Source organism: Deltaproteobacteria bacterium (assembly GCA_019309045.1).
Taxonomy (GTDB): Bacteria; Desulfobacterota; Syntrophobacteria; order BM002; family BM002; genus JAFDGZ01.
The window spans coordinates 1-53111 of sequence record JAFDGZ010000013.1; the positions used below are offsets into that span (position 1 = coordinate 1).

The 53111-nt window shown below is 56.0% G+C and carries 43 protein-coding genes and 1 tRNA gene; 26 read left to right on the forward strand and 18 right to left on the reverse strand.

Going from position 1 to position 53111, the window contains the following annotated elements; translation table 11 throughout:
• Both JRI89_04515 and JRI89_04520 read right to left on the reverse strand, forming a co-directional pair.
• A partial coding sequence (locus JRI89_04515; protein MBW2070499.1) for an acyl-CoA synthetase occupies positions 1-1622 on the reverse strand: 1622 nt, incomplete at its 3' end.
• Between the two features lie 310 nt (positions 1623-1932).
• Positions 1933-2538: a CBS domain-containing protein gene (locus JRI89_04520; GenBank protein MBW2070500.1), complete on the reverse strand. Its 606-nt coding sequence runs from the start codon at positions 2536-2538 to the stop codon at positions 1933-1935.
• A gap of 491 nt (positions 2539-3029) precedes the next feature.
• On the opposite strand from JRI89_04520, the gene JRI89_04525 reads away from it, so the two are divergent.
• The 20 genes from JRI89_04525 (at position 3030) to JRI89_04620 (ending at position 23958) form a co-directional block, all read left to right on the forward strand.
• On the forward strand, positions 3030-4697 hold the full coding sequence (locus tag JRI89_04525) for a CTP synthase (protein MBW2070501.1): 1668 nt from the start codon (positions 3030-3032) through the stop codon (positions 4695-4697).
• Positions 4698-4735: 38 nt separating this feature from the next.
• A complete protein-coding gene (kdsA, locus tag JRI89_04530; GenBank protein ID MBW2070502.1) occupies positions 4736-5560 on the forward strand; it encodes a 3-deoxy-8-phosphooctulonate synthase in 825 nt (274 codons plus the stop codon).
• On the forward strand, positions 5557-6111 hold the full coding sequence (locus tag JRI89_04535) for an HAD-IIIA family hydrolase (GenBank protein ID MBW2070503.1): 555 nt from the start codon (positions 5557-5559) through the stop codon (positions 6109-6111). Before kdsA ends, JRI89_04535 begins: the two co-directional genes overlap by 4 nt.
• Positions 6112-6462: 351 nt before the next feature.
• Complete coding sequence (lptC, locus tag JRI89_04540; protein ID MBW2070504.1) at positions 6463-7056, forward strand: LPS export ABC transporter periplasmic protein LptC; 594 nt, start codon at positions 6463-6465, stop codon at positions 7054-7056.
• 39 nt (positions 7057-7095) lie between these two features.
• The gene (gene lptA, locus JRI89_04545) at positions 7096-7710 is read left to right on the forward strand and encodes a lipopolysaccharide transport periplasmic protein LptA (protein ID MBW2070505.1); all 615 of its coding nucleotides are present in this window, start codon (positions 7096-7098) and stop codon (positions 7708-7710) included.
• Positions 7700-8425 carry an LPS export ABC transporter ATP-binding protein gene (gene lptB, locus JRI89_04550; GenBank protein MBW2070506.1) on the forward strand — a complete coding sequence of 242 codons (726 nt, stop codon included), beginning with the start codon at positions 7700-7702 and terminating at the stop codon, positions 8423-8425. Before lptA ends, lptB begins: the two co-directional genes overlap by 11 nt.
• 14 nt (positions 8426-8439) lie before the next feature.
• Entirely contained in the window at positions 8440-9912 is a 1473-nt protein-coding gene (rpoN, locus tag JRI89_04555) for an RNA polymerase factor sigma-54 (protein MBW2070507.1), read from the forward strand.
• A gap of 104 nt (positions 9913-10016) precedes the next feature.
• The gene (gene raiA / locus JRI89_04560; GenBank protein MBW2070508.1) at positions 10017-10559 is read left to right on the forward strand and encodes a ribosome-associated translation inhibitor RaiA; all 543 of its coding nucleotides are present in this window, start codon (positions 10017-10019) and stop codon (positions 10557-10559) included.
• 186 nt (positions 10560-10745) lie between these two features.
• Complete coding sequence (locus JRI89_04565; protein ID MBW2070509.1) at positions 10746-11207, forward strand: PTS sugar transporter subunit IIA; 462 nt, start codon at positions 10746-10748, stop codon at positions 11205-11207.
• A 213-nt stretch (positions 11208-11420) separates the two neighbouring features.
• Entirely contained in the window at positions 11421-12335 is a 915-nt protein-coding gene (locus JRI89_04570; protein ID MBW2070510.1) for a hypothetical protein, read from the forward strand.
• A 35-nt stretch (positions 12336-12370) separates the two neighbouring features.
• Positions 12371-13228 (forward strand): RNase adapter RapZ, encoded by an 858-nt coding sequence (gene rapZ / locus JRI89_04575; GenBank protein ID MBW2070511.1) that lies wholly within the window; start codon positions 12371-12373, stop codon positions 13226-13228.
• An 87-nt stretch (positions 13229-13315) separates the two neighbouring features.
• Complete coding sequence (locus tag JRI89_04580; protein ID MBW2070512.1) at positions 13316-13726, forward strand: PTS sugar transporter subunit IIA; 411 nt, start codon at positions 13316-13318, stop codon at positions 13724-13726.
• Between the two features lie 163 nt (positions 13727-13889).
• On the forward strand, positions 13890-14366 hold the full coding sequence (gene rimI / locus JRI89_04585) for a ribosomal protein S18-alanine N-acetyltransferase (protein ID MBW2070513.1): 477 nt from the start codon (positions 13890-13892) through the stop codon (positions 14364-14366).
• A complete protein-coding gene (locus JRI89_04590) occupies positions 14333-18511 on the forward strand; it encodes a hypothetical protein (GenBank protein ID MBW2070514.1) in 4179 nt (1392 codons plus the stop codon). Before rimI ends, JRI89_04590 begins: the two co-directional genes overlap by 34 nt.
• 324 nt (positions 18512-18835) lie before the next feature.
• Positions 18836-20101: a glyceraldehyde-3-phosphate dehydrogenase gene (locus JRI89_04595; GenBank protein MBW2070515.1), complete on the forward strand. Its 1266-nt coding sequence runs from the start codon at positions 18836-18838 to the stop codon at positions 20099-20101.
• Between the two features lie 99 nt (positions 20102-20200).
• The gene (gene gap, locus JRI89_04600) at positions 20201-21208 is read left to right on the forward strand and encodes a type I glyceraldehyde-3-phosphate dehydrogenase (GenBank protein ID MBW2070516.1); all 1008 of its coding nucleotides are present in this window, start codon (positions 20201-20203) and stop codon (positions 21206-21208) included.
• A gap of 153 nt (positions 21209-21361) precedes the next feature.
• Positions 21362-22552 carry a phosphoglycerate kinase gene (locus JRI89_04605; GenBank protein ID MBW2070517.1) on the forward strand — a complete coding sequence of 397 codons (1191 nt, stop codon included), beginning with the start codon at positions 21362-21364 and terminating at the stop codon, positions 22550-22552.
• 121 nt (positions 22553-22673) lie between these two features.
• The gene (locus JRI89_04610) at positions 22674-23438 is read left to right on the forward strand and encodes a triose-phosphate isomerase (protein MBW2070518.1); all 765 of its coding nucleotides are present in this window, start codon (positions 22674-22676) and stop codon (positions 23436-23438) included.
• 50 nt (positions 23439-23488) lie between these two features.
• Entirely contained in the window at positions 23489-23866 is a 378-nt protein-coding gene (secG, locus tag JRI89_04615) for a preprotein translocase subunit SecG (protein ID MBW2070519.1), read from the forward strand.
• A 6-nt stretch (positions 23867-23872) separates the two neighbouring features.
• Positions 23873-23958: transfer RNA gene (locus tag JRI89_04620), tRNA-Leu, on the forward strand.
• A 34-nt stretch (positions 23959-23992) separates the two neighbouring features.
• Here the strand turns inward: JRI89_04620 and JRI89_04625 are convergent.
• The 9 genes from JRI89_04625 to JRI89_04665 form a co-directional block, all read right to left on the reverse strand.
• On the reverse strand, positions 23993-24424 hold the full coding sequence (locus JRI89_04625; protein ID MBW2070520.1) for a PIN domain-containing protein: 432 nt from the start codon (positions 24422-24424) through the stop codon (positions 23993-23995).
• Positions 24411-24656 carry a CopG family transcriptional regulator gene (locus JRI89_04630; protein MBW2070521.1) on the reverse strand — a complete coding sequence of 82 codons (246 nt, stop codon included), beginning with the start codon at positions 24654-24656 and terminating at the stop codon, positions 24411-24413. The genes JRI89_04625 and JRI89_04630 overlap by 14 nt, the downstream gene beginning before the upstream one ends.
• Before the next feature lie 213 nt (positions 24657-24869).
• Positions 24870-25514 (reverse strand): endonuclease III, encoded by a 645-nt coding sequence (locus JRI89_04635; GenBank protein MBW2070522.1) that lies wholly within the window; start codon positions 25512-25514, stop codon positions 24870-24872.
• Between the two features lies 1 nt (position 25515).
• Complete coding sequence (locus JRI89_04640) at positions 25516-26253, reverse strand: type 1 glutamine amidotransferase (protein ID MBW2070523.1); 738 nt, start codon at positions 26251-26253, stop codon at positions 25516-25518.
• A complete protein-coding gene (locus JRI89_04645) occupies positions 26254-30066 on the reverse strand; it encodes a glutamate-ammonia-ligase adenylyltransferase (protein MBW2070524.1) in 3813 nt (1270 codons plus the stop codon).
• 133 nt (positions 30067-30199) lie between these two features.
• Positions 30200-31624 (reverse strand): type I glutamate--ammonia ligase, encoded by a 1425-nt coding sequence (glnA, locus tag JRI89_04650; GenBank protein MBW2070525.1) that lies wholly within the window; start codon positions 31622-31624, stop codon positions 30200-30202.
• Positions 31625-31972: 348 nt separating this feature from the next.
• Positions 31973-34624 carry a [protein-PII] uridylyltransferase gene (glnD, locus tag JRI89_04655; GenBank protein MBW2070526.1) on the reverse strand — a complete coding sequence of 884 codons (2652 nt, stop codon included), beginning with the start codon at positions 34622-34624 and terminating at the stop codon, positions 31973-31975.
• A 7-nt stretch (positions 34625-34631) separates the two neighbouring features.
• Positions 34632-34970, reverse strand: coding sequence for a P-II family nitrogen regulator (locus tag JRI89_04660; GenBank protein MBW2070527.1), 339 nt, complete (start codon positions 34968-34970; stop codon positions 34632-34634).
• A gap of 14 nt (positions 34971-34984) precedes the next feature.
• Positions 34985-36205: an ammonium transporter gene (locus JRI89_04665; protein ID MBW2070528.1), complete on the reverse strand. Its 1221-nt coding sequence runs from the start codon at positions 36203-36205 to the stop codon at positions 34985-34987.
• Between the two features lie 377 nt (positions 36206-36582).
• Between JRI89_04665 and JRI89_04670 the strand changes: the two genes are divergently transcribed.
• Both JRI89_04670 and JRI89_04675 read left to right on the forward strand, forming a co-directional pair.
• Positions 36583-36843: a hypothetical protein gene (locus JRI89_04670; GenBank protein MBW2070529.1), complete on the forward strand. Its 261-nt coding sequence runs from the start codon at positions 36583-36585 to the stop codon at positions 36841-36843.
• Positions 36837-37196, forward strand: a complete 360-nt coding sequence (locus tag JRI89_04675; GenBank protein ID MBW2070530.1) for a type II toxin-antitoxin system PemK/MazF family toxin — start codon at positions 36837-36839, stop codon at positions 37194-37196. Before JRI89_04670 ends, JRI89_04675 begins: the two co-directional genes overlap by 7 nt.
• 178 nt (positions 37197-37374) lie before the next feature.
• Here JRI89_04675 and nifA read toward each other — a convergent pair whose 3' ends face one another.
• The 5 genes from nifA to pilM all read right to left on the reverse strand — a co-directional run bounded on the left by nifA (position 37375) and on the right by pilM (position 44515).
• Complete coding sequence (gene nifA, locus JRI89_04680) at positions 37375-38895, reverse strand: nif-specific transcriptional activator NifA (protein ID MBW2070531.1); 1521 nt, start codon at positions 38893-38895, stop codon at positions 37375-37377.
• A gap of 304 nt (positions 38896-39199) precedes the next feature.
• Positions 39200-41971: a type IV pilus secretin PilQ gene (gene pilQ / locus JRI89_04685; protein MBW2070532.1), complete on the reverse strand. Its 2772-nt coding sequence runs from the start codon at positions 41969-41971 to the stop codon at positions 39200-39202.
• A 182-nt stretch (positions 41972-42153) separates the two neighbouring features.
• Complete coding sequence (locus tag JRI89_04690; protein ID MBW2070533.1) at positions 42154-42813, reverse strand: type 4a pilus biogenesis protein PilO; 660 nt, start codon at positions 42811-42813, stop codon at positions 42154-42156.
• 32 nt (positions 42814-42845) lie between these two features.
• Positions 42846-43463 carry a PilN domain-containing protein gene (locus JRI89_04695; GenBank protein ID MBW2070534.1) on the reverse strand — a complete coding sequence of 206 codons (618 nt, stop codon included), beginning with the start codon at positions 43461-43463 and terminating at the stop codon, positions 42846-42848.
• Positions 43460-44515: a type IV pilus assembly protein PilM gene (gene pilM / locus JRI89_04700; protein MBW2070535.1), complete on the reverse strand. Its 1056-nt coding sequence runs from the start codon at positions 44513-44515 to the stop codon at positions 43460-43462. The genes JRI89_04695 and pilM overlap by 4 nt, the downstream gene beginning before the upstream one ends.
• Positions 44516-45115: 600 nt before the next feature.
• Here pilM and lepB point away from each other — a divergent pair.
• From lepB to JRI89_04715, 3 genes are all read left to right on the forward strand, one after another.
• Positions 45116-45781: a signal peptidase I gene (gene lepB / locus JRI89_04705; protein ID MBW2070536.1), complete on the forward strand. Its 666-nt coding sequence runs from the start codon at positions 45116-45118 to the stop codon at positions 45779-45781.
• 83 nt (positions 45782-45864) lie between these two features.
• Positions 45865-46557 (forward strand): GAF and ANTAR domain-containing protein, encoded by a 693-nt coding sequence (locus tag JRI89_04710; protein MBW2070537.1) that lies wholly within the window; start codon positions 45865-45867, stop codon positions 46555-46557.
• A gap of 277 nt (positions 46558-46834) precedes the next feature.
• Complete coding sequence (locus tag JRI89_04715; GenBank protein ID MBW2070538.1) at positions 46835-48424, forward strand: FMN-binding glutamate synthase family protein; 1590 nt, start codon at positions 46835-46837, stop codon at positions 48422-48424.
• A gap of 563 nt (positions 48425-48987) precedes the next feature.
• On the opposite strand, the gene JRI89_04720 is transcribed toward JRI89_04715, so the two are convergent.
• Together JRI89_04720 and JRI89_04725 are read right to left on the reverse strand one after the other, a co-directional pair.
• Entirely contained in the window at positions 48988-50061 is a 1074-nt protein-coding gene (locus JRI89_04720; protein ID MBW2070539.1) for a KamA family radical SAM protein, read from the reverse strand.
• 167 nt (positions 50062-50228) lie between these two features.
• Entirely contained in the window at positions 50229-51539 is a 1311-nt protein-coding gene (locus JRI89_04725; GenBank protein MBW2070540.1) for a glutamine synthetase, read from the reverse strand.
• Between the two features lie 214 nt (positions 51540-51753).
• Between JRI89_04725 and JRI89_04730 the strand changes: the two genes are divergently transcribed.
• Entirely contained in the window at positions 51754-52701 is a 948-nt protein-coding gene (locus JRI89_04730; protein MBW2070541.1) for a MurR/RpiR family transcriptional regulator, read from the forward strand.
• Positions 52702-53111: the final 410 nt, after the last annotated feature.

Here is a 53111-nt window from a genome sequence, read left to right on the forward strand (position 1 = left end):
CGCAGCAACTTGCCGGTCGGCGTCCTCGGCAGAGATTCGACGTATTCAATTGCTCGAGGCAGCTTGTAGATGGCAATGTGCTGCTTCAAGAACTCTTTGAGCTCTTCAAAGAAGGCATCGCTTCCCTCGTGGCCTGGCTTGAGCACCACAAAGGCTTTGGTAATCTGACCCTTTTCCGGGTCCGGGATGCCCACTACGCCAGCATCAGCTACTGCTGGATGCTTGCAGATGGCCTCTTCAACCTCTGCAGGCCCGATGCGGTAGCCAGAGCTCTTTATCATGTCGTCTTCGCGGGAGACGAAGAAGATGTTGCCGTCTTCTCGCATGTAAACTGCGTCCCCCATCTGATTCCAGCCGTTCTTTACACCCTTGCGTTGTGAGTTGAGCAGACGCTCGTTGTCCACATAGGGCTTCCAGTAGAGGCTGCCCGAGGGACCCTTGAGAATCATGCTGCCGATATCATTAGGTTTGCAGTCGTTCCAGTCGGCGTCGACCACCCGCACCAGTACTCCAGGCAGGGCCTTGCCGATGGAATTGGGAACCGGCTCCGGGTTCATGGTGTTGGAAGTGACCAGATGGAGCATCTCAGTGCCGCCGAGACCTTCCCAGATGGGCTGGCCGGTCAACTTTTGCCAGGCCTCCAGGGTCTCGGCTCCCAGGGCGTCGCCTCCCGAAGTGTAGAGGCGCACAGAACTGGTATCGTAGTTCTTGAAGTCAGGAAATTTCATCAGAGCCCTGTACGCTGTGGGCAGGCCGGTGAGAATGGTAATCTTGTGCTTCTGGATAAGATCCAACATGTCCGGAGGCGAGAATTTCGGAATGAGGGAAATGGCCGCGCCGCCCACGAACGGGATCAAAGCGAAGGTGCCGAAGCCGGCAGCAAATGAGACCGGGGCAGCTCCGCCGAGCACGTCGCCGGGCTCCATCTTGTAGACATACTTGTTTACCATCTTGGCTTCGATAATGGCCGGCCGGACAAAATGGACACATCCTTTGGGCATGCCGGTGGTTCCCGAGGTGTAGAGGATGACGCCGATGTCGCCGGCATCGAGCATGGTGGCTTCGAGTTCTGCAGAGCCGGCTTCGAGCATCTCTTCAAAGACCAGGTTGCCGGCAGACTTGACTTCGTCCGGACTGCCGCCGATGACAATGACCTTGGTGCCGTATTCGAAGTTCGGCTTGGCGTCTTCAACGGGTGCCATGAGGGGCGCGTTGACGATGAAATACTTCATTTCGGCGTTGTTTGCCACAAAGGCAACTTCTTCGCCTGACCAGAGTGGTGAAGTGGGCACGGGAATGGCACCGATTTTCTTGATGGCGAAGATGGCCACGATGGCCTGGGGCGAGTTCACCAGTCTGATGCCGACTCTGTCTTGGGGTTCTACTCCCACTTCTTTGAGGGCATTGCCGAACTTGTTCACCTGCTGCTGCAGCTGGGCAAAGGTGATGGACTTGTCCATAAACTTGACGGCAACATTGTCACCCCTTCCTTCTCGTACATGCCGATCGAGGAGAAAATCGGCAAGGTTCAGCTCAGTTGGAGTATCCGCAAACTCCTCCGGAACAATGTACTCAGGCCACATATCTTTTGGCGGTAGGTAGTTCTCTGGTATTTTGCCCATAACATAATCCTCCCTTGACACGCATGTCATTCATTTGCATTACCCAGCAAGCATGATACCCACCCAGGCCAGCTCCTGTCTCTCAACTCTGCCTGAGACATTGGGGACCCGGGCAGCAACAGAACAGTCACCTCCTTTCAAGGGATTTTGGCTGGGTTCGATTGTCACACATCCTCAGCCGTGCTGGTTAATGAGACCCACAACAAAGCCGCTCCATTCTGGCGGGAGCAGCAGAATCCTATTAGTAAAACCTGTCATCTCAGCAGCGTTATGGTCGGAGTCGGCGTTTCCCTCCGTGGGCGGCACCTTTCTAAGGAGTTGCCGACACCACCCTGTGTCCCTCGGCCTCCAGGGCCTCCTTGAGTCGGTCGATATCACATTTCTGCAAACGAAACGAGTAGATTCTCTCAGTGGGCTCCTCGCGGAGAATACCCACACTGATGATTTCGCCGTCGTGCTCTCTTATTATGCGAGAGACTTCCTGAAATTCCACCCGGCAGTCCGTTACCAACACATCGATGCGCGAGCTCGAGCGCAATACTCCCATGATGTCTATGAACGCCCTGAGTATATCCACTACAGTGAGGACGCCAACGAGTTTGCCGTCCTCCAGCACAGGCATGCCGCCGATCTTGTGTTCAGTGATGAGAAGTGCCGCCTTTTCGAGGACTTCAGAGGCTGATACAGTAATGGGGTTGGAAATCATTACATCGCCAATACTCAATTCTTCGATCATGGAGGGTATGAGGACTCCCCGGAGATCTCCGTCAGTCACCCAGCCAACCAGAGTGTCCTCCCTGTTCACCACTGGCAGGTGTCTGACCGAGTGAGTCTTCATGAGGGTGATCGCCTCCTGAATCGAAGCTTCCGGAGAAATGGTGACGGGATTTCTTGACATCCGTCTTGATACCAGCATGAATCAATACCTCATAATACTTTAAGCAGGCGAACAAGGAATACGACAGACTCGACGTCTGTGACCGAGTCCGGCACACCTGTCCAAAATAGCTACATTTGCCGGTCTAGAGAGTCAACACAGATACCCATAGAGACAGTGCCTGAAGTGCCAATCCGTAACACCCTTTTCTATGGCAAAATGTCCACATCATCTGCGAGTCGACTCACTCATGTGGAATAGAAGATAAAAGTCCGAAAACTCGGCAGGTAGGATATGGAACACCGTTGAATCGGTCGTTCAACTCTGCTGTGATTCCATGGACCTCCGTCGTAATTGTGAGCTGACTATAGGATATTGGTGCCGAAAATGCAAGGGAAAAAGGCTTGCCGGGGAAGTTGGCGGGCTGCAGCCGTATCTTGACATTTCCCTTGCAGTTGCTATACTGAAAATCAATTTGAGCCCCGAAAATTCGGGGCCTTTGTCTATCTCTCTATTTCTCCGGCACGAGCATGGCCAACGCCAGCAAATGTAAATTCATTTTTGTTACCGGTGGTGTGCTTTCCTCGCTCGGCAAAGGACTGGCTTCAGCAGCAATGGGTGCTTTGCTGGAAAGCCGCGGCCTTCGGGTAACCCTGCAGAAACTGGATCCCTACATCAATGTGGATCCAGGGACCATGAATCCCTTTCAACACGGCGAGGTGTTCGTAACAGACGACGGTGCCGAGACTGACCTGGATCTTGGCCATTACGAACGCTATACCGCTGCCCAGATGGGCAAGAAGAACAACTTCACTTCCGGCAGCATCTATTATTCTGTGATCACTAAAGAAAGACGGGGAGACTATCTGGGCGGTACGGTGCAAGTCATCCCCCACATCACTGACGAAATCAAGCAGAACATTCTCAAGATCACCAACGGGGTGGACGTGGCTATTGTGGAGATCGGCGGCACGGTTGGTGATATTGAGGGGCTGCCTTTTCTGGAAGCGATCAGGCAGTTCAAGAGCGATGTGGGCAAGGAGAATGTCATTTACATCCATCTCACCCTGGTGCCCTACATAAAGGCAGCTGGCGAGGTGAAAACCAAACCCACCCAGCACAGCGTCAAGGAGCTTCGAGGCATCGGCATCCAGCCTGACATCCTGCTCTGCCGCACCGAGATACCATTGGACAAGAAAATCAAGGCCAAGATTGCCCATTTCTGCAATGTGGAACCAGAGGCGGTGATCACCGCCCAGGATGTGGAGAGCATTTATGAGGTTCCCCTCAGGTTTCATGAAGAGGGGCTGGATGACAAGATAGTGCAGTACCTCAATATCTGGACCAGGGCGCCCCGGCTGGAGCGCTGGGAAGATCTCGTCCATCGGTTGAAGAATCCCAGGCATGAAGTGACCATCGGCATTGTGGGTAAATACATTGATCTGCGAGAGTCCTACAAGAGTCTTAACGAAGCGCTGGTGCATGGCGGGGTGGCGAACGAATGCAGGGTGCAGCTCCACTATGTGGACTCGGAACTGTTGCAGCAGGAAGATCCGCAAAAGCATCTGTCGCAGGTAGACGGCATTCTGGTGCCGGGAGGCTTTGGCTCGCGCGGTGTAGAGGGGAAAATCAGGGCCATCAAATATGCCAGGGAGAATCTGGTTCCCTTTTTCGGCATATGCCTGGGCATGCAGCTGGCCGTGGTGGAGTTTTCTCGCAATGTGGCAGCTCTGCCAGAGGCGCACAGCATTGAATTTGCTCCTGACACGTCCCAGCCCGTCATCTATCTCATGAGAAAGTGGTATGACCCTCAGAAGGACGTTGTCCACTGCAGAGACGAGCACTCTGACCTGGGGGGCACCATGCGCCTGGGCGCTTATCCCTGCATTCTCGCTGAGAATTCCAATGCCTTCAGAGCCTATGGCCGCCGGCAGATTTCTGAAAGACACCGACACAGATACGAGTTCAACAACGACTACCGTGAGGTGCTGGCAGCCAAGGGGTTGCGTTTCACCGGGTTGTCGCCGGACGAACAGTTGGTGGAGATCGTGGAGCTCGAGGACCATCCCTGGTTTCTCGGCTGCCAGTTTCACCCGGAGTTCAAGTCCCGGCCCATGAAACCTCACCCTCTCTTCAGAGAGTTCATACGAAAGTCTTTTGAAAATGCCCTCCAGAAAGACAAGGTGGTGGCAGCCTGAAAATGCAGGCCCTGACAATTGACCCCAAGAGACGGTAGATGCACACCATACAGCTCCCCCAGTGTTCTCTAGGCGGTGGTGATCTGTTTTTCATTGCCGGGCCGTGCGTCATCGAGAGCGCCGCTGCCACCCTGACCGCTGCCGCCACTGTAAAGAAGGTGGCCGACGAGTATGGGCTGCCAGCAATATTCAAGAGTTCTTACGATAAGGCCAACCGCACTTCCCACACCTCCTATCGAGGACCTGGTCTGCAGGAAGGTTTGCAGGTGCTGCAGGAGGTTCGGCAGCAGTATGGCCTGCCAGTGACTGCAGATGTCCACGGCGTAGAGGAGGTGGCAGCGGCAGCTGAAGTGCTCGACATTATCCAGATTCCTGCCTTTCTCTGTCGGCAGACGGATCTGCTGCTGGAGGCGGCAGCAACAGGCAAGCCTGTCAACGTCAAGAAGGGCCAATTTCTTTCTGCCACAGACATGGCCCATGTGGCTGCCAAGATACAGGCGCGGGGCAATCAGCAGATTATCCTTACAGAACGGGGAACCACCTTCGGCTACCACAATCTGGTAGTCGACATGCGTTCCCTGCAAATTATGCGGCAATACGGCCTGGTTGTCTTCGATGCCACCCACAGTGTCCAGCTTCCCGGCGGCGCCGGGCAGTGCTCCTCAGGTGAGCGCGGTTTTGTCGGCACCCTGGCGCGAGCTGCGGTTGCCGCCGGAGTGGACGGCATCTTCCTGGAAATTCATGAGAATCCTGATTGTGCACTCTGTGATGGCCCCAACTCCATTGGCTTCGACGAACTGGAGCGCCTTCTGGGTGTGTTGTTGAAGATTCATCGGGCAGTAAAGTGGCAGGATAGTCCATGAAGTACCTGGTAGGTGAGCAGGAGGTGGCAGCAAGAGCAGCCAGAGTGAGGCTGCTGTTGCTCGATGTGGACGGGGTGCTCACAGATGGCACTCTTTTCATCCACCACGACGGTCGGGAGAGCAAGATGTTTCACGCCCATGACGGCCTGGCCATCAGGCTGCTGCAGGAGGGCGGCATCGAAGTGGGCATTCTCAGCGGCAGACGCTCTGAGGTGGTGGCCAGCAGGGCAGAGGAATTGGGAATTCGCCTGGTGGCCCAGGGCACCCTCTACAAGACTGCCGCCTATGAGGAGATGCTCCAGCGGTGCGGACTGCTCGAGGCAGAGGTGGCCTATGTGGGAGATGACCTGGTGGACGTGCCCGTACTGAAAAGGGTGGGACTGGCCGTGGCAGTGGCCAACGCCGCCCCCGAAGTAATCTCGTGCTGTCATCTGCTGACGAGCCGCCCTGGTGGCCGGGGCGCGGTGCGTCAAGTGGCGGAACTTCTCCTCAGGGCCCAGGATCTCTGGCAGCGCGTCACAGCTCCCTTCCTTGGGCAAAGTCCTGGCTAGACATACGAATCGAGGCCTGCCGTTGCAGCGAGCGGCGGTTCTGCACAGGGTCAGCTGGTTGGCTTGCTGGCCTGGCGGTGCAGGTGCGCTCCGGGGTGATTGCTGCTGGCTGCAGCAGTGAAGCAGCAAGGCTCCGGCGCCGCCGTGAACTAGACAGGCAGCAGAATAAAAGTGAACTTGGTGGTCAACCTTATGAAATTGTTCTCCTATTGAGCTATTTGTCGAAGAAATCGGACTTTACAGGCTCCCAACAGCATGATATATGAAAAATATCTCCCGTTGAGCGAGAGACATGTGCATGAAAGTTGCATAAACTGGGAGACATCCTCTTGGTGAGAGTGGGTTGATTGCATGCAGCAGCAAAAGTGGCGGCAACTGCGCAGCTTCCGGTGGTTTATTGGACTTGCCATGATCCTTGTGGCTGGGGTGGTAGTTGTGACAATGGAGTCAGGCACCGGCAAAAGCCCCGAGGATCTGCTTGCCGCGAACCCCGCCCCGGACGACAAGGCGAATGTGACCCTCGATCAGCTAGACTTTTCCGATGTGAGCGAAGGAAAAGCCAGTTGGACCCTGAAGGCCTCCCAGGCTCGCTACTACAAGGAGCAGCAAGTGACGGCCTTCACCAACGTGCAGGCGGTCTTCTACATGAAGGACGGCAGCAGGGTGGAATTGCGGGGTGATGAAGGAACCCTGCACAATGACACCAGGGATGTGGAAATAAAGGGCGAAGTGAGAGTAAAGGTTGGCGACCAGTATCGTCTGACCACGGAGCGGCTTTTTTATTCCAACAAGGAGCGCTCTATTACCACTCCTGATCCAGTAGTCATAGAGGGACAGGGAATTTTCGTCAGAGGCAGGGGCATGATATTGGCTCTCGACAGCCACAGCCTCAGGATAATGAACCAGGTCGAGGCCCGCATGCAGGCTCCATCGCTGACTCTGTAAAGTTACTGGCCGAGAGGACGTCTCGCCGGGGGAGCAAATGTGGAGGTGAGCACCGCAGGGAAGAGAAATTGCTGCCGCCTCGTTTTGGCCCTGGTGCTCACAGGACTTTCCCTGAGTGGCGTGCTTGCCGGCTCCGGCAGTACTGCTCTTGCCAAGGCCGCAGCCCGAGAGCAGAGCACGATCCACATTACCAGTGACCACCTGGAGGCCCGGCAGAAAGAGCAGCAGGTGATCTTTTCGGGTAATGTGGTTGCCAGTGAGAAAGATTTGACAATCCAGGGTGACCGGCTGACAATCTACTATGAAGCGCCCGAGACAGCAAAAGGCAAGCAAGCGCTCGTTGGCCAGGTTGAGCGGATCGTGGTGCAGGGCAATGTAAGGATCTCTCAGGGAAACCGTGTTGCCACGGGCGAACAGGCAGTTTATTATCATAGCGGCAACAAGATCGTCCTGACCGGGGAGCCGCGCTTGCAGCAGGACAAGGATTTCGTTCAGGGAGAACGCATTACCCTTTTCCTCGACAGTAAAAGAACCGTTGTGGAAGGAGGAGAGAACAAACCTGTTGAAGCAACAATACATAGACTCCTCAAGAGCGGCACTTTCGGTAGCAGCCCAGGCGGCAAAAAGAGCCGCAGCCGCGACAATGAAGGATAGCCTGGTGGCCCAGGACCTGGTGAAGAGTTTTCACCGCCGCCGGGTGGTAAACGGGATCAACCTGACGGTGCAGCAGGGTGAAATTGTCGGGCTGCTCGGACCGAATGGTGCCGGCAAGACCACCACTTTCTACATGATGGTGGGCCTGATTGCACCTGACAGCGGCAAGGTGCTGCTCAATGGTCAGGAGATAACCAGACAACCAATGTACCTCAGGGCGCGGTGGGGTGTCACCTACCTGCCGCAGGAGCCGTCGATATTCCGCAAACTCACGGTTCGAGACAACCTAATGGCCATTCTGGAGACCATGAACCTTACAAGGCAGGAGAGAAACCAGAGGCTGGAACAACTGCTCGATGAGTTGAATGTGGCGCATCTTGCTCGCAATCGAGGCGATTCCCTCTCCGGAGGTGAACGGCGGCGGGTGGAAATTACCCGGGCTCTGGTGACCTGCCCGACCTTTTTGCTCATGGACGAACCTTTTGCTGGCATTGATCCGCTGTCAGTGGTAGACCTGCAGAAAGTCATTTCTCGGCTGAAAGACAAGAGCATTGGCTTGCTCATATCGGATCATAATGTGAGGGAGACCTTGAAGGTGTGTGATCGGGCCTACATCCTGCATCAGGGAACGATTCTGGAGGAAGGTGATGCAGAACAGATAGCCTCGAGCCCGGTTGCCCGACGTTTCTATCTGGGTGACGAATTCAGTCTATAGAGAACTTTGGAGCCATGGCAATCGAACTGAGACAGCAGCTCAAACTGGCACAGCAATTGATCATGACGCCGCAATTGCAGCAGGCCATCAAGCTTCTGCAACTGTCACGCCTGGAACTGTTGGAGACCATCACCGAAGAACTCGAGAGCAATCCACTTCTAGAAGAGGTGCAGGAGGGACCGCCCGAGCAGGAAAGTGCCGCCTATGAAAGCAAGCAGGCCAAGAAGGATGAGCCCGTCTCAGAGGTCACTATTGAAGAGAAGCCCAGGGAGGATTTCGACTGGGAGGCCTATCTGGGGGAATACAGCACCAGCCCCCGCACCTCGAGAGAATACGAGTACGCCCCAGAATTGCCGGCGCTCGAGAGCCGTCTCACCAAGAAGCCCTCATTGGATGCGCACCTTCGCTGGCAGCTCCATCTTTCCCGCCTGAATGATGAACAGAAAGAGGTGGGAGACCTCATTATCGGCAACCTGGACAGGGACGGCTATCTCAAGGCTGAAGTGGAAGAGATTGCTGCCATGTGCGGCAGCAGCGTGCCCTTTGTGGAGGAGGTCCTGCAGTTCATCCAGCAGGAGTTCGACCCTCCGGGTGTGGCAGCCAGAGATCTGCAAGAGTGTCTACTTATCCAGGCCAATAATTTGCAGCTTGAAGATGACCTGGTGGTTACCATCATCAAGGAGCACCTGCGGAATCTGGAGTGCAAGAACTACCAGGCCATTGTCAAGGCCACGGGCCGGAGTCCCGAAGAGATTCAAGCGGCCATCGAGATCATCACCCAGCTGGAACCCAAGCCGGGTCAGGCATTCAACGAGGAAGAGATCCAGTACATCAGCCCTGACATCTATGTCTTCAAGGTGGACGACGACTTTGTCATTGTCCTGAACGAAGACGGCTTGCCCAAGCTGAGGGTCAACCCCTTTTATCGCGACGCTTTGAGCAAGGACGGCATGGTCTCCGAGACAACCAGGGACTATATTCAGAATAAACTGCGCTCGGCAGCCTGGCTGATAAAAAGTATTCATCAGAGGCAGCGCACCATCTACCGGGTGGCAGAGAGCCTGGTGAAGTTCCAGCGAGAGTTTTTCGAGAAAGGCATTGCCCACCTCAAGCCACTGGTGCTGCGCGATGTGGCTGAAGATCTCGAAATGCACGAGTCCACCATAAGTCGAGTAACCACCAACAAATACATGCATACCCCCCAGGGGGTGTTCGAACTCAAGTACTTTTTCAATTCTTCCATAAGCAGTCTCACGGGCGGCTCCGTGGCCTCTGAAAGCGTCAAAGAGCGCATAAGACAGATTGTCCAGAACGAGGATCCACGCAAGCCTTACAGTGACAAGGCCATAGTGGAAATATTGCGGCGGGAAAACATTGATATTGCCCGCCGAACCGTGGCCAAGTACCGTGAATTGCTTGGTATTTTACCGTCAAATCTCCGCAAGCAGCCGGTGTGGGGGCCGAGCAAGCGCAAGAAACGTACTTGAGTGGTCTGAAGAGTGCCCGACAATGGGCGGCGTCTTGTTTCAGACAACTCTGCCGGGAACGGCAGCCAATCACTATGAGGTGGTAGATTAGCGGGAGGGAGCAGATGCAGGTTTCAGTTACTTTCAGGAAGATTGATGCATCGGAGACACTCCGTAACTATGCTGAAGAGAAGCTTTACCGCATTAAAAAATACGTCGAAGATCCCATAGAGGCGCATGTGGTTCTTTCGGTGGAAAAGTTTCGCCATGTTGCTGAGGTAACGATCAATGCCAACGGTATCAGGATAAAGGGCGCCCAGCAAACCGAGGATATGTATTCCGCTATAGACATGGCTGTTGACAAGCTGGAGTCACAGATCAAGAAATACAGGGAGAGGCTCAAACAGCACAAGGGAGACGGTGGGGCCAGATCCCAGGTATTTACTCTGACCGCCGGTGGAGAGGAGGGATTCGAAGAGGACCAGGGTCCACAGATCATCAAGACCGAACAGGTGTATGCCAAACCAATGGACCTGGACGAGGCTGTCATGCAGATGGAACTGGCAGAGGGAGAATTTTTGGTCTTTACCAATAGCAGGACAAAGCATATAAACGTTCTTTACCGCCGTAAAGACGGCAATTATGGTCTCATCGAACCGGTGGTGTAGAGCGTCTAGCAAGCGGTTCCGGGGTGCGACCCTTATCTGGCCGCTGCCAATGCTTAGAGTAGCTAGCAACCCGGGCAGGCATCAGGCAATGTGAGGGCGCTGGCTGGACAAGGCAAGAGTTGCTGTTGTGAATACGGTTGTGGTCTGGGACAATAGAATCCACAAATAGCGGGGTAGCTAGGCTCAGTGAAGATATTGGATATCCTCCACAAAGAAAGCATCATTCCTGAACTGCGCGCTCAGAATAAAAAGGAGGTGCTGGAAGAACTGACAACGGCGCTCCTGCGCCACAAGCAGAGTCTCGACAAGGATGCCCTGGTGGAGGTACTGCTGGAAAGAGAGAAGCTCGGCAGTACTGGAATCGGCGATGGCATTGCCATCCCGCACGGAAAAGTCTCGGATCTCGATGAACTGCTGCTGTCATTCGGGCGCAGTGTCCAGGGTGTAGATTTTGATTCCATGGACGGCAGACCGACCCATTTATTCTTCCTGCTGGTGGCGCCTGAGAACTCAGCCGGGGTTCACCTGCGGGCACTGGCCAAGATCTCGCGCCTGCTCAAGAGTGCCCATTTCCGCAAACGACTCATGGATGCCAGCACTACCGAGGAGATCTTTCATATCATCCAGGAAGAGGACAAAGAATTCTGACCAGCCCCTGCTTCCTCTTGATCCAGATATTTGTCATAATTGTCATAAATTGATGCGGCATCGGCGCGGGGAACACTTCGCTGCCCAGCCGCAGCTCTGGACCTGCCGTTGCTGCTGTAATTCCTGGCCAGGATTGGCTGGCAGGTCCTGCAGCCGGTAGGTGTCTGTCCAATATATTGGGGCAACGCTTCTACAGCCAGGGGATGGGTGGCTGTGAACTTCAGGGACCTGGTGAGTATAGAGGGAGTGCGGCTGGCGGTGGCAGCAAGTGAGCGCCTCCTGGATACAGTCATTCTGTCGCCTCACCTCCACGGGTTGGCCAGCCTGCAGGGGCCGCGGTTGCCTATGCCCCAGAGGGGGCTGGTTTTTGTTCTCGAGGACAGCGATCTGGAAGAGCTCTGGGCAGCCGAGCCGCTGCTGGCGAGATTCAACGCCCTGCTGCCGGCTGTGGTCCTCCTGGAGGCGGCTGGCGGGGCTGTGCAAAGGGTGCAGCAAGAGTGTTCTTCTGCAGATCTGCTGGTGTGCACCGCCAGCGAACCCCTGAAGGTTGTGGCGGCGAGGCTGGCGCAGAGGCTCTTTGCTGCTGGGCGTCGGTTGGTGTCGATCCACGCTGTTATGCTGCGGCTGCAGGGCAGGGGAGTTGTCATTCTGGGCAGCAGCGGCAGCGGCAAGACGGATGTGGCCCTGGAACTGATCAGCAGGGGGCATCAGCTTGTTGCTGACGATGGTGTGGAGATATATTGTCCCTGTCCAGGAAGTGTCTGGGGCAGGTCGCCGCTGCCCGAGGGTGGCAATAGATTGGCAGTGTATGGTATTGGTATTATCGCAGCAGACCAGCTCTACGGGGAAAATGCGGTGGCTGCCGAGGCCCCCATCTGCCTGGCAGTGGATCTGGTGGATAATGAGACCTACAGAGATCCTCTCGAAGAACAGGGGCAGTTATTCTATCTCATGGGGGTAGGCGTACCATATGTGGCCCTGAATCCTGCCAGATCTGCCAATCTGGCGACGCTGGTGGAGCTCGCCATGAGAGTGCGGGGCAGAGAATTCCGGCGTAGTGGTGAGCTGGCCGGGCAACACTCCGAAGTGTCCGGTGTTGGGGACAGCCGCAGAGGGAGTGGTCAGTGAGACAGGCAGGTGGTGGACAGCCAGGCAATTCAGGACTGATTGTCATTGTCACCGGACTTTCTGGCTCGGGCAAGAGCACAGCCATAAAAGCGTTCGAGGATCTGGGCTTCTTTTGTGTGGACAATCTTCCTGTGCTGCTGCTGCCTGATTTTCTGGCCCTGCGCCAGCAGGGTTCTGAAGATTTGCGCTATATTGCTCTCGGTATGGATATCCGCGAGCGGCGTTTTCTCGAGAGCTATCCACAGATATTCAGCGAACTCTATCAGAAGGGAGCACACCTGGAGATTCTCTTCCTGGAGGCATCGAACGAGGTGCTGCAGCGCCGCTTCAGTCAAACTCGACGGAGGCATCCCCTGGCTGGCATAGACACGGTGCTCGAAGGAATAGAGGCCGAGCGTCGCCTTCTTCTGGATCTGAAGCGCATGGCTACCAGGGTGCTGGACACTTCCAACACCAGTGTGCACGAGTTGAAGCGGCTGGTGTCAAGGCTGTACAGTTTTCGTCCAGATCTAGAAGGCTTGCATGTCCACCTGCTCTCTTTTGGCTTCAAATATGGGGTGCCGCCTGAAGCAGACATTGTTATGGACGTGAGATTCCTGCCTAACCCATTCTTTGTGGACGATCTCAGGGATCTCGACGGCACCGGACAGCCAGTGATCGAATTCGTCTGCAGCAGGGAGAAGTCGCAGGTTTTCTTGCAGCGCTTCACCGATCTGCTCTTCTACCTTCTGCCGCACTACCAGGAAGAAGGGAAAAACTATCTTACCATTGCCATCGGCTGTACCGGCGGCAAACACCGTTCTGTGGTGATCGCCGGGGAGCTGGCACAGCGTCTGGCAGCCGAGGGCTACAAGGTGGACGTCAATCACCGAGATATGAAGGTGGAATTATAGCTTGTCTCGGGAGGTTGTATCTGGCAAAGCCGGCTGACACCGGCATACGGCAAAAATCTGCCACTTACTGAAGCAAGGAGATAATTCATGGTGGGACTGCTCGTGGTGACGCATCGAGATCTGGCCCAAGAGCTCATTGCCACTGCTGAACTCATTGTGGGAGAGATCGACAACTGTGTGGGGCTCTCTGTACAGCCCGATGTGCCGGTAGACGACCTGCGCCGTCAGATGCACCAGGCAATCGACCAGGTAAACAGCGGTGACGGCGTGATTGTGCTCACGGACATGTTCGGGGGGACTCCCAGCAACTTGAGCCTGAGTTTTTTGAATCAGCAGGGCATAGAAGTGGTCACTGGAGTGAATCTGCCCATGCTCATCAAGCTGGCCACCGCCCGCCAGGATTCGGAGGTGGGTGAACTGGCCAAACTCATAAAGGATTATGGCCGGCGAAGCATTTCCCTTGCCAGCGAAATCCTGGAAGGCGGCCCAGAATCATGAGTCAACTGCAGGCAGGGCCGGACAGGCGAGATATGGCCAGGTCAGCAGCGACAGGCTGCCAGCAAGGCACTGCTCTGTTCTCCGGGCGCACTCAACAGCGACACCTGTTTCCATGAAGCAAGACTGCAGCTATTCACAGCTTACCTTCAGAGCAATGCATCCCATGGACCTCCCCGAGGTCTTGGCCATAGAGAGGACGAGTTATGTCAATCCCTGGACAGCGGAGCTCTTTCTGGCCGAAATGGCCAAGAGTCATGCGGGACAGCGAGTGGCCAGGCTTGCCACAGGGCTAGAGGCAGGCACCATTGTCGGCTATATCTGCTACTGGCTGGTGGTGCCCGAGATAGAAATTGTCAACCTGGCGGTGCACGCTGCTCACCGAGGATGCGGCCGCGGCCGAAAACTTCTGCTGCATGCTCTCGGTTTGGCATATAATAAAGGTGTCAGACTGGCGACGCTGGAGGTCCGCCGAGGCAATGAAGCAGCCCGTTTTCTCTATGAGAGGCTGGGCTTCCGAACAGTGGCCGAACGCGCCAATTACTATGCCGAGTATGGGGATGCAGCCCTGATCCTGCAGCTGCAGATGGATCATAGGTGGTGGCACAGATGGCAGCAGAATTGTTCACTTCCGAGGCGCTGAGAATCAACCTGCAGAAAACCAGGGTGCGGGTGGACATCGAGCCGCGCTACCAGATCCTGGCCGAGGTGGTGCGTCAGTATGCCGGCATCGAACAGCAGACGCGAAAGATGCTGCTGGAGTTGAGCCATCCCTATAGAAATTGGGCCTATGTGGTGCAGGAGGCGCGCCGCTACGGCCTGAAGAACTTCGGCATTTACCTGAGCCATGCCAGAGGCGCCACAGTATTCTCCCTGCTGGCAGATATTTTTCTAGAGGCCATAAACAGCTGCCGCGACCGTCAGACCCAGGTGCAGGCGGCAGACAATCTCATCGTCCTGGTGGAGCGTCTGGCGGCAGACGGCACAGGCCGGGTGCAGCAGTACGGCGGCGTCCTGCAGCAGGTGCTGGCCAACATGGCTGCTTTGCCGGCTGACAGCTTTTTCCTGGTAGCCAGCAGCTATTACTCCCTGAAAAAGATCGGCAGGCATCTACTGGAAGACTGGCGTGGGGTCATGGACCTGGACAGCTATTGCAGGCTGGTTAGCAGAGCCCTGGGCACCGCCTATGAGTACTGGCTGGAGCAGGAGGACCCTCAGAAGTGGTTCGCCGACCAGGCTGACCAGTGGTGGGATCAGCAGGAGCATGGCCCCCCACTTGCCCCTGTTTCTCACCAGCGGCTGCAAATTCTCAGACGACAATTGCAGGAGATTGAAAGCAGCGGAACTGCGGTCGCCAGAACAGAGCGCCTCCTTGAACTGCCAGACTACATGGACATTGTGCGCTATTATGAAAGGCTGCCCTCTCTGCTCGGCAGTGACCGACCGTTTCCCAAAGTGCTCATACTCTACAAGATCATCGAGAACAGAGGACTGGAAGTCATTCATGAAGACAGCCTGCGGCAGATCAACTACTCCCTGGCCCAGATCATCCAGCAGCAGCCTCTCCAGGTGCTCAGCGCCTTTCTAGAGCGCACCTTCTCGGTACTGCAAACAAGCAAGAAACTCCATCCTGAGCGGGCCCTCACCTGCATAGCCACCATTGGCAAGGAGGTGTTCAAGACAGGAAATCGTCGTCTCATCGACCAGTTCCTGGGGCTCACCATCTCTGCTGGCTTCGAGTTTCCCGGCAGCTATGCGGTAAGCGTTGACTGGCAGCTGTTGACCAATCCTGTCCATATTCACAATATCCGGGTGTGGCTGGAAATCATTGCCCATGATCCCAGGCAGGCGCCCCGGCTGCTCTCCGCCCTGCTGGTAAATCTTGCCCTGGGAGGAGTCTGTATTCGGGACACTGATATTTTCCAGAGGGATGTGAGCAAGCTTCTCAACAGCCGGATAGAGCCGGTGTACAACCTGGTAAAGCAGCTCGCCCGGGTGTTTCCAGTGTATTTCAATGAAATTGGTGCTGAGGGCAGGCTGCGCGAAGTTTCCACGGAAATCGACGAACTCTGCCGCCGGAAGGATCCCCTTATCCACTTCTTGCGCAAATTGAGTCACGTGGAGAGCAGTAACACCATTGTCGATTTCATGAACGCCATTGCTCTCTACTGGTTGTCCAAAGATCCCGAAGCAGTGCGCCATTTTGTGCCCGTGGAGATTTACCAGCAGCTTCAGCCGCAGGGACCCTATATTGACGAGGCGCACCTTGTCTTGCGCCGGCTGTTCGAGGCACACGGGCTGCAGCAGCCCAGAGATCTCCTCAAATTGGACCTGGAGCGATTGGCAACTCACCTGGAGCGCATTGCCGGGGCCTCGGCCCGCGAAAAGAAGCGAGTTGCTCTCTTTGTGGAGTTCTACCATCTTCTGGCCCAGAAGTATCAGAGCGGAATTCAGGATGTGGTCAGCGAACTGCAAAGAGCACAGCAGCTGGGCATGCCGGCTGCTGCAGAGCTGATCCAGCGGTTGAACTCTGCAGAGAGCTCTCAGCAGTTGCTTGCCCTGCTCGACTACCTGGAAAAGCTGAAAGAGATTATTCTCTCCGAGAAGCAGACGAGCGGTTTTGCCAACATCTATCGCAAGCGCCACATTGCAGTGGATATACCCTCTCTGTACGGCACCTACCATGAAAGAAAGTTTGATGCCCTGGGGCTTAGCTTCCGTCTAGAAAACGTGGCCAATACTCTCTTTACCGAGAGGATGGCTGCCATGAACCTGCGCTTTGTTACCCGGGCAACCTTTTTTCAGATCAGCAAGTTCATCAAGCTTCTCATTCGGGCCCTGGAGCTGGAGGGTATCAACTGTCGTCCTTTGAAAAAGCAGCTGGCGCTTCTCGACAAGGCCCTGGAAATCAGACGTTTCAGTTATTCCCAATATCTCGATATTTTCCGCGGCTTTTCCCTGGCTATTAAACAGATTATTGCTACCTACTATCAGCACCCGCATCAGGACAACCTCAACCTGGTGCTGCAGAGTCTGACTGCCAACCAGCTGGTGCCCCGCTATCGACTTGGCAGTGACAGCGAGAGCCAGGGAGACTTTATCCACAAGGTCTCGGAGGCCTTGCTGCGGGACCTGGTAGCCCGTACATTCGGTCTGCAGTGTTTTGATAATCTCATCAGCAGGGTCATCAATACCTTGAACAAGCAGAGGGTATCTTTGGACACGCAGCGGTTGGATCTTCTCATGAGTTACGATCCTGAGAAGGCCCTGTGCTCCATTGTCAAACCCAACAAGCTCACCTACGATCTCATTCATCTGGGCAGCAAGGGCTATAATCTGGTGGTGCTGGCCGAATACGGCATTCCGGTTCCCGAAGGCTTCATCGTCACCACGGAGATCTACCGCTGCTTCGAGGTGCTGCAGGCATTTCCGCCCGCCTTCCAGGATTTTCTCCAGCGGGTCGCCGAGCACATCAGCTCCCTGGAGGCGGCCACGGGCTGCTGCTTCGGCCGGGCTGCCAGACCTCTGCTGCTATCGGTGCGCAGCGGTGCCGCCGTGTCCATGCCCGGTATGATGAACACTTTCCTCAATGTGGGCATCAATGAGGAAATCGTCGAAGGCCTCATCCAGGAGACCGGTGAATGGTGGTTCGCCTGGGACAGTTATCGACGCTTCCTGCAATCGTGGGGCATGGCCTTTGGCATGGATCGAGACGAGTTCGACACCATCATGAACGACTACAAACAGCGGTACGGCCGCGAGTTGAAGCGGCAGTTCAGCCGCAGGGAGATTCGAGAGGTTGCCAGGGCCTATCGGGGCGCTCTGCAGCACAGGGGTGTTGCCCTGACGGACGATCCCCACGAGCAGCTGCGAACCGCCATTGTCCAGGTAATGAAGTCCTGGCAGAGCCCCAAGGCCAGGACCTATCGTGAAATCATGGGCATCTCGGACAACTGGGGCACTGCCGTTACTGTACAGGCAATGGTCTACGGAAATCTGGACACGAATTCCGGGGCGGGCGTCGCCTTTACCCACAATCCAAGAAAAATGGACGACCGGCTGCATCTCTGGGGGGACTTCACGCTCGGCAACCAGGGAGAAGACGTGGTGGCCGGCCTGGTCAAGACGCTGCCCCTGTCTGAAGAGCAGAAGGTCGCTGAAGGACGCAGCGAAGAGATCTGCCTGGAGAGCCGCTTTCCAGAGATTTACAGCCGGCTGCAGGAGCTGGCTGAGCGGTTGATTGCCGAACATGGCTGGGGTCCGCAAGAAATCGAGTTTACTTTTCAGGGAGGCGGCGGCAATGGCCTGTTTGTCCTGCAGTCAAGAGATATGCACAGACCGACCTCGCGGCGCTACTGCATCTTTTCCAAGGCTGCCCGGCTGGAGGAAGCCTATCTCAGCAGCGGCATCGGGGTCAGCGGCGGCGCTCTCAGCGGCAGGGCTGTGTTCAACCTGGGCGAGATCGAACGCTATCGGCAGGAGGCGCCCGGCGAGCCGTTGATCCTCGTCAGGGCGGATACCGTGCCTGACGACATCAAGGAGATATCTGCGGCAGACGGCATCCTCAGCGCCCGGGGCGGCGCCACTTCCCATGCGGCCATTGTTGCCTATCGTCTGGGCAAGACCTGTGTGGTTGGCTGCGATCAGCTGCGGGTGTGGGAGAATGAATCTCGCTGCCTGTTGCGGCAGCATGAAATTAGAGCGGGAGACCCGCTGAGCATCGACGGCCGCAGCGGCGCCATTTATCTGGGTAGACAGCCCACAGAGACCGTGGAATTGTGGCAGTGAGCGCCTGCCGGGTTTGTGGACAGACAGGCTCTGACATGCGTGGCAGTCAAGGCCTGCTGCAGGTGGTGCCGGTTGTGGCTGCGGCTCGTCTGCTGCCGGGCAGGCCCCGGGCTCTGTGCCGGCGGAGGCTGCCGGTGACACCGTTTACTGCTCGTTTTGGGGATTTACATTTTCGGGCAGTTGGGCTAAGCTAACAGTCAGTAGCCTCGTCACGAGGCAGCGGGCTGAAGCCATTTTCGAGGGGAGCCGGGCGGGCTCTTTTTTCATCTTTCTTCCTATTTTTCATCAGGCAGCAGAAAAACGTCACCTTGCTAGGGGTTGTCTATGAACGGTGCCAGCACACATGACGGCAAAGGTTCTCATGTCAAACTGGGAATCAACGGCCTGGGGCGCATTGGCAAGCTGAGCCTGTGGCATCAGGTGGAGCGAGGCTACTTTGCCGAAATCGTGGTGAACACAGGACGGCCTGCAGGCCGCAGTCTGGAAGACATAGCCCTTTTCATAGAAAAGGATTCTACCTACGGCAGTCTGCACCACTATCTCTATGGCTGCCGGGCCAGGCGTGTTATCGAGCAGCTGGATGAGAGCAGCGGCCGCATGCTCATCAACGGCATCCCGGTGACCGTGCTGCGCCAGCATCGAAATCCTCGCCATCTCGACTGGCGGCAGCATGGAGTGGAGCTGGTGCTCGATGCCACTGGCAAGTTTCGAGATCCAACTCTGCCAGCCGAGCACGAGGGCGGCTCAGCGCGGGGGCATCTTGCTGCCGGCGCCAAGAAGGTGGTCATTTCTGCGCCATTCAAAATAAGCGAAGCGGCTGGCAGCCTGCCGGATGATGCAGTCACCACCATTGCCGGCATCAATGACACGGACTATGATCCCCAACGGCATGTGATCGTCTCGCATGCCTCCTGCACCACCACCTGTCTGGCCTACATGCTGAAGCCTCTCATCGACAGCTTCGGTGTGGACCGCATTCTGTCGGTTTCCATGGCCACGGTGCACGCCAGTACTGGCAGCCAGCAGGTTCTCGACCACCTGCCCAAGGCGGGTGCCAAAGATTTGCGGAGAAACAGGAGCATCTTCAACAATATCATCCTGACGTCTACCGGGGCAGCGCAGGCCCTGGCGCAAGTTCTGCCCGAGATGAGGAAGATCCCCTTTATCGCTGAATCCGTCCGCATACCGATCAATACTGGCTCCCTCATCATTCTGGTGGTCAATTTTCAAGAAATGCCAGACCGGCCATATGTGGACAGAGAGCAGATAAACAGGGTTTACCGCGAACACGCTGCTCTTGATCCCAGGGGTTATTTGCGCTACACGGAAGAGCAGAACGTTTCCAGCGATATTATTGGCCTCCAGGGAGTGGCTGCCACCATAGAGGGTCACGAGACGCACACTCGCACTGCGGCTGTGGCCATAGACCTCTCGCGGGCTCTACCCGGCGACATGGTGCAGAGACTGCCCGAGACCACTCTGGAGATACCCATTACCAAAGCGGTCATCTATGGCTGGTATGACAATGAATTGGGCTCCTATAGCTCCATGCTGGCTGACAGATTGATCAGCATGGCTGAGCTGCTTTGAGTTGCGGCTGCTGGGGGTGCTGGCAGTAATTGTTCACAGGTAACGGCAGAGTCGACAAACAATGTACATATGAGCGCTTGATCATGGGGAGGAAAAGCAATGGCTGTTAAAGTTGGTATCAATGGTTTCGGTAGAATTGGTCGTACTGCGATGAAAATTGCCGCCCGGGAACCCGGGCGGGTGGAAGTGATGGGCGTCAATGACCTGGGAACCCCGGAGGAGCTGGCCCACCTGCTGCGCTACGACTCATCACACGGGCGCTTCGACATTCCCGTGGAGGTCAGAGACGGCAATCTGGTGGTGGGCGGCAAAGAGATTCGCTGCACTCAGATCCCCCAGCCCGAGAATCTCCCCTGGAAGGAGCTTGGCGTGGAGGTGGTTCTGGAGTGCACTGGACGCTATCGCGACAAAGAATCCTGCATGGCCCATCTGCAGGCAGGGGCTCGCAAGGTGATCATCAGTGCCCCGGCGAAAAACGTCGATGCCACCTTTGTGCTGGGGGTGAACGAGGAAGACTATGATCCCAGGAATCATACGGTGGTCTCAAATGCCTCCTGTACCACCAATTGTCTGGCTCCAGTGGCCAAAGTACTGCACGACACCTTCAACATTGAACATGGCTTGATGACCACCATCCACTCCTACACCATGGACCAGAGGCTGCTGGACACCCTGCACAAGGACTGGCGCCGGGCGCGGGCTGCAGCCCTTTCCATGGTCCCCACCACCACTGGTGCTGCTGTGGCAGTGTCGCTGGTGATACCCGAGCTCAAAGGCAAGCTGGACGGCATGGCCATTCGGGTGCCTACTCCCAATGTGTCCCTGGTCGACCTGGTGGTGCGGGTAAGCCGCGAGGTTACGGTGGCTGAGGTGAACGGCGCCATGGAGGAGGCTGCCAACGGCCGCTTGCAGGGAATCCTGGGCTACAATACTGAACCGCTGGTATCTGTCGACTTCAACACCAGTTCTTATTCTTCCATTGTGGACGCCCCTCTGACCAATGTGATCGACGGCAGAATGGTGAAGGTGTTGAGCTGGTACGACAACGAGTTTGGCTACGCCAACCGCCTGGTGGATCTGGCCCACTACATTGGTGAACGACTGTAAAAGGTGTTGCTGCCCTCCCAGGGAACGGCAGCGCCAGAAAGGGCAGCAATATTCAACGAAGAGATGGGTTTGCAGGCACTCTGACGTTAGGCGGCTCTCCGCAGCCGCCAGATTGGCCTGTACCGCAGCACAACTAGCATGAGGGAGACCTCCATGAATATTCGCAGCATTGATGAGATGCCGCTTGCTGGCAAGAGGGTGTTCATGCGCGTTGATTTCAACGTCCCTTTGAGCGCCGACGGCAAGGTGGCCGACGATCACAGGCTGCAGGCCGCCCTGCCGAGCATCCGCTACAGTCTGGAGCAGGGCGCCCGTCTGGTGCTGGCCTCTCATATGGGCAGACCCAGGGGCAAGAAAGTGGCTGAGTTAAGTCTAGCTCCAGCCTGCCAGCAGTTGGACAAGCTCCTGGGGCAGCCGGTAAAGCTGGCCCCTGACTGCATCGGCGCCGAGGTGGAGCAGCTGGTCTCTTCCCTGGCTGGAGGAGAGGTTCTTCTGCTGGAGAACCTCCGCTTTCATCCTGGTGAAGAAGCCAATGATCCCCAGTTTGCCCGCTCTCTCGCCAGGTTGGCGGATGTCTATGTAAATGACGCCTTTGCAGTGAGCCACCGAGCCCACGCCTCCACAGTGGGCATCACCGAGTTCGTTTCGTCCTGCGGCGCTGGCTTTCTTCTGAAAAAGGAGCTGGAGTACTTTGAGCGCACCATGGAGAATCCCCAGAGACCCGTGGCAGCGGTCCTCGGTGGGGCAAAGGTATCCACCAAGCTTCCTGTGCTCAGACGGTTCGCCGAGCGAGTGGACCGCCTGATCATCGGCGGCGCTCTGGCCAACACCTTTCTCAAATCTCAGGGTGCTGATCTGGGTGACTCCCGGGTGGAGACCCAGCTGCTGGCGGAGGCCGAGCAGGTGCTGCACCTGGCGCGCCAGCGAGGAGTGCAGGTTTATCTGCCGGTTGACTTTGTCATTGCCCGGGAGCTGACTGCCGGCACAGCTACCAGAGTGGTGCCTGCGGCTCAGGTGCCGCCTGGCTGGTCCGCCTTCGATGTGGGGCCCGAGAGTCGCAAACTCTTTCAGGAAGCTCTGGCAGGGGCGAGGACCATCATCTGGAACGGACCCCTGGGTGCCTTTGAAACAGCGGGATTCGAGGGCGGCACCATGGCCATGGCCGCCAGTGTGGCGGCAAGCGATGCGGTCAGTGTGGTGGGCGGCGGCGATACAGATCTTGCCCTCCACATGGCGGGATTGGTGCAAGAGGTCTCCTACGTGTCCACCGGAGGCGGCGCTTTCCTGGAGCTTTTTCAGGGCAAGGTGCTGCCGGGCGTGGCAGCCCTGGAAAGCTGCAGGTAAACGACACTCGAGTGGTGGCAGAGGAAACAGCAGGAGCAGGCCTCCTGCCGCTCCGCACTCAGACAAGGCGAGAAACAGCTGAACGGCTTTTGGCCAACCGCCGAGATGAAAGGAGAAGGATATGTCGCCTCGTACACCTTTGCTGGCCGGAAACTGGAAGATGCATTTTACTGTGGCAGAAGCATTGACGCTGGTGCGGGAACTCGAAGACGGCCTGCAGAAGTTGGACGACCGCCAGGTGGTGGTGGCGCCGCCCTATACAGCCCTGGCCGAGGTGTCTCGGGTGCTGGCGGGCAGCCCCATTGAAGTGGCCGCCCAGAACTGCCACTGGGAGAGCCAGGGCGCCTACACCGGAGAAGTTTCGGTCGGCATGCTGGCGGATGTGGGCTGCCGCTATGTGATCGTTGGCCATTCGGAGCGGCGCCAGTATTTCGCAGAAACTGATGAAAGCGTCAATCTCAAGGTCAAGGCCGTTATCGAGGGAGGCCTGACAGCCATTGTCTGTGTTGGCGAAACCCTGGCCGAGCGCCAGGCCGGCAATACCCTGAAAGTCCTGGAGAGGCAGCTGCTGGGAGCCTTTGCAGGCCTCAGCGAACAGCATGAGTTCAGTCGGCTGGTGCTTGCCTATGAACCAGTGTGGGCTATTGGCACCGGCCAGACGGCCACCACAGAACAGGCCCAGGAAGCGCATGCCTTCCTTCGCGGCAAGCTGGCAGAGCGCTTCAACAAAAATGTTGCAAACGAGATCCGTATATTGTATGGTGGCAGCGTCAAACCCGAGAATGTGGATGCGCTGATGGCGCAGCCTGACATCGACGGCGCTCTGGTTGGCGGAGCGAGCCTGCAGGCGGCCTCCTTCAGGCGCATTGTTGCCTTTGAGACCTAGGCGGCTGCTGCTGCCAGAGATGCTTTTTTTGAGAGGAGAAGAACGATTTCATGCAGACCATACTGGTAATAGTGCATGTGCTTATAAGTATTGCACTCATCATAGTTGTTTTGCTGCAAACTGGTAAAGGCGCCGACATCGGCGCAGTATTCGGCGGCTCCTCGCAGACGCTGTTCGGCTCCAGCGGAGGCAGTACTTTTTTCAGTAAACTCACCACCATAGTGGCAATCATTTTTATGCTCAGCTCACTCACCCTGGCCTATCGCTCTCACCAGTATGGTGGGGAGTCGGTGATGAGCAACGTCAAGCCTGCGGCCACGGCGCCCGCCAGTACAGAGGGGCAGGCCGAACCTGCCAAGGCGGCAGCTCCTGCAGCCCCGGAGGCAGCAAAGAGCAGCCCGCCTGCCGCAGAAAAGGCGGCCAAGTAAGCATGTGCCGAAGTGGTGGAATCTGGTAGACACGCCATCTTGAGGGGGTGGTGGGGAGACCCGTGCCGGTTCGAGTCCGGCCTTCGGCACCACTAAGAATAGAAAGCCACCGGAAAGGTGGCTTTTTTATTGGCTCATGATAAAGGGATTTTTTATGGTCAGGCCATTGATGACCTGGCCGTCCTGGAGGTCTTCCGATAAGAGGACTGCGGCGCCGCCTGCGATTGCTGCTGCAATAATCATGGAATCCCAGAAAGAGTATTGAAATTTTATAGAGATTTCTATTGCTTCAATGATAGAGTCGCCAGTATTGACCACCACCTGCCACTTTAGAAAATCTTGCACGATTTCCCTGGCCTGTTGCGCATCCATTGGTTTAGGTATTTTCTGCACCACGTTCACAAAGAATTCCTGGAGAACCTGCGTGCTGATCATGCCGAAACCTGAATTCCAGAGGCCAGCCAGAATATCTCGGGCAGCTTCGCGTTTCCTGTCTGCGCTTAAATCGTAGGCGTAGATTATGATGTTCGTGTCGATAAAGGTTTTATTCTCTAGCATGGAGTTCATCCCGGCTTGTTTGCACCTGCCCCCCAGTTCCTAAATCCAACCCTTTTTCAAGAAGCCTCAATTGCCTTATCCTCGCCTTATTGTAAGCAGTCTGCTCTCTCACCTTCTGTTCCAATGATTCTCTCAGGAGTTGGCTGAGTGATTTGTCCTGACGGGCAGCAATAATCTTGGCCTGCTTCAGCAGGTGTTTAGGGATGGACAATGTTACGTTTTGCTTCTCCATAGGTTCCAGGCTCCTCGGCTGGTTACACGTAAATATGTGTATCACATTTTTATGTGCAAGTCAATCCAGATCAGTCAATGGGGAATTTGATCAAGATTTTCTCTTGTTACACCTCAGAAACAAGGCCTGCCTGTGGAGTAGTTGAACCATTGAAGCAGCTGGGTTGCCACATCCTCTAGCGTCATGCCTGCGGCCGCTAATGGGGCCACAACATCACTTCTCACCTTTGTTTTGCCTTCCATAAACACACAACCCCTTTATGGGACAACGGCGGCACTGGGGGCTGATTGGCCTGCAGATGTTCTGGCCGTGTTTCACCATGAGTTCGTTGTAGATCATGATGTAGCGGGGCGGCACTATTTTCCACAATTCCTGCTCGCTTTGCTCTGCCGTATCGGTGTCGATGAGGCCGATGCGGTTGGCTATCCTGTGCACATGGGTGTCCACGGGCAGAGCCGGCTTTCTGAAGCCGTACACCATGACGCAGCCTGCCGTCTTCCTCCCCACCCCCGGCAGGGCGGTAAGTTCGGCAAAGGTAGTGGGAGTCCTGCCGCCATGCTCTTCGACGATTATCCGGCTGATGAGGCGGATGCGCTCTGCTTTGGTTCTGTAATAGTTTACCGGTCTGATGAGTCGGGCTACCTCTGCCAGAGGAGCTCCAGCCAGGGTTTCAGCCGAAGGGTAGCGGCCGAACAGGGCCCTTGCTGCCTCGTCTGTCTTCTCGTCGCGGGTTCTCTGGGAGAGCACCGTCCCTATGAGCACCTGAAAAGGTGTCTGCCGCGTGTGCCAGTTCCAGGGTTTGCTGCCGTAGGTCTCCAGAAGGAGCTGCAGGATTTTTTCTGTTTGCCGGCGTCTCATCTCAGCTGGAAGCTTGTTGGGTGATGTGGACGAAGTTTTCAAAAATGACCTGGAACTGTGCCGCCATGATCACTTCCTGTTTTGCCGCATCTTCGAGCACCCGGCTGTGATCAACTGCCGGAGGCTGGGCCAGCCAGTGGCGGTCTCCCTGCAGCCAGGCCGCAGCATCCACCCTGGAGCCGGCGTGGTTGTCAAACTGCATGCCAATGATGTGCGGCCGCCCCTGCACCGAGATGGCCTCCACATGGCATTCCTCCGAATTTACCAGGACTTGCACCTGCTCCGGTGTGGGAGGCAGCACAGCCTGGGCATGCCATTTGAAGAGAGGGAAGCGGTCAGGCAGATTGTCGAAAAGGGGGTGGGCCCGGCCTGCCTCGGTGAGCTGTCCTTCAATAAAGCCGATGCTGCGGCATTTGTTCGGCCCCACGCGGCAGCCGAGCACCTGGGCCAGCAATTGATGGCCGAGACAAAAGCCAAGATAGGCTTTGTCTTCTGACAGCACCTGACGGATCGCCTCTTTTTCGGCCCGCAGGAAGGGATAGCGCTCCTCCTCGTCCACGTTGGGGCTGCCTCCCAGGATTATGAGGCCGGCATAAGGGGCGAGCGCAGGCAGGGGTTGCCGCCAGAGCCGGCACACCTCCAGATCCACCTGGCACCTGGCAGCGGCGCTGATGAGGTGCTTTCCCGGCCCCTCCCAGGCCATGTGCTGGCATACTAGAAAGCGGTTGGCGGCTGGCATCTACTCTCCTCCTTTTCCTTCAACAAGCAGGGTGGCGTAATGGCTTCGCACGCGGCTCTGGCAGGCTTCCAGCTCTGCCAGCAGGGTGGCCGCTGTGGCATCCATGCCGAGAACTCTCCTGGCCAGGGCGGTCAATTCAGCCTCATCCCTGGGCAGCATGTGTATCTGTCGGTCTTCGAGGATCTGCAGGCAGTGCTCCACACGGCGCAGAAAGAGATAGTCCTGGCGCAGCTCCGCGGCAGCTCTCTCAGGGAGCAGCTGGTGCTGCTGCAAAACCGCCAGCGCCTTGAGGGTGTTGCCCTCGATGAGCTGGGGAAAGTCCGGCGCGTGCACGAGCTGCAAACCCTGAACCAGAAATTCCACGTCGCGCAGACCTCCCACGCCACTCTTCACATCTGTTCCCCCGGAAAGGATGGTTTTCCTGGCGGCTGCCGAGCGCATCTTCTCGATGGACTCGACAATATCTCGCGCTCGACGGCGCTGCCGCAGTATGGGCTGCAGCTGCTCGAGGAAGCGCTCGCCGATTTGCAGATTTCCCGCCACCGGGCGGATTTTCAAGGCGGCCTGGATTTCCCACAGGGAGGCGCTCTGCCGATAGTAGTCCACAAGTGCTGCCAGAGACTGGGCCAGCTCACCGGCGCGCCCGTAGGGGCGCAACCGCAGGTCCACCCTGTAGGCATAGCCTTCTTCCGTGTGCCTGGAAAGATCCAGGGCTGTCCGCTCTACGATCCAGGTAAAGAGGTATTTCAGCACTGCGGGCTCCAGGCCCAGTTCTGCAGCCACACTTTCAGGGACATCAAAGATTCCCAGCAGATCGATGTCGGAGCTGTAGTTGAGTTCATTGCCTCCCAGCTTGCCAAAGGCGACAAAGCAGAAATGGTCTGCCAGGACTGCCAGGTCCGCGCCTGTCTTCTTCTCGGGCTCAGGCGTGGCCCAGATCCTCTGCAGAACCGCCTCGGTAACTGCCTCGGCCAGGGTGGAAAGTTCTGCGGTAACATCCTCTACGGCTGTGCCCAGATACATGTCGCGGGTGCCAATGCGCAGAATTTCCCGCCGGCGGAAGCGGCGCAGGTGGTTGAGCCAGGCTGCGTGTGTACTGTGGCTGCGGCCTGCTTCTTCGAGTTCCTCTTGCAGGTCCTGCCGTTTTCTCATGTGGTGGAGGTTTTCCGGGATGATAATCCAGTCGAGAAAGCCGGGATTTCTAATCAGGGTGTCGGCCAGAAACTGACTGCCGGCTAAGATGGTCAGCAGAATCTCCAGCCTCATGGGCTGGGAGAGAAGCAGATTGTAGTGAAATTCGGGGCTGGGAAGGGCCAGGATGTAGCGTTCCCAGTTGTTCAGGGCCATGTCGGCATCCGGCGTTCTCTGCAAAACGTCCGTGGCCAGCAGGGCGAGCTTGGCAAAAATATCTCGCCGAGAGCCACTGCCAGCCAGACTGCGAAGATTCAGGTAGGCCCGCCGCCAGTTCTTGAAGCCCGCTGAGGTGAGCACCGCGCGCTGCAGCGGCTCTGGAGTGTCGGCAGAGAGGATCAGATCCGCAACCGAGCCGGTGGCAGGCGCCGGCAGCGCCTCGCGGCCAAAGAAGTGCTCGGCAAAAGCACGCACCGCGGCCATGTGCGCTTCCAGATCCAGGTAGAGCTGCTGGGCAGGCTCCAGGGCGGCGCCGCGGCGATACCCCATGCGGTTGGCGAGAGCAGCACACTCCACCGAGTCCTGCGCCGGCAGGAACAGGTCCCGAGCCGAGCCTCGCAGCATGCGCAGGCAGTTGATCAATTGGCGCAGGAAATCGTAGGCGCTGAGCAGTCTGTCTCCTTCTTCTGCAGTGAGCACGCCGGTATCAGTGAGGGCTAGCAGGGCCTGGCGCAACAGGGGGGTTCTGAGCTGAGGCAAATCCTTGCCGTGGATCACCTGCAGGATTTGCACATTGTATTCCAGGTCTACCAGACCTCCGGGGCTGAATTTGGCGTTCAGTCTGCCGCCGGCAGTCTTCTCCTCGAACTGTTTCTTTCTGAGCTGCCGCAGCTCCTGCAGGTCAATGTTTGCCGAAGCATAGACAAATTCATCTCGCAGTCGTTCAATCTGGGCGCCGAACTGGGCGTCGCCGCCGATGCAGCGAAGCCGAACGAGCGCTAGGCGCTCGTAAGAGTGGCTCGTGCTGCCAGGGCCATAATAGCGGCAAAAGTTCTCCAGGCTGCAGGCCAGGGGCCCGGCACTGCCGTGCGGCCGCAGCCTGAGATCCACGTGAAAGATGCCCTCTCTCTTGGCCCGGATGAACTGGGCCGTCTGCTTGACCAGCAGTTCAAAGAATTCTGAATTGGCAATGGATTTCTGGCCGTCCGTCCAGCCGTTGTCACTGTAGACCACAAGAAATTCAATGTCAGAGGCGTAGCCCAGTGAAGCCCCGCCGAGTTTGCCCAGGCCGAGGATGGCAAATTTGGCCTCCAGGCCGGCGGCGCTGCGAGGGGCCCCGTAGCGGGCCCGCAGGTGCTCATAAGAGAGGCTGGCAGCGGTGCTCACCACCTGTTCCGCCAGCACCGTGAGCCTCCTGGAGAGTTCGTGAAAGTCGACCTGGGCATTGAGAATGTGGTCCAGATCGATGAGGAAGATCTCTCTGTCCTTGAAATCGTTCAATCTCTGAGTCTGCTCTGCCACGGTAGCCGCGTCTCCAAGGGCCTCCTGCAGGCGTGCGGGCAGAGTCTCCAGAGGTTCACTGAAGCGTCGGCCCTCCACAATGGGGCCGAGCATTGGCACCAGGGTTTCATAGTGCAGCCGAATGAAGTCCTCCCAGAGATAATCGCTGGTGCCCAGCAGCCGGGCCAGATCCTGCAAGGTGTGCGGGTTGGAGAGCAGCGCCAGCCATTCCTGCGGGTCATGGCGTCTGGCCACGTCTTTGACCAGGTTTTCGAAGCGGCACAGGGCGGCATAAGGATCCGGCGCCCTGCTCAGGAAATAGGTAAACTGCTTGGTCAGCAATACGGAAAATTTTATCTGGTTGACATGCTCGGGATTCTCCAGCTTGCGGCCGCTGGCATCCACTATGTCGATCTCGTCTTCGATGCGGCCGCTGATTGTTCGGATGCGCACGTGTTCAATGGATACGCCGTGCAAAGAGAGGGCTGTGCTGAGAGAATAGAGGAAGGCGGGAGTGTCCTCCGAGTAGATGAGCAGTCTGGTGCAGTCAGTAGCACTGTTGTCAACTCTGATCTGTACCGGGTAGAGAACCGGTTGTTCAGCTGTCTGGTACTGGGCCAACCGTTTTACCACCATTTCGTTGACCCGGTGTCTCGCTTCCAGGGCAGAGTTGCTGTCGCCGCTCTCGAGCAGCCTGACAATGTCAGACAACTTTTTTTCCACCTCGGCAGCCCAGCTTTCCAGGGTCAGCGAGGTGGCCACTGTGCCGGCGAAGCGGTCGATGATCCTTCTTCTCTTGTCGAAGGGGACCCTGGCCAGGCGCGGCTGCCGCCGCCGTCTTGGATCAGCCCGCTGCGGTTGACGGAGGTGCTGGTAGGTAAAGACGTCCCCGGAGTCGATGTTGAAGCCCATGGCAGCCAGCACTCCAGTAATGAGAGAAAAAAGGCCAGGGTAGTCGAAGCCGATTACCGTACATTCCACCAGGTTGTTCTCTGTCTCGCTTACCAGGACTTCGAGCAGGTGTTCCGGGCGCAGCCGCGATATGGCCCTCAGGTGGGCCGCAATGTGGCTGCGGCTGAAGGTCTCGAAATAGCGGGGATTGAGCCGAGAAAAGTGCTCCTGCACCAGAGTCGGCTCCAGCTCGGGACAATCTTTTTTAACTTCTTCCAGAGTTGGCTGCAAAAGAACCCTCCCTACAGGCAGCTTGTCAGCGGCTTGCCGCTATTGTAGCGCTTCGGCTTGCTGCTGACAAACTGCTCTCTTTGCAGGGAAAAAGAAAAGGGCCCGCAGGCCCTTTCCTGAACCGCAGCGGCAGCTAGATGTCGTAATACATGGCGAACTCCCAGGGATGGGGACGCAGATCCAGTGCCTGCACCTCGTTTTCCATCTTGTAGGCAATCCAGGTGTCGATCACGTCGGCAGTGAAGACATCCCCCTTGAGCAGATAGTCGTGGTCTGCTTCGAGAGCCTCGAGGGCCTCGCGCAAAGAGCCGGGGGTCTGGGGCACTTTGGCAAGCTCCTCGGGGGGCAGATCATAGATGTCCTTGTCTAGGGGTTCCCCGGGGTGGATCTTGTTCTGGATGCCGTCGATGGCAGCCATCAACATGGCTGAGAAGGCCAGATACGGATTGCAGCTGGGATCTGGACAGCGAAACTCCACTCTCTTGGCCTTGGCAGAGGGAGAATACATGGGAATGCGCACTGCGGCGCTGCGGTTGCGGCTGGAGTAGGCCAGGTTCACCGGGGCCTCGAAGCCCGGCACCAGCCTCTTGTAGCTGTTGGTGGTGGGGCTGGTAAAGGCCAGCAGGGAAGGCGTATGCTTCAACAGACCACCGATTACATAGAGAGCCGTGTCAGAGAGGCCGGCATAGCCGTCGCCGGCAAAGAGATTCTGGTTGTCTTTCCACAGAGAAACGTGCACGTGCATGCCGGTGCCATTGTCGTTGAACAGGGGCTTGGGCATGAAGGTGACGGTTTTGTTGTACTTTCTGGCAGTGTTCTTGATCACGTATTTGTACTTCAGCAGGTTGTCAGCCATCTCCACCAGTGGACCGAAGCGCATGTCTATTTCGGCCTGGCCAGCAGTGGCTACCTCGTGGTGCTGGGCTTCCACCTGGATGCCGATGTTTTCCAGGGTCAGGAGCATTTCACTGCGGATATCCTGCAGACTGTCAGTAGGAGGCACCGGGAAGTAGCCTTCTTTGTAGCGGGGCTTGTAGCCGAGGTTGGGGTTTTCGATTCGTCCTGAGTTCCACCTGCCTTCCACGGAGTCGATGTGATAGTAGCCCTCGTGCTCATTCTGGTCGAAGCGGATGTCGTCGAAAATGAAAAATTCTGCTTCAGGGCCGAAATAGGCGGTGTCAGCGATGCCTGTGCCCTTCAGGTATTTTACTGCCTTGCGGGCAATATTGCGGGGGTCGCGGGTGTAGTCTTCGCCAGTGATGGGATCACAGATGTTGCAGATGAGCACCAGGGTTTTGGCAGCAAAGAACGGGTCGATGAAAGCGGTCTCGGGCACGGGTTTGACCAGCATGTCAGATTCATTGATGGCCTGCCAGCCCCTGATGCTGGAGCCGTCGAAGCCGAGCCCTGCTTCAAAAGTGTCCACCTCGATCTCCCTGGGCGGCACCGAGAAATGCTGCCACAGTCCGGGAAAGTCCATGAAACGCAGATCTACAATCTCGATCTTTTCTTTTTCCATCAGGGCCAGGACATCCTGGGGTGTCTGGGGTCTAGTCATTTCTTGATCTCCTCCTTTTTGCTGATTTTATGCAGGTAATTGCCGGGCCTCTCCTGGATCGCTCTTTACGGTGCAGGGAGCGGCACAGTAGCTGTTTTGCTTTCGTCTACAACCGCATGTTGCCCTGTTTCCGCAAGAGCTGTGCCAGCTGGCCCGGCCTGGCCGAATTGATTTAACTGTTTGTAATTCAACAGGTTATGAATTACACCCCTAGATAAAAAAAGACATTTTTGTAAAAAATGATGCTTATAAGTAACAATTTTGTAGTATCATTTGCAGCCAGCCAGAGTGTTCGCCATATTGCCGCCACATGTGCGAAAAGATGCGCTCCTGGCAGGGATGCAATTGTCAGGCGGGTTTGTCGCGCAACACCGCGGCTATGGTCCGCTTGATGCGCGCCACCTGTTCCGGGCTGTCCACTTTCTGACCCAGTAGATCACGCACGTAGAAGATGTCCACAACCTGGTCCACCTTGGTGGCAATCTTGGCAACCCAGATATCCAGTTCCAGGCGGGATATGGTGGAGGTGATCTTGTAGAGCAGACCAGGGAAGTCGTGAGTGTACACTTCAATGATGGTGAAGAAATCCGAGGAGGTATTGTCAACCACAATTTCATCGGCGCGAACCGTAGTTTTGCTGAGGGCGTATCTGCAGGTGCGCATCTTGTCCCGCAGGGCAGCATCGAGGTCGAGCTCTTGCTGCAGCACAGAGAACAGGTTGTCCCTGACTCTGTCCCAGGCTTCCTCCTCGTGCAGACTGTCCGGCGGCGCTGTGACCTCGAAGATATCCAGAGCGATCTGATTGCGCCAGGTGTAGATCTGGGCGCTCAATATGTTGAGGTTGTTGAGGGTCAGCACCCCCGAGATCTTGGCGAACAGTCCAGGATGATCTTTGGCGCAGAAGACCAGAGTACGGTATCTTCTGTTCAGCGGCGGCTGAACTTCCAGGACAAAGGGCAGGTTGCCGAGCCTTTCATAAAGAGCGATGTGCCGCAGGATCTCAGTGGCGGGTACGGCCAGCAGGTACCGGGGAGACATCTGCTCGAAAAGCTGGGCAACCTGCTGCCTCGTTGCAGTTTTGCTGCGCTGCAGCACCTGCCGTTGTTTGGCTGCCACTACTTTGACGGAGCTCGGGCTTGCCAGCTCGCCGCCAGAGATGATGTGGCGGAGCTTGAAGAACAGTTCTTTCAGCAGCACAGCTATCCAGTCGTTCCAGGCTTTTGGTCCGGTCGCCATGCAGTCAGCCACGGTGAGGAGATAGAGCATTCTGAGATGTTCAAGATCGGCAACTGTGCGGGCGCACTGCACAATGACCTTCTCATCGTTGAGATCGCGCTGCGTGGCAGTCCTGACCAGCAGAAGATGGTACTGCACCAGAAAAGAGATGGTTTCGATGTCCTCCCTGGCAAAACCCATGCGGCTGAACACGGTTCGAACCATGGCTGCGCCGCGGCTGGCATGATCTTTTCCCTGGGCTCCCTTGCCCACATCGTGGAAGAGGGCTGCCCAGAGGAGAAGCTCTGGCTTTTCTACTTCGTCAATCAGCTGGGTGCAGAGGAGATCCTCGGTGTCATCACTGTTGCTGCCGAACCGTTTGACGGTCTGCACCGTTCGCAGCGAGTGCTTGTCTACCGGATACAGGTGATACTCATCATACTGAATACGGTTGATCAACGGCCGCAGTTCTGGAATCAGGGTGGGCAGCAAGCCGGTAGTGAACAGGTCGTCCAGGACGTCTACCTGCTCACCGGGTGCCATGAGCAAGCGGCGCAGCATGTGTACGGTCTGGGGTGAGGATCTGAAGTTATCGTCAATCAAATAGAGGAATTCCTGCACCAGTCGTTTTGCCTCCATGCTGAGCGGCAGCTGAAATCTGGAGCTTCTTTCAAAAATTCGCAGCAGAAGCTGAGGCCTGGATGGAATGTTCTCGGGCGCTGCAAAGGTCAGGGTGTTGCTCTGCCGCAGCCACTCGATGCCGCTGCCTCTGAGCCGCCGTCTAATTCCTGCCAGACGCACCTTGCGTTTCGGCGGCACTGCTTTGTCCAAGAAGCTGAGATGCAGTTGCTTCACACACTCCATGTGGCCGTGCAGGATGCCGAGAAAGCGCTCCACTGGCCTCTGTCCCCGGTGTTCCTCGAATCCCATGGATTCAGCCAGGGGAATCTGATAGTCGAAATAGAGTTGATCGCATCTTCTGCCAGTAATGTAGTGCAGCCAGTTGCGCACCGTCCAGATGAAGGAGAGAGCCTCGCCCAGGGCCAGGTACTCGGAATGGGAAAGGTGCCCCTGGTATTCCAGGTCCCGTGGCTGCTGCAGGTCATATTTCGCCCAGCCTAGCCAGAGCATGGTGTGATAGTCCCGGAGACCGCCCACGCCCTCCTTGAGATTGGGCTCCAGCAAGTAGGTGGAGTCCCCGTAGCGGAGGTGGCGCTGCAGGTTGCTCCGGGCAAGCCAGCGCACCAGAGCGTCGCGGTTGCGGCCCAGTAGCCTGGTTCGCAGACCTTGTCTGAGATCGGAATATAGAGAAGAGATGCCGCAAAGGAAGCGGGCGTCGATCAGGGCCGTGAGCACCTCCAGATCCTCTGCTGCCAGGCTGAGACATTCCTTCAGGGAGCGGCTGGCATGGCCAACCTCCAGACCCAGGTCCCAGAGGGGATAGAGGATTTCCTGGACGAGATCCTTTGCTTCCGGAGGCACCTTCCTGTGGAACAGCAGCAAGACGTCCACGTCCGAATGGAGACATTGCTCCCGGCGGCCGTAACCTCCAAGGGCGACAATGGCATAGGGATTCCTGTCGATCTGCATGCGAGGGCCTATGGCACTGGAGGCAAACCTGTCGCGAAAGTAGTCGTCCAGAATCTCTGCATGGCGGCGCAGCAGGGCAGTGCCGTTGCTGCGGCCGAGATCCTGCAGCAGCTCCTGCTTCTGGCGGTTGAGATTCAGGATAGCTGATCCTGTCTGCTGTTTATGGATGGCTGTGCTCTTCATGAGAAGTGACAAATTATCTCTATATGGCGTCCTTGCCCTGCTCTCCCGTCCTGATTCTGATCACCTCGTTGAGGTCGCTGACGAAGATCTTGCCGTCACCGATCTGGCCGGTCTTGGCTTTCTGCTCGATCACCTGAATTACCCGGGGGGCGAGCTCGGCAGCCACTACCACTTCCAGTTTGACCTTGGGCACGAAATCCACCCGGTATTCGGCTCCCCGGTACACCTCGGTGTGACCCTTCTGCCGACCGAAGCCTTTGACTTCTGTAACAGTCATTCCCTGCACGCCGATCTCTGTAAGACCCTCTTTCACTTCGTCCAGCTTGAACGGTTTTATGATCGCTTCAATCTTTCTCATACGCATCTCCTCTGCTAGATATTGTAGGCTGTCTCGCTGTGTTGGCTCACATCGAGACCCCGCACCTCGTCTTCATCGGCAACCTTGAGCCCCAGCAGCACATCGAGGAACTTGAATATGACTAGGGTCATGACAAAGGCATAGACAATGGTCGCCGCCACAGAGATAAGCTGCGTCCACAGCTGTGCCGGATTGCCGAAGAACAGGCCGTCAGCCCCGTGCGGATTTACTGCAGTGCTGGCGAACAGACCAGTGGCCAGCGCACCCCAGGTGCCGCCCAGACCATGAATGCCCACCACGTCAAGAGAGTCATCATAACCCAGTCTTGCCTTGCCCAGAACACCCTCATAACAGATTGCTCCTGCCAGGGCGCCGATAATGAGGGCGGCAACCGGGCTGACAAAACCTGCTGCCGGGGTGATGGCCACCAGTCCAGCCACCGCCCCGCTGGCCGCACCCAGGGTGGTGGGTTTCTTCCGGTGCAGCCACTCCACGACTATCCAGCTGACGGCAGCAGCGGCAGCAGCAACGTGGGTGTTGACAAAGGCTGCTGCTGCCAGGCCGTTGCTCGCCAGGGCGCTGCCCGCGTTGAAGCCGAACCAGCCGAACCAGAGGATGGCTGCGCCGCTGATGGTCATGGGCAGATTGTGGGGGGTGAACTGTTCCTGGCCGTATCCTTTGCGTCTGGGAATGAGCAGCACAGCAGCCAGGGCAGAAGCTCCCGAGCTAATGTGTACCACGGTTCCCCCGGCAAAGTCGAGGGCGCCGAGACTACCGAGCCAGCCGCCTGCGCCCCAGACCCAGTGGGCCACTGGAGTGTATACCAGGGTGGACCAGAGTAGTATGAAGATGACAAAGGTGCTAAATTTCAACCGTTCGGCAAAGGCGCCGCTGATGAGCGCCGGGGTAACTATGGCGAACATGCCCTGAAAGATCATGAAGGCCTGGTGAGGGATGGTGCTGGCATAAGCCTCATTCGGTGAAAGACCGACGTCTTTGAGGCCGCACCAGGAGAGATCACCGATGAAGCCATTTATGTCCGGGCCAAAGGCCAGAGAATAACCCCAGAGCACCCAGACCACTGTGACCAGACCGATTACCATAAAGCTCTGCATAATGGTGGCCAGCACGTTCTTGCTGCGCACCATGCCGCCATAGAACAGGGCGAGTCCCGGGGTCATAAACAGAACAAGTGCCGCACTCAGCAGCACAAAGGCCGTGTCACCTGCATCAATCATCTCCTGTCTCCTTCTCGGGGAAGCTGTTAGTGAACAGAGGCCCGACGCTCGTTTCTGCAGGGGCTGAGCAATGGTTGTGCCATGGTCGTCATCCATATTGAATAGGTAGTAAATACAGCCAGATGCAGGAAATGGTCAGCCAGGAGTCACAGGTGAAAGTTACAAAATTGTAGGAAGATTATCAATCATCAGCCATCGGTTATCAGTTGTCGGTTATCAGGGTAGGGTAGAGCGCTTCGCACTATCTTTACTCTATGCGCTGTGCCCCATGGCTGGCGCCAGGTACAGGGACAACCTTGCTTGCTGTTGACATACATATCATTTATACATATAATTTGGAAACTAATTAGGTCATACCAGAAGGAGGCTAAATCATGGCGACTCAGAAAATCGCTATTACAGTCCCTCCACATTTTCTTGAGAGGCTGGATATGTGGGCCAAAAGAGCAGGCAAACCTCGAAGTCGGTTTGTTGTTGAACAGATGGAAAAAAGGCTCCAGGAGCTTGAAGACGAATACGTCACCGAATTGTATAATCGGGCTTATGGAGACAATGAGTCTGCAAAGGAAAACAGCGAACTCGCAGAGGAGATGCTCTCGCTCAGTCCAGTACCGCATATGGAGGAAAAATGGTAATTTCCCAGGGTGACATCTGGTGGGCCAGCCTTTCACTACCGCAGGGGTCTGAACCCGGGCTCAGCAGGCCAGTGGTTGTAGTTCAGCGAAATGCGATCAACAGGAGCAAGTTCCAGACTATCCTGGCTGTGCCCTTGACCAGACAGACGAAACACGCAAACATTCCTGGCAATGTTTTGTTGAGAAAGGGCATGGGAGGAGTTCCAAAAACCAGTCTGGCAAGGTGCACCCATGTTATGGTGATTGACAAGTCACGTCTTGTTGAAAAAATAGGAACTTTGCCAGGGCGAAAAATCGAGGAGATCATTCAAGAGATAATCTGGGTTTTGGGCGGCCCCAGAGCGGACAGATAACCGTTCCGGCTAGGGTCACGCCTAAGAAGCCCGTATCGTTAGATGGTCAGGGCAACGTCTCATGATTCGGCGAAAGACACAACCAACAACCAACAACCAACAACTGATAACCGATAACTGATAACCGATAACTGATAACTAATAACTGATAACTGATAACCAACAACCACCAACCGCCTCACCTGTACTGCCGATAGTCGACGCCGTACTTCCTGGCCTTGTAGCCGAACTTCCTCTGGGTGATCTGCAGCAGGTCGGCTGCTTTGGCCATGTTGCCCCTGGTGTTTTTCAGGGCGTCGATAATCATCTCTCGCTCCACCTCGGCCACTGCCTCTTCGAGGCCCCGACTCGGCAGGGTGTCTGACTTTTCACCCGTCTGCAGGGTGGGGGGCAGATGATAGCTTCTGATCACGCCGCCTTCGCAGAGGAGCACGGCCCGTTCGATGCAATTCTCCAGTTCTCTCACGTTGCCGGGCCAGTGATACTGCATGAGCATGTCGATTGCCGGCGTGGAGAATCTCCTGATATCCTTGTGGTTCTCTTCGGCATACTTTTCCAGGAAATGGTCGGCCAGCAGGAGGATGTCGGTCTTTCGCGCCCGCAGCGGCGGCAGGTAGATGGGAAAGACGTTCAGACGATAGTAGAGGTCTCCTCTGAAAGATCCCTCTGCCACAGCCTCCTCGAGATTCCTGTTGGTGGCAGCAATGACGCGCACATCGGTCTTGATGGTCCGGGTTCCCCCCACCCTTTCGAACTCTTTCTCCTGGAGCACGCGCAGCAGGTTCACCTGCAGGTCCGTGCTCAGCGAGCCGATCTCGTCAAGAAAGATGGTGCCCTTGTTGGCCAGTTCGAATTTTCCCCGTTTTTGTCTGATGGCGCCGGTGAAGGCGCCTCTTTCATGGCCGAAGAGCTCGCTTTCTATAAGGGTTGACGGCAGGGCAGCGCAGTTGACCTTGATAAAGGGCTGTTTGGCCCTCTTGCTGTTGTAGTGGATGGCGTTGGCTACCAGCTCCTTGCCTGTGCCGCTCTCACCGCGGAGAAGCACAGTGGCATTGCTGCGGCACACCTGCGAGATCATCTGGAAGACTTCCCGCATCTTGTTGCTGTTGCCCACAATATTGGTGATGCTGTGTTTGTCAGCCAACAGCTGATGCAGCCGCTGGTTTTCCTCCCGCAAAGCCTCCTTCTCCATCTGCAGGGTTTCCAGATTGATGACCCGCTGTGCGAGCATGGTAGAGACCACCGAGAGCAGCCGTTGCCCGGCCTTGAGGTCGAAGGAGGCATTGTAGGGAAGATCCACACTGAGAGCCCCCACTACCTGCTGGCCTTTCTTGATGGGTACACAGATAAATGACAGCTCCTGGTCAGGGGCTCGCCGGCTGGCGGTGCGGTTGAGAAAGAGAGGCTCCTCACTAATCTTGGGCACGACAATGGCTTTTCCTTGCTGGATGACCCTGCCGGTGATTCCTTCGCCGGGCTTGTAGCGGCCGCGCTGTATGGCCTTCCTGGAGAGGCCGTGCGCCACCTCGATGCGTATTTCATCGCGCAGACGGTTGAGAATGGTGATGGTGCCGCGCGTCATGCCCATTGATTGCGACAGGATGTGCAGCACCGCATAGAGAGACTTGCGCAGATCCATGGTGGCGTTCAGGGCCTCGGCGATCTCGTAGAGGGCGGTTATTTTCTCGATCTTTTTCACGTCAGTCTCTTTTCCCTGGCATACATAACACTCTGGCAACATTTATCACAAAATTGTCATTTTTAAAACTTGATTCTCTGGCGGGACCTTCGGTGTTTCTCCTTTGAATCTGGAGCACCCTGGGCGGCTCGGGCTGGGGATGGCTGGAGATGTTTCCTCTAGAGTCTGGCTGCTAGTCCGGGGTGTCACTCTGGCCAGTCATGGACAACAATACGGGAAAAAAGAAAAGCACCGCAGATCTTTCACTAACTGACCTTGCGGTGCTTGCTGTTTACAGTGATGTAGTGAGGCAGCCGAAGGAGGTCTACCTGGCAGCCTCAGTGCTGAACCTGTCGCCCCTGACAATGGTGGGGCTCAGGAAGATCAGCAACTCGGTCTTGTTGTCGCTGACCAGACGGCTCTTGAACAACCAGCTCAGCCCTGGAATCTTGGCCAGGAAAGGCACCCTGTCTTCAGTCCAGGATCTGTCCTGCTTGACAATGCCGCCGATCACCACAGTGTTGCCGCTGCCCACCATGAGTTCGGTGGTTGCCTCCCGGGTGTTGATGGCGGGCACGCCGTTAACTGTCCTGCTGAAGTCGGCAAAGTCGTTTTTGGCCTTGACCTCCATGCGAACCTGGTCATCCGGGGTAATGTGCGGCGTAACGTCGAGAGACAGGGTTGCAGCCACAAAAGCTGTGGAGATGCCGTCCTCACTCTGTTGTGGATACGGTATCTGTTCACCCTGTTGGATGCTCGCCTTCACATTGTCGAGAGTAAAAATGCGCGGACTGGAGATGAGCCGCACCTCGCCCTCAGACTCGAGGGCAGAGAGTCTCAGATCCAGTTCGAACAGGTTGGTACCCATTCTGGTAAAATTGACTCCCAGGGTGCCTATCGATGCCACCGGTGCACTCACCGCCGCATCGATTACCTGCGGTGCTCCAAGCCTGTTGGTCAGACTGTTGATGGTGTAGCTGGCGTTCCAGTCGATTCCCAGGTCTCGACTGAAGTTGGTGGAGGCCTCTACTATTCTGGACTCGATCATGACTTGCGGTGTTGGCCGGTCCAGCTGAGCAATGAGGTCCCTGGCGTTTTCAATGCGCTTGGGATAGTCGCTGTAAATGATCAGGTTGGTTCTCTCGTCAACCGAGATGCGGCCCTCTTCACTTCTGATCTTGTCGATCTGACCGGCTACATCCTCAGCTGAAGCGTAGTTGACCTGGAGATATTCAGTGGTGATTTCGCCCAGATCTCTTGCTGCGGCGAGCCTTTCCTGTTCCGCTTTAATGGCGGCTACTTTGGCTTCGCGCTGCTTCTTGATCTTCTCCGAGGTGGCCACCAGGATGACGTTGCCTTCGGCCACCTTGTCGAGGCCGTTGATTTTCAGCACCAGGTCGAGCACCTGATCCCAGGGCACTCTCTCCACTTTAAGAGTAACCTTTCCCTTGACGCTGGGATCGATTACCATATTCTTGCCGGTGACGTCAGCAAGCAGCCTGAGAACATTGGCCACATCCACGTCTTGCAGATCAAGAGATATCTTCTCGCCGGTATATTTCTTGTCCAGGCTTCGAACCTGGACCACCGGGGGGCTGCCCTGGGCAGCCGGGGCTGCCGGCGGTGCTGTCTTCTGGATCTCCATCCTTCCAGCGGCGACGGCCGAAGGTGCCGCAGCTTTCTTTGGCGTCTCCGCCGCAGGAGCAGCAGCTGCTGGAGTTCGCGCTTCCACCACAGTCACTGGTTTTCCCAGTTTGATTGGCGCTGGCGGCGGCACAGCCGAAGGAGCAAAATCCAGGTAAATTTCCTTGCCCGGAAGTGAGAGTTGATAGGGCACCATTTCGCGCAAACGCACATCGAGAGCCACCATGTTGGGCTTGTCGGCTACTGGGCGGGGATTGATGAGGTTGACAGCGCTGGCGAACTGGCCGGTATCGATATAGCGCTGCAGGTAGTCGGGCAACACCGAATCTGGCAGAACCAGAGAGAGGCTCTTGTCACTGGTTACCTGGATTACCGGACTGACCACGCGGTCGGCCCGCACACTGAGGCGCGATGTGCCGGAGTCGAGCAGCCGGAAATCAATGGACTCTATACGTGCAGGTTTTGCCACAGCAACTGCTGGCTTTGCTGCCTCGGGCTGCTGGGCAGTGGCGGCCATTGCTCGGGAAGCAAAGCCCGGCCCTGGTTCAAAGGTGACCACCAGCCGGTCGTCAGCAGGGGTAATGGAGTAGGGTACGCCGGCAGCAGGCACCAGGTCGAAGACTACCCGGGCCTTGTCAGGGTAATTGCCGAGTCTGATCTTGTTGACCAGGGGGCTGTCAACCGGCAGAGAATTCCTCCCCACTGCCGCCTTGATTCCCTTGAGATCCAGCACCAGCCGCGGCGGCTTCAGCAGAGGAAAGCTGGTATAGGCCGGCAGCCTGCCGTCTGCCACCAGATATACCTTGACGGTCTGGCCCTCGGTGAAAGGTTTTACGGCCACGATCTTGCTGGCCTCGCCCAGGGGTGCGCTGGTCTGTACAGCTGGCGGAGGGGCAGCCTCTTGCTGGGCAGTGCTTTCCGCCACAGCCGGCTCAGGTGGATAGACCTCCACCTCTGGTTGGGCCTCAGCTGCCGCAGCTTCCAGGGCGAAGCTGACCCTTATTTCATTGTCGTACTGGACAATGTCATAAGGAATTTCCTTCTTCAACCCCACCTCCACCCGCGTCATCGGCAGGGGATCCTGGTTCAATACTGTTGGCTTGATGGAGCTGACGACTTCGTTGTCCACAACAGGCAGCGGAGAGGCAATATTGCCCAGCGTGGTGGCCGGCAGATCAATAATGAGCCGGGGAGGATCCAGGGCCTTGAAGGCGGTGTAGGACAGGGCAGCCGAACCAACGAGCACCATGTCAAGCGTGGTATCGGTACGGTCCAGGCGAATGTCCTCGAGTTCCATAGGGGTGACCGCAGCCGCAACAGGTTTCTCCACCCCCTCTTTGGCAGCAGGCTGCGTATGCGATGGGGTGGCGCAGCTTTGGGCACAGAGCACAAGGGCCAGCAACCCTATGCAGATGAAGCTCCCTCGCTTCAGGTAATCTGGAGCATGCATCATGCCTCTCCTCCTTCCACTGGGCTCGTTTCGGTCACGTTGTTCATTTCCTCATGCCGGGCTCGCCAGAGACTGACGCTCTGTTTTGCCTCGCCCCTTCTGAGGTTGTGGTAGCGTCCACCTTGGCCGCACCAATGTCTCTGTTTGTCGACCACTCGGGCTGGCGTCTCTCCGCCCGAGAAAAATCACCTTCTCTTTTTCTTTCTCTTGGAGCCTTTTTTCTTCTTCTCCGGTGGCTTTTCCACAAACTTGTAAGTCACCGCAGTGCAGTCAGTCTTGAGGATGACTTCATCGCCCTGCCTTTTCAGCAAGGTCATCTTCATGTCGCTGACATTGACTATTCTGTTCAATCTGCTCATGCGATCAAGGAAGGTGGCAACATTGTGATAGGGGCCGGATACCTGCAGTTTCAAGGGAATCTCCGCATAGAAATTCTTGGCCACTTCCTTTTGCGGTTTGAAGAGCAGGAACTCCAGGCCGGCCTGCGCTCCCAGGCTGGAGATGCTTGTCAGCAGGCCAGGGATCTCGTCCTTGTTGGGCAGCAGCTGCAGAGCTTTCTTGAATTTTGCCTCTGTTTCTTTGTACTCTTTCTTGAATTTGCGCAGGTTCTTTTCCACCTGCCGCAGTTTTGCCAGCTGGCTCTGGGCTCTTGACAGGTCATTTCTGAGCGTTTCGAGTTGATTCTTCTGGGGCAGGTAGAAAAGCCAGACAAACCCCGCGAACAAAAGGAGCAGCACAAGCACACAGATGAGCACCTTTTGCAGCCTGGTCAGTTTTGCCAGTCTGCTCCAGGGTAAGCTGGGGAGTTTCACGCTGCCTAGGCCCTTTTTCGCATCTACAGCCATGAGCTCCATTCCTTGTCCCGCATCTGTTTACTTCATGAAGCGCGGGCTGAAAGGTTAGTTGCCGTTTTCATCTTGTCCTGTTTCGGCGTCTCCTTTTTCTTGGGAGGCACCACCTTGCAGGTTAGCTGGAACTCCTTGAGCTTGTATCCTTCGATCACGGTCTGCTTGGATTGCTTCAACACCACCTTGTTGGCATCAATTATCGGTGACCTGGCCAGGGCCTCCATGAACTGGGCGATGGTCTCGTTGCCGCGGGCTATGCCCTCCACAGTCAGGTTGCTGCCTTTCTGCTCCAGCTTGCGTATCCACATCTTGTCAGAGGGCACCAGCGAGGCGAGCTGATCGAGCACCCGCGGCACCAGATCTCGATTGGCCTCCAGGTTCCTGATGATTTGCAGCTTTTGCAGGAGTATCTTTTTTCTCTTTTCCAGGGCCCGCAGTTCCTTCTGCCGGGTCTGATGTCTCTTGATTTCTCGCTCCAGTCTGTTTTTCTCCTGAGTCATGCGAGTGATCTCATTGCTGCGATCTATGTGCACAAAGGCCATCACAGCGACACAGAAGAGAAGCAGCAAGAAAAAGACCGAGACTTCCTTGCGGACGACTTCCTCAACCTTACGTCGGCGTACAGGTAATAGATTGATCCTGATCATTTGTCACCTACCCGTCGGAGTGCAAGGCCTACGGCAACCGCAAACTGGGGAGCCACATAGTCTATGTATTCGGGATCAAAAGTCTTTTGATCTATTTCAATGCTGTGTAGAGGGCTGAAGTGAGCCACCGGGATGTTGGTGTCCTTGCTGAGGAGGCTGTCCAGTCCGGGGAGCCTGGACGAGCCGCCGCTCAGAAAGATCTTGTTGATCACCTCATCCGGGTAGGTGGCATAGAAAAAGTCGATTGCTCGCTTCACTTCAGTAGACCAGCTGGTTGCTGCGGAGACGAACATGGCCTCCAGGTCCTGCAAGGGCACTTTTTCTGTGGAGTGTCCCAGCTTGACCTTTTCAGCCTCCTCATATTCCATGCCGAAGCGCTCCTGGATATCCTGGGTGATCTGGTAGCCGCCGATGGAAGCGTCGCGATTAAACATGGAAACGCCGTTTTTCAGGACGTTGATGTTCATCTTGCTGGCGCCGATGTCCACCAGGGCCACGCCGCCGCTTTCAGCAGTGGGATAGTTGGCCTCGAAGGCATTTTCCAGGGCAAAAAAGTCCACATCCACCACTTGCGGCGTGAGGCCTGCCTGTTTGAGCAGGTTGGCATAATCCTCGATGACCTCTTTCTTGGCAGCCACCAGCATTACTTCCATGCGATCCTCTTTTTCAGGAGAAGACCCCAGGATCTGGAAGTCGATATTGACGTCCTCCACATTGAATGGAATGTACTGTTCTGCCTCCACCTGGATGTTCTCCAGCAGCTCTTCTTCTGTCATCTGGGGCAGATCAATCTTCTTTATAATGACAGAGTAGCCGGAAATGGAGATCGCCACATTTTTCTCCTTCACCTTGAGGTGGCGGAGCAGCTTCTTGATGGCTGTCTGGACTGCCTCGTGGTCTTTGACGGAGCCATCCACGATGACGTTGGGTGGCAGCAGGCTCATTCCCAGGTGTTTGAGCCGGTGGGCGCCTTTGGCAGGCACCAGATGCACGATCTTGACGGCATGCGAGCCGATGTCAAGACCAATGAGCGAGTCTTTTTTCCCGAACATGGCCTCTTCTCTGTAATGGGTAAGCGCCGGGTCTGAACAAAGGGTATATGAAAATTTTTGTCATACTATCGATATATATCTAGAATGTCAAACCTTTTTCTCGATGGCCGGAGAGATTTTAGGGGGCAGCAGAGAGCCATGCTCTCTCCTCGCCAGTGCCTGCCCACAGCGGCAACGTCTCCCTGTTTTTCTGGCTGCCCTCGTCCTTTCCTCCAGCAGCTGCAGCTGGGCAATTTTCCATAGTCACTCTGTTTTCGCCAGAATAAAGCAAAAATCAGGCCAATCGTGTGGCTGCCGCAGCTCGAGCACCCTGCAGCCAGCGGCTGGCTGAGCTCAGAGCAGCAGAGGGTTTGCAGTTGTCAGACAGTCAGCAGAGAAAGCTGCTCAGGCTGGAGCAGCAGCAGTGGAGAAGGCATTTGACCTGTCTGAGTCCGCAGGCCCGGACAGCAATGGTTGACGCTTGGGAGTTGCTATTTAGAAAATTCGTGCTAGACTCGAACCGTTTCGAGCCGCGCTCTGGAGGCAAGCCAATTATCAGGTCCCGTGCTCAGGGCTCAGTTGATATGCAACAGGTGGTTGTGTGAAAGGAACTAGTTTGACATGGCTGGCACAGTAAAACATCGCAAGGAAGCCGTGGACACCGAACCACTGTCAGGAACGAAGATAAAGAAGAAAAGCACCGCCCGCGAATACTTCGAAGCGATTGTCATTGCCATTCTCCTGGCGCTGTTTATCAGGACCTTTGTGGTGCAGGCCTTCAAGATCCCTTCCGGCTCCATGAAGCCCACCCTGCTGGTGGGAGATCACATTCTGGTGAACAAGTTCATCTATGGAGTGAAGCTGCCCTTTACCGACAAGACCCTCATCAAGGTACGCCTGCCCGAGCGGGGAGACGTGATTGTCTTCAAATACCCCCGGGATCCCAGCAAGGACTATATTAAAAGGGTAATTGGTTTGCCGGGAGATCAGGTGCAGCTCGTCAACAACAAGCTGTATCTCAATGGCAAGCCAGTGCCTGATCCGCATGCCTTTTACGGGAATTCACCATACAGCGGCAGCGGTCTGCTGCGAAATTTCGGACCCGTGGTGGTGCCTGCCGGCCATCTCTTTGTCATGGGGGATAATCGGAACGAGAGCGCTGACAGTCGGGTATGGGGCTTTGTCCCCATGTCGTACGTCAGGGGCAAGGCCTTTCTCATATACTGGTCCTGGGATCATGATCATTTCGGGGTGCGCTGGCGCCGTATGGGTGATATTATTCACTAGGGTGTAGCTTTTCGTGCTGCCCAGCAGGATTAATGTGCACATTGTTACCCTCTGGCAGGCAGCCAGGGCAGTGAATGTGAATTATGGACAGCAGTTCTTTCGAGGAAACCATTGAGGCCCTCACCCTGATCAGCAGGGCCATCACCTCCGATCAATACATTGAAGACATCCTGCGCCTCATTGTCATAGTCACTGCCAAGGTGATGAACTCCGAGGTCTGCTCCCTGTGGCTCCTGGACGAAAAGTCCAAGAGGCTCACCATTCGCGCCACCCAGAGCATTGACAGCGACTACATCAAGGAGCGCTCCCTGAAGCTCGGCGAGGGAGTGGTGGGTTTTGTGGCGAAGTCCAATCAACCCTACGAGGTGCTGAATGTGCTCCGGGAGCCCAGGTTCAAGGAAAAAGAGCTGGCCAGGAAAATGGGGTTGGTCTCGATGCTGAGTGTGCCCATGAGTGTAAAGAATAGAGTCGTGGGTGTGATCAACTGTTACACTTCAGAAGAGCACGAATTCAGCGACACTGAAAAAAACCTCTTCACTACTGTGGCAAATCAAGCGGCTGTGGCCATTGTCAACACCGAGCTCATGGTAAAGACCAAGGTGATCCAGGAGGAGCTCGAGTCCCGCAAATTGATCGAGAGGGCAAAAGAGGTGCTTATGCGCAGGCGGAACCTGAACGGTCGAGAGGCGTACCGCTGGATCCAGAAGCGCAGCATGGACTCGCGCAAATCAATGCGCGATGTGGCGGAAGCTATCCTCTTGTCTGAAGGCTTCTAGCGCCACTTTTCACTCATGCCCATTTCAAAACAGTTCAGCGGCCCCCACCTTCCCAAAAAATTCTTGACTTCGTGGACTAATGCAAGTTAATAAAGAGATGAACATCATGTGAGAGTAAATTCCGCATAATGGTGTGCGGTTTTTTGCTTCGACAAAGGCGTCCGTTGCAAGGGTGATCCTCTGTGCACGTGACGCCTTTCGGTTTTTATGAACACCTGAGACTTTTGTTTAGGGTAAGCGCTAGCTTATCTAGAATTGGGAAAGGGGGAATACCAGTATGAATCTTCAACGGCCAAATGCGAATGACGCTACCAAAACATTCAACAGATCCAAATCGGTTGTACCCATGTCCGGCCTATGTTCACGTTGTGTTGATGGTTGTCGAGGGAACTGCGAGGTCTTCAAGGCGGCCTTCCGAGGCCGCGAAGTCATCTACCCTGGTCCGTTCGGTAAGGTAACGGCGGGAGCGGACAAGGACTATCCCATCGATTACTCACATCTCAACATCCAGGGATACGCGATGGGTGCCCGTGGCATGCCTGAAGGAGTTGTTGCCGGCCCGGACACCGCAACCTTTCCTTCGGTGAGTACAGAAACGGAGTACGGCTGGAACAGCAAAGTGAAAATAATGGTGCCTGTATTTACTGGCGCCTTAGGCTCTACAGAGATAGCCCGCAGGAACTGGGAACATTTTGCCGTGGGAGCGGCCATTAGCGGCATTACACTCATTTGCGGTGAGAACGTCTGCGGCATCGATCCCGAGCTGGAACTGGGCAAACATGGTCGGGTAACCAGTGCTCCCGATATGGACCGCCGTATTGAACAGTACCGCCGCTACCATCAGGGTTATGGTGAAATGCTTGTCCAGTTGAACGTCGAGGATACTAGACTCGGCGTTGCCGAGTACATAATAGACAAGCACGGCCTAGACAACGTAGAGCTCAAGTGGGGTCAAGGTGCAAAGTGCATTGGCGGCGAGATCAAAGTCGACAACCTGGAAAGAGCGCAGGAGCTGCAAAGACGTGGCTACATTGTAACTCCAGACCCTTCTTTGCCAGCCAGTCAGCTAGCCTTTGCCAGTGGAGCAATCAAGGAGTTCGAGCGCCACAGTCGACTCGGGTTCCTCACAGAGGAAGGCTTTTACGCTGAGGTCGAACGACTCAGAAATCTTGGTTTCAAGCGCATTACTCTCAAGACAGGAGCCTACGCATTGCGAGAGTTGGCTATGGCTATAAAGTGGGGTTCCAAGGCCCAGATAGATTTGGTCACCATTGATGGAGCACCAGGAGGCACGGGAATGTCACCATGGCGCATGATGGAAGAGTGGGGCATCCCAAGTTTATATATTCACTCTATGGCCTACAAGTTCAGCAAGATCTTGCAGGACAGGGGCGAGAGAGTTCCTGATTTGGCATTTGCAGGTGGATTTTCCAGTGAAGATGGAATATTCAAGGCGCTCGCCCTGGGTGCGCCATTCGTGAAAGCGGTTTGTATGGGCCGGGCCTTGATGATTCCTGGTATGGTGGGTAAAAATATCTCCAAGTGGATGAAGAATGAACTTCCCAAAACAGTGAGTCAATTTGGCACTACCCCGGAAGAGATTTTCATATGCTGGGAGCAGGTCAGTGATATCGTGGGAAAGGATGAAATGAAGAACATCCCACTGGGGGCTGTAGGTATTTTCAGTTACATCGACAAGCTCAGAGTTGGCCTCCAGCAGATGATGGCTGGCGCCCGTTGTTTCTCGGTGCCAGCCATTTCCCGAAACGAGCTCATGTCGCTCACTGAAGAGTGCGCCAAGGTTACTGGTATTCCATACCTTACCGAGTGCTATCTAGAGGAAGCCATGGAAATTTTGAATGGCTGACAAAGCCCTTGTTGCATGCAGGTAGAGACCCAGCGTAGCCAGGTCTCTTTTGGGGACGGAGTTTTATAGCGGTTCTTGAGCTACCGACTATTGGTTGTCGCCTCAGAACTTGACAGAAGCGATTTTCTAGCCACGATCCAGTGAAATGGCCCATTTTCCGATTATCTTTGTCGAGGATAGATTTCAACCGTGCTGCCAATCGGAACAAGTCGGATCTATTGGGTCGAGGCTAAAGAGCTTTTCCTTACGGAGAAGGCAGTCTTAACACGTTGCCGTTACCCCTTCACCTCCAGGGCCACGGCCATGGTTACGATGCCGGTTTCGTCTGTGGGTTACGTCATTCGGCGAATCCTGGAACCGTTGCCGCGAACCCTTGCCGATACCGGCTTCGTGACCGTTGCCCTCGACGTCTTCACCAGCAAGCAATAGGCACAGGCCATATAAACACGTTGCGATAGCCGTCTGCCGATACGGACTTCGCAGCCGTGGCCCTGAGACGACAACTCAATACCCGACACCCGACACCTGATAACTGATAACCGACAACCGATAACCAATAACCCCTACTCCGGAATATTCGGCAGGGTGGTTATCTCGCCCTTGTAGTTCTTCAGGGTATATTCCTTCTCATTCTTGTCCACAATGTAGTAGTCGGGCATCAGCGGAATCTTGCCGATGTTGGTCGCTATGACGTACATGGGCTGGGCCAGACCCGTGGTGTGGCCGCGGATGGCGTCTCGGATGAGCTCTGCCCCCTTCTCCACCGGCGTGCGGAAGTGGTCGATTCCCGGGGCAGGCTCACAGTAGAAGACATAGTATGGTCTGATCCTGACCGCCAGCAGCTTCTGGTGCAGCTTCCTGAAGGTGTCCACGTCGTCATTTATGCCTTTCAGCAACACTGCCTGGTTGCCCACATTGACCCCGCAGGAGAGGAGATCAAAGACTGCCCTGGCGGTCTCCTCGGTGAGTTCCTTGGGGTGGTTGCACTGGGTGTTCACCCAGATCGGCACCTTGTGGTAGACGCCGAGCACTTTCTTGAGGCCGTCAGTGATCCGCTGCGGCAGCACAATGGGCGTGCGGGTGCCGAAGCGAATCATCTCGATGTGGGGTATCTCGCGCAGTTTGCGAATAATGTACTCGATCTTTTCGTCCGAGAGCACAAAAGGGTCGCCGCCAGTGACGAGCACGTCGCGAATTTCCTGGTGCTCCCGGATCCACTGCAGGCCCTCCTCCACATCCATGCGGAGCTTGAGATCGCGGTCCACCACCAGTTCCTTGCGAAAGCAATGCCTGCAGTAATTGGCGCACATATCTGTAATGGTGAAGGCAATGCGATCGTAGTACTGCCGGGCAATGCTGTCGGGCCTCACCTCGTCGGTGGCACGGTTTTCCTTCCAGATCAAGTAGTTGGGAATGCCATAGCGATTTTCTTTCTCTTTCACGGAAGGCACCACCTGCTTTCTGATGGGGCAGTTCGGGTCGTGGCGATCCATCAGGGAGGCAAAGTATGGTGTGGTACCCCACTTGGTATTCAGGGTGGTGATGCCCTCTTCCTCCTCGGGTGAAACGTTGATGTATTGCTTGAGCTTTTCAAGGGTGTTTACACTTTCCTGCAGCTGGACGATCCACTCTTCCATTTCCTGTTACTCCTCTGGGGCGGCAGTCTCTTTCTTGCCGCTGTCAGGGTCCGCAAAGATGGCCGACAATACACCGGGCATCCAGACAGAGTAAGAGCTGCTCTCTTCTTTCTGATGCCTGTGGCCTGTCTGCCGTGCCCTGGTGGTGTTCGGCGCTCCGGACCAGTTCATATGTGCAAGTACTTCTGGTGTTCTCTGGGAGTCACATGGGTTCGGTGCTCTTCCCAGTCAGCTATTTTCAGGCCTAGATAGTTGTTGTAGATGCGCTCTCCCAGTATTTCTTTCAGCAGTCGGCTCCTTTCCGCCTCCACCAGGGCTTCGTACATTGACCTGGGCAGATAGCGTCTGTCCCACACCCGGTACTTTCTTCTCTTTTTGTAGGTGCTGCCAATGTCAGGTTCACCGCAGTCGAGGCCCTCCTTTATGCCCTGCAGCCCCATGCTGATCAGCGTGGCAAACTGCAGGTAGACATTGCCGGTGGGATCAGGATTTCTCAGCTCGATTCTGGTGCTCTGTGGGTTGCTGGTGTAAGGTACCCGCACCATCGAACTCCTGTTTTTCAAGCCCCAGCCCCTCACCACAGGGGCCTCTCTTTCCAGGACATAGGCTTTGTAGGAATTGAAGGTCGAGGCCATAATAATAGAGGTCTCCCTGGCATATTTCAATATGCCGCCGATGAATTGTCGGGCGAATGGAGTCAGGTTGTGTACTGCCTCGGGGTCGTAGAACCGATTGTTGCCCTGCAGATCCATCACAGAGAGATGGATGTGGAAGGCGTTTCTGTTCTGGCCGTCAAAGGGTTTGGGCATCAGGGTAGCGTGCAGGCCGTACTCTGCCGCCACTTTGTGCATCACATAATTGAAGAGCACGGTTCTGTCAGCCACTGTCAGAGGGTCGCCGCACTCCAGATTTATCTCGTGCTGCGAAGCAGTGACTTCATGGTGCGCCTTCTCGAACTGAATGCCGCAGTCGGCCAGCACCTCGATGATCCGCTTCCTGACTATCTCGCCCTTGTCGTGGGGATCGGCATGGAAATAGCCGGCGCTGTCCGAGTGAATGTCTTCATGGAATTCGTTGCCCTTCAACAGGAAGAACTCGTGCTCCGGACCCACCAGGAATTTGCAGCCATAGTCGGCTTCAGCTCTGCTGAGAACATTTTCCAGTACAGCTCGGGCGTCCGACTTTGAACGCTCCCCCTGTGCATTGATGATCTTTCCAATAAAAAAGGCCAGGTTTTCCTGGCTGAAGCTGATTACCTTGAAGCTTTCCGGCAGCGGCACCAGGAGGCGGTCGCTGTCGTCCACCGTGGTAATGCCCGCAATGGAGCTGCCGTCGAAGCCTATGCCGTGCTGCAGGATGCCTTCGATGTTGGCCGGATTTATTGGCAAGCTTCTGGGTCTGCCATTGAGATCCGTGAAGAAGATCTTGGTAGAGTCTACCTTCTTGAGCTTTTCTCTGATTTGCTTTACCGTTGACATTTTAACTGTGGGCTCCTTTCCTGTTGAAATTGTCTTTGCGGGAGCGCAGCTTTCTGCCGCACCTCGTCGAGAGCGCTGCTCCAGGTGCTGGTTTTTGCTGGCTTCGGCCAGCCTGTCCTGGACAACCTGCACCCCCTCATTTTCAGTTTGACGGGAATACTAGTAAATTGTTATGTAAAAATGCAACAAAATTTTTTTATGAAGGATTTTTTTCATGCCATTCCAGGAACTGCTTGTGGAAAATCGCGTTCGACTCACTCCTTCCCAGAGACGGATCATGCAGTACATCATGAACCACTACGAGGAGGCCATCTTCCTCACTGCTTCTGAACTCGCTCGCAGAGTGGAGGTGAGCGAGGCCACAGTGGTGAGATTGGCGCAGGCACTGGGGTTTGACGGCTATCCCGGCATGCAGAAAAAATTCCGCCAGGCTCTGCAGGACAGGCTGTCCACGGTAACCCGGCTGGAACAGACCGTAGACAGGGCAGGACACGAGGGAGATGTGGTGCTGCGAGTCCTGCAGGAGGACATCCAGAATCTCTCCCACACCCTGAGGGATATCTCCATCGAAATCTTTGCCCAGGCAGTGGCAGACCTGCAGGCTGCCAGGAGGATTTTTGTGGTTGGGCTGCGGGGGGCCCATGCGCCGGCCCTGACCCTGGCCACCTATCTTCGCTTTCTCGGCAAGCAGGCCCAGCTCCTGATGCCGGGCCATGGAGAATTGTGGGATCTTCTCCAGGGATTGACGGCAGCGGATCTGGTGCTGGGCATCAGTTTTCCCCGCTACACCCGGCTCACCCTGGAGATTGTAGAGTATGCCTGGTCGCAGGGAGCCCGGGTGGGGGTAATCACGGATTCGCCACTGTCGCCCCTGGCCCGCCACGCCAACTGGGTGCTTACAGCGCACTGCGGGCTGGACTCCTTTATCGAATCCTTCACTGCTGCCACCAGCCTGGTAAATGCGCTGCTCACGGCGATGAGTGTGCAGGACCCCGACAGAACGCTGCATATTTTACGAGAGCGCGAGGCTCTCTGGGAGGAGAAAAGAGTCTACACCACCAATCCCGGGCAGCGCAAGGTGCGGCTGGCGGCTGCGCCTTCGGCTGCCTCGGGTTATCAGTTCTCAGGTTTCAAAAACCAATTCGTAGGAGAGGCTCTATAGCCACGACCTGATAGATCAGGCCTTTTCCGCTTTGAAGGCTAGGAGGCTTCCGGCTTCGCCTGCGGCTTCCGGCTACGTCAAACTTCGCCGTGACAAGAGGAGGCTGGGTCGGGTTATCAGTTATCGGCAGGTATCACGGCAATATGTTGGTAGCCGCAGGCTTTAGCCTGCGTTGTCCTGTGTTGATATCTATTTCTGCGCCCTGGGCCTTCTACCGTTGCGAGGGCATTGGGCTCAGGGCGCAAGGCGCAGGGCAAAAAGCTGTGAGGGTTATCAGGTATTGGTTGTCGGCATAGGGGACAGCGGTTGGTGCGGCCACTGCCCTGTGTCTTCAATCAGGGCCTCGGGCATCAACCGCTAACTCGGTGCAAGCGCCAGCCTGCTGGATGCGGCCTCGTGAAAAGAATATT

Bases quoted from the DNA above. Each gene is read 5' to 3' on its own strand.
- JRI89_04520 (MBW2070500.1), bottom strand. From the start codon at position 2,538: ATGCTGGTATCAAGACGGATGTCAAGAAATCCCGTCACCATTTCTCCG.
- JRI89_04525 (MBW2070501.1), top strand. From the start codon at position 3,030: ATGGCCAACGCCAGCAAATGTAAATTCATTTTTGTTACCGGTGGTGTG.
- kdsA (MBW2070502.1), top strand. From the start codon at position 4,736: ATGCACACCATACAGCTCCCCCAGTGTTCTCTAGGCGGTGGTGATCTG.
- JRI89_04535 (MBW2070503.1), top strand. From the start codon at position 5,557: ATGAAGTACCTGGTAGGTGAGCAGGAGGTGGCAGCAAGAGCAGCCAGA.
- lptC (MBW2070504.1), top strand. From the start codon at position 6,463: ATGCAGCAGCAAAAGTGGCGGCAACTGCGCAGCTTCCGGTGGTTTATT.
- lptB (MBW2070506.1), top strand. From the start codon at position 7,700: ATGAAGGATAGCCTGGTGGCCCAGGACCTGGTGAAGAGTTTTCACCGC.
- rpoN (MBW2070507.1), top strand. From the start codon at position 8,440: ATGGCAATCGAACTGAGACAGCAGCTCAAACTGGCACAGCAATTGATC.
- raiA (MBW2070508.1), top strand. From the start codon at position 10,017: ATGCAGGTTTCAGTTACTTTCAGGAAGATTGATGCATCGGAGACACTC.
- JRI89_04580 (MBW2070512.1), top strand. From the start codon at position 13,316: ATGGTGGGACTGCTCGTGGTGACGCATCGAGATCTGGCCCAAGAGCTC.
- rimI (MBW2070513.1), top strand. From the start codon at position 13,890: ATGGACCTCCCCGAGGTCTTGGCCATAGAGAGGACGAGTTATGTCAAT.
- JRI89_04590 (MBW2070514.1), top strand. From the start codon at position 14,333: ATGGCAGCAGAATTGTTCACTTCCGAGGCGCTGAGAATCAACCTGCAG.
- JRI89_04595 (MBW2070515.1), top strand. From the start codon at position 18,836: ATGAACGGTGCCAGCACACATGACGGCAAAGGTTCTCATGTCAAACTG.
- gap (MBW2070516.1), top strand. From the start codon at position 20,201: ATGGCTGTTAAAGTTGGTATCAATGGTTTCGGTAGAATTGGTCGTACT.
- JRI89_04605 (MBW2070517.1), top strand. From the start codon at position 21,362: ATGAATATTCGCAGCATTGATGAGATGCCGCTTGCTGGCAAGAGGGTG.
- JRI89_04610 (MBW2070518.1), top strand. From the start codon at position 22,674: ATGTCGCCTCGTACACCTTTGCTGGCCGGAAACTGGAAGATGCATTTT.
- secG (MBW2070519.1), top strand. From the start codon at position 23,489: ATGCAGACCATACTGGTAATAGTGCATGTGCTTATAAGTATTGCACTC.
- JRI89_04625 (MBW2070520.1), bottom strand. From the start codon at position 24,424: ATGCTAGAGAATAAAACCTTTATCGACACGAACATCATAATCTACGCC.
- JRI89_04630 (MBW2070521.1), bottom strand. From the start codon at position 24,656: ATGGAGAAGCAAAACGTAACATTGTCCATCCCTAAACACCTGCTGAAG.
- JRI89_04635 (MBW2070522.1), bottom strand. From the start codon at position 25,514: ATGAGACGCCGGCAAACAGAAAAAATCCTGCAGCTCCTTCTGGAGACC.
- JRI89_04640 (MBW2070523.1), bottom strand. From the start codon at position 26,253: ATGCCAGCCGCCAACCGCTTTCTAGTATGCCAGCACATGGCCTGGGAG.
- glnA (MBW2070525.1), bottom strand. From the start codon at position 31,624: ATGACTAGACCCCAGACACCCCAGGATGTCCTGGCCCTGATGGAAAAA.
- JRI89_04660 (MBW2070527.1), bottom strand. From the start codon at position 34,970: ATGAGAAAGATTGAAGCGATCATAAAACCGTTCAAGCTGGACGAAGTG.
- JRI89_04670 (MBW2070529.1), top strand. From the start codon at position 36,583: ATGGCGACTCAGAAAATCGCTATTACAGTCCCTCCACATTTTCTTGAG.
- JRI89_04675 (MBW2070530.1), top strand. From the start codon at position 36,837: ATGGTAATTTCCCAGGGTGACATCTGGTGGGCCAGCCTTTCACTACCG.
- pilQ (MBW2070532.1), bottom strand. From the start codon at position 41,971: ATGATGCATGCTCCAGATTACCTGAAGCGAGGGAGCTTCATCTGCATA.
- JRI89_04690 (MBW2070533.1), bottom strand. From the start codon at position 42,813: ATGGCTGTAGATGCGAAAAAGGGCCTAGGCAGCGTGAAACTCCCCAGC.
- JRI89_04695 (MBW2070534.1), bottom strand. From the start codon at position 43,463: ATGATCAGGATCAATCTATTACCTGTACGCCGACGTAAGGTTGAGGAA.
- pilM (MBW2070535.1), bottom strand. From the start codon at position 44,515: ATGTTCGGGAAAAAAGACTCGCTCATTGGTCTTGACATCGGCTCGCAT.
- lepB (MBW2070536.1), top strand. From the start codon at position 45,116: ATGGCTGGCACAGTAAAACATCGCAAGGAAGCCGTGGACACCGAACCA.
- JRI89_04710 (MBW2070537.1), top strand. From the start codon at position 45,865: ATGGACAGCAGTTCTTTCGAGGAAACCATTGAGGCCCTCACCCTGATC.
- JRI89_04715 (MBW2070538.1), top strand. From the start codon at position 46,835: ATGAATCTTCAACGGCCAAATGCGAATGACGCTACCAAAACATTCAAC.
- JRI89_04720 (MBW2070539.1), bottom strand. From the start codon at position 50,061: ATGGAAGAGTGGATCGTCCAGCTGCAGGAAAGTGTAAACACCCTTGAA.
- JRI89_04725 (MBW2070540.1), bottom strand. From the start codon at position 51,539: ATGTCAACGGTAAAGCAAATCAGAGAAAAGCTCAAGAAGGTAGACTCT.
- JRI89_04730 (MBW2070541.1), top strand. From the start codon at position 51,754: ATGCCATTCCAGGAACTGCTTGTGGAAAATCGCGTTCGACTCACTCCT.